Consider the following 55,295-nt stretch of genomic DNA (forward strand, 5'->3'; position numbering starts at 1 on the left):
GCAGCGCCGACCATTCGGTGATCGCGTTCATCTTGATCGTCTTCGCCTGCTCGTCGGTGAGCAGCGAAGCGTCGAACCTGTCCCACGGAATGTCCTTCTCCATGTCCCAGCGGACAGCTTCGAGCGACCTGAAAAGTTCCGGATAGAGCATCGTCGTCATCGTCGTCGCAACGCGTTCGGCGCCGGCAATCACGCCGATTGCGTGGACGCGGGCGCGACCGCTTCGGCATCGGGCTCGCGGTCGTCCCGGTCGTCGTCCACCGAGCGCGGCGACAGCCGGCCGCGCAGCAATGCGTAGTAGAACTGTCGATAGGTGCGGTGGTAATAGCGGATGCGCGGCGCGATCGCGCCATGCAGGTCGTGCAGCCGCTCGATCGGCAGGCTCGGCATCATGTGATGCTCGACGTGATAGTTGTTGCCGTTCGTGAACCACGTCATGAACGCGTTGCTCTCGATCGTCCGCGTGTTGCGAAACGGGTCGGTGCTCGTCAGGTCGCAGCGGTAGTGCTCGGGCATCTCGACCAGTGCATGCACGGGCGCCGCGACGCATACGAGCGGCACGACCCACACCCAGACGGCGAACCACGTGTGCAGCGCGAACGACAGCGCGGCGAGCAGCGCGATCGCCGCGGCCATCAGCAGGTAGTCGCGGCGGATCGCACGCGACACGAGCGCGTTGTCGCCGAAGCGCGCGCCCGGCACGACGAGCTTCGCGACGTTCTTCGCGAACTGGATATAGTGCGCGGCCATCGACAGCCGCCACGCCCACAGCCCGACATTGACGACGGGGCTCGCGCCGTACTGGTCGCCGTAGTCGAAGAACTCCTTGTTCTCCGGCGTGCCGAGCAGCCGGTGATGGCGCAGGTGGCTGTCCTGGTACGCGTGGAACGACACGAGCATCGGCATGCCGAGCAGCACGCCGAACACCATGTTCAGGCGCTTGCTGCGGAACCCCTGGTAATGCAGCGCCTGGTGCTGCAGCTCGACGCCGTGCGCATACATCGCGCCGATCAGCAGGATGCCGACGATCTTCACGATCACGAGCGCCGACAGCGCGAACATCATCCCGTGCGCGACGAGCGCGACGTACACCGCCAGTTTCAGCGAGAAGACCACGCCGCTCGGGCGGCTCTTCATGTCGGCAACCGGTTTCGAGCGGGCAACAGGCGATGAGGTGACGGACAAGACGCTCTCCTTGAGCCGGACCCTGCCCGGCACGATGACGCGGCGACGCTGGCGCGCTGCCGGGATGCAATTCTTCTGTGAGTCGATGCTTCGGACAAACGAATTTTCCGAACGCATTGCATGACGCCTGCGCATGAGCGAACCACATCGTGAACTAGACGACCGGTCGAATGAGACCGACCAGTCACCTCGCGTCCGGGCACGCTGACAAGGAACCTGCGCCGGCCTTCGTGGATGCGCTGCGCTCATGCATAGCCTGCATAGATTCCGTTTGTCGCAGCGGATCGATCCGGCAAGAATCCTCCTCACTCGACGAACGGCGCCGCCGGCACCGTGGCGCGAGCGGCCGTGTTCCTCAAGGGGAGAACCCTCGTGACGAAGTACGCATCCACCATTCATCGCCTGATCGAATCGCTCGAGGACGTCGCGGGCGCCATGCATCGCATGACGTTCGTCGACGACGCAGGCCGCGAAGCGAACATCACGTACCGGCGCTTCGCGGAAGAGGTGTTTCGCCAGGCCGGTGCGCTGCGCGAGCTCGGCGTGCGCGAGAACGATCTGGTGATGCTCGCGCTACCCGCATCGGTCGAGCATGCGGTCGCGATGATGGCGTGCGTGATGACGGGTGCGCTGCCCTGCACCGTGCCCGTTCCAGCGCGGCGTGCAACGGCCGGACGGCAGGTGGCGGACGTCGCGTGCGAGTTGTACCGGCCGCGCATCGTCGTTGCCGCGGATGCGCAGGCCGCGGCCTGGCACGATGCGGCGTTTCCCGCGGCGTCCACGCGCGTCGTCGATCTCGCGATGCTGTCGAGCGCCGCGGAGGCCGGCACGCGAGCGCTGATCAGCGCGAAGAGCGGCCGCGATCCGCATCATGTCCAGCTCACGTCGGGTTCGACGTCGCATCCGAAGGCCGCGGTGCTCAGCCACGAGAACGTGATCGCGAACGTGCTCGGCATCGGCGGGTCGGTGCGCTTCGACGTCGCGGCCGGCGACGGCACCGCGTCGTGGCTGCCGCTCTATCACGACATGGGGCTGCTCACGCTGCTGTCGAACCTCCACTACCGCGCCCCGCTGCTGATGATGCAGCCGAACAGCTTCATCCGGAATCCGCTCGGCTGGCTCAAGCGCATCGCATCGGCGCGCGCGACGACGACGTCGGTGCCGACCTTCGCGCTGCGCTACTGCGTGCGCCGCTTCAACGCCGCCGCGATGGACGGCGTCGATCTGTCCGCGTGCCGCAACATCTTCATCGGCGGCGAACGCGTCGACGATGCGACGCTGCGCGATTTCGCCGCGACGTTCGCGCCGTACGGCCTGGCGGCGTCGGCGCTGCAACCGTGCTACGGGATGGCCGAATCGACGCTCGCGGTATCGATGCACCGTGCATGGCACGAAGGCGCGGTCGACGGCGCACCGTACGTGATCGCCGATACGCTCGACCGGCGCGCGCTGATCGAGCGCCGCGACGCGCAGCCGGCCGCCGCGAACGACGGCCACGAGACGGACACCGAAGCGGAGACCGAAACGGTGCTCGCGATGGGCACGCCGATCGAAGGGATGGCGTTCCGCATCCTCGACGACGGCGACCACGCGCTGCCGAACCGCGCGGTCGGCGAAGTCGCGATCCGCGGCACGTCGGTGATGCTCGGCTACCTGAACCCCGACGACGGCACGATCGCCGCGCCGCTGACGGCCGACGGCTGGTTCCGCACCGGCGACATCGGCTACGTCGCGGACGGCCAGTTGCATATCCTCGGCCGCAAGAAGGAAGTGATCATCATTCGCGGCAGCAACTATTTCCCGCACGAGATCGAGGAGGCGCTGGCGTCTCACGGCGCGCTGCGCAAGAGCACGTGCATCGCGTTCGGTCTGCCCGATCCGGAAACCGGCACCGAGCGGCTGGTCGTCGCGATCGAGGCGCGGCCCGTCGACGCCACGCCGCAAACACGGTCCGAATGCCAGCAATTGCTCGCGTCGCGCATCGGGTTCGCCGCGCAGGATCTGTGTTTCGTCGAGCCCGGCTCGCTGCCGCGCACGACGAGCGGCAAGCTGCAGCGCCTGAAGTGTCGCGATCTCTATGCGAACGGCGCGCTGCCCGTGATCCCCGCGTCGGCCGCCGTCGAAGCAGGCCAGGGAGCGTTCGCATGACGGCCGCGTCGCTGGGCCCCGTGCTCGAACTGCGCGACGTCACCCGCGTGTACGAGGGCGCGGGACGTGTCGTCGCGGTGCGCGACGCGACGATCTCGATCGGCCGGCGCGACGTCGTCGCGCTCGTCGGCCCGTCGGGTAGCGGCAAAAGCACGCTGCTCAATCTCGCCGGCTTTCTCGACGTGCCGAGCAGCGGCGAACGCTGGCTCGAAGGCCGCCGGATCGACGACGCGCCGGACACGCTCGAACGGATTCGCCGCGAGCGCATCGGCTTCGTGTTCCAGCAATTCAACCTGATTCCGGTGATGTCGGCGCTCGAGAACGTCGAACTCGGCTGCTTCGCGTGGGGCACGCCGCGCACGCGGCGCGAGCGCGCTCGCGCGATGCTCGACGCGGTGGGGCTTGCCGCGCGCGAACGACACCGCCCCGGCGAACTGTCGGGCGGCGAGCAGCAGCGTGTCGCGCTGGCCCGCGCGCTCGCCAAGGAGCCGGCGATCGTGATCGCGGACGAGCCGACCGCGAGCCTCGACAGCGCCAACGCGCGGGCGGTCGCCGAGCTGATCCTCGACACCAACCGCACGCTGGGCACCGCCTTTCTGATTGCGTCGCACGACGATCGTCTGTGCGCGCACCTGCCGCGCCGCATCGAGATGCGCGACGGCGTACCGGGAGTGAATCGTGAACTGGTCGACGTTTGCGTGGCGTAACCTCTGGCGCAACCGGCGCCGCACCGTGCTGACGATGGCGATGATCGGCGTCGCCGCGTTCGCGTCGAGCCTCGCGCTCGGCTACGTGATCGCGACGTTCGACGCGGTGCGCGAAGGGTCGATCGACAGCGGCGTCGGCCATGTGCAGGTGTTGCATCGCGGCTATCTCGACCTGATCGGCGAACGGCCGCTGCAATACGGGCTGACCGCCGACGAGCAGGCTGCCGCGACGCGCGCGATCGCCGCGCTGCCCGGCGTCGCGACGACCGCGCGCGGCATCGACTTCGACGGGCTCGTGTCGAACGGCGATCTGAGCTACGGCTTCGTCGGCGAAGGGATCGAGCCGAACCGCGAGCCGCCCGGCTTCTTCGACTATCACACGGTGCTGTCGGGCCGCTATCTGTCGCCGACCCATGCGGGCACCGAAGTCGTCGTCGGCGCCGAACTCGCGCGCAAGCTCGGCGTGCACGTCGGCTCGGTCGTGCAACTGATGGCGTCGACCGCGCACGGCGGCATCAACGCGACCGACGCGCAGATCGTCGGCGTGATGAGCACCGGCAACAAGGACGTCGACGAACGGATCGTCGACGTGACGTTCACGGCCGCGCAGGCGCTGCTGCGCACCGACCGTGCGTCGCGCATCGCGGTGTTCCTGTCGAATACCGCGCGCACGCCGGCCGCCGCCGCGACGCTGCGCGCCGCGCTGCCGACGCTCGACGTGCGGACCTGGGACCAGCTCGTGTCGCTCTATCATCAGGTCGTCGCGCTGTACAAGAACCAGTTCTCGGTATTCGGCGCGATCCTCTGCGTGACGATCCTGCTGTCGATGAGCAACTGGATCCTGATGAGCATCGTCGAGCGGCGCCGCGAGATCTCGACGCTGCGCGCGCTCGGCGTACCGGCCGCCACGGTGCGCGGCGTGCTGATCCAGGAAACCGCGCTGCTCGGCCTGCTCGGCGCGGCCGCCGGCATCGCGCTCGCGCTGCTGACGATGGTCGCGCTCAATCATGCGCAGATCCACCTGCCCGCGCCGCCCGGCCGCGTGAAACCGATCCTGCTCGAATTCACCGTGTCGCCCGCGGCCGTGGCCGCCGTCGAAGCCGCGTTCGTCGTGCTCGGCGTGGCCGCGGCGCTGCTCGCGACGCTCGGGCTCGCGAAACGCAACATCCTCGAAGGACTCGCCCCATGAATCGCATTCGCGTTACGTTCGCCGCGCTCGTCGCGTGCGCGCCGCTCGCCGCCCGCGCAGCCGACGTGCCGACGGCCCAGACCATGCTCGCCCGTGCCGACGCCTACCGCAGCACGGCCGCCGATACGCAGACGAACATCCGGATCACCAACGAAGTCGGCGGACAATCCGGCGACGCGACCCGCTATCTCGTCTACACGCGCGGCAACGGCGACACGCTCGCGCTCACGCGCAGCGGCGAGAACGACGGCCAGAAATACCTCGCGACCACGCGCGGGCACTGGTTCTACGTGCCGAACACGCGCAGCGCGGTGCGCATCAACGGGATGCAGCGACTGCAAGGCGAAGTCGTGATCAGCGACATCACGCGCACGCACTGGGCGGACAGCTATCGCGCGACGGCGGCCCCGGGCACGACGCCGATCGACGGCAAGCCGGCCACCGAGCTCGACCTGACCGCGACCGACCCCGACAACGTCTACCCGACGATCAAGCTGTGGGTCACGCCCGATACCGACGTGCCGGTGCGCGCGCAGTTCTTCCTCGCGAGCGGCCTGCTGTTTCGCAGTGCGGATTTTTCCGCGCCGGTCGACGCGAACGGCCGCAAGGTGATCCGCAAGATCACGTATCGCAACGAGGTCGAGAAGCAGCGCGCGAGCGTCGTCGACATCCTCGACGGCCAGCCGCGCAAGATTCCGTCGGGCTGGTTCAACCCCGACACGCTCGCCGATGGCCAGTGAGTACGACGCCGATGCCGACGCTCGTCGTGACCGCCTCCGCTCATCGTCCGGCCGGGCCAACCGCTGCTGGCCGGGGATCGCGCTCGCCGTCCCGCTCGCGCTCGGCTGCACGCTCGCGCATGGAGAATCGCTGATGGACCAGCTCGGCACGCTCAACGGTATCGGCTACGCGCGCTCCGTCGACAGCATGGACGGCCGCGCGCTGCTCGGCCGCCTGATCGGCGACTCGCCGCGCAATCTGCAGGAAGCCGGCCTGCTCGCACGCATCGACGGCGAGAACCTGTTCGCGAACGCGCGCGTCGTCGCCGGCAATCATTCGCTCGGCGCGCAAGCGAGCCGCTTCAACGAAGCCGGCGTGCGCTACGCGTTCGACAACGGCATCACGCTCACGGCCGGCAAGCGGATCGACGCGCTCGACACGTCGCAGGCGTTCTTCCCGCTCGGCTTCTTTCAGAAGCGGGCCGCGACGGCCGACATCTACGACCGCTACGGCGACGTCGAAGGCACGCCGCTCGTCGAAGCGAAATGGGCCGGCGAGCAGATCACGCTGCAGTTCATCGCCGGCGAGAACCGCACGCTGCGCGACGACGTCGACAACCGCGACGTCCAAGGCGCGACGCAGCTCGTGCGCGGCGCATACAACTGGTCGGGCGGCTCGGCCGCCCTGCTCGCCGGCCGTCACGCGGGCCGCGGCGGCGCCGGCGCGACGCTGTCGTTCGACGTCGCGCGCTCGAACACCGTCTATGCGGGCGCCTGGCTCGAGCGCGGCACGACGCGGCCGCTGCCGGCGTTCATCGCGAACGGCACGCCGCTCGATTCGGCGGCCGCGTACGACGCCGTCGATCGCCGCAACGATCGTCAATACATGTGGCGCAGCGCGGTCGGCATGCAGAGCGCGCTGCCCGGCAACCTGTCGCTGATCGTCGAGTGGTCGCACGACGAAGCGCGTTACGACGCGAGCCAGTGGCGCCGGATGGTCGGCGCGGCGCAGGCGAACAACGCGCTGCTGCCCGTCGCGTCCGGCGCCGCGCTGGCCGGCCTCGGCGGCACGGCCAACTTCGTGAGCGTCGACGGCAGCCTGCGCGACTACCTGTTCGCGCGGCTCGGCAAGAAAATCGGCCGCGTCGAGTATTCGCTGCGCGGCGTCTATTCGCCGCAGGACAAGGGCCTCCTCGCGATCGCGCAGGTCGTCGCCGACGTGAACAAGCGCGTGAGCGTCGACGTCGCCGTCACGCGCGCATTCTCCGACAGCCAGTCCGAGTACCGGATGGTCGGTCTCGGCACCCGTATCGACGCCGCCGTGCGCGTGCGTTTCTGACAGGAACCCTGCCATGTCCACGCTTTCCGTTCCCGCTTCGACCGCCACGCCGCCCTCGCCGCCGCTGCTGCGCGTGGCCGACCAGGCCGCGTATCCGGTGCTGCGCCACCTCGACAACCTCGACACGCTCGGCACCCCGCCGCGTGCCGCGGCCCGGCTGGTCGAAGCCGCCGCCGTGCGGCTGCTCGACAGCGAGATGGTGATCGCGCTGCGCGCGTCCACGCCGGACGTGCTGCCCGATGCGTCCGCGTCGACGCCGCTTCGGCACGACGAGGCGCCGCTTACCGAAGCGCTGCTCGAACAGATCGACCGCGAAGGGTTTCATCACCTGTTCAAGCCGTTCATGCGCGCGTTCATCCGCATCATGTTCGGGCTGTTCTTCTCGGACGACCAGAACCGCCGCGCATGCGAGTGCATCGACGCCGGCCACAACTTCGCGTTCCTGATGAGCGACGGCGGCGGCCCGACGCTCGCCGCCTGGCGCACCGTCGTGCGCAGCGACGACAACGGGCTCGCGCTCACGGTCGACAAGGTATGGGGCATCGAGGCGCACCGCGATTGCATGGCCGTCGTCGCGGCGCGCTTGCCGGGCGTGATGTTCCCGGCCGCGTACCTCGTGTGGCCCGACGAGTACCGCAAGCTGACGCGCGCGACCTGCGGCGCGCCGTTCCTCGCGGGCAACCTGCAGCTCGCGAACGTCGCCGGCCAGGTGCGCGTCGCCGCCGAGGACCGCCTGCGGATCGGCGGCCCGACCGTGTTCAACAAATACCTGACCGTCGTGCGGCCGTACTTCGTCCGCGCGCTGATGGCGCACGTCGGCTGGCTCGAACGGACCGGCCGCGTCGAGCTCGACGCCGACGCACGCGCGGTGCACCGCTTCATCGCGGACGCCGCGCGCAACCAGACCGACGACGCGCACTACAGCTTCGGCAAGGTGCAGCGCGTGCTCGCGATCAAGCTGCTGTCGAACGAGTTCCTGAGCGCGCTCGTCCGCGACGGCAAGGTGCCGCTGTTCGACGACCAGCGCGACCTGCTGGCGTTTTCGAAGATGGAAGGCAGTTCGTACCGTTGTTATCACGAGCTTCGCAAGAGCCTGCGCTGCGAAGCCGGCAGTTGACCCACGCGACAGGCCGATCGATCCCGATCAATCCCACTCAACTCCAGGAGCTCCCCTCATGACGACCCAGAACGTTCCGGCCGACGCGCTCGACATCCTGTCCCGCGAAGTCGCGAAGATCCTCAACGTCGAAACCGTCGATACGGACGCCGGCATCGGCGAACTCGGCATCGATTCGCTGAACATCGTCGAGCTGATCGTGTTCTGCGAACAGCTTTACGGTTCGATCGATCCGGAAGCGCTGAACATCACGCAATACACGACGCTGCAGCAGCTCGACGCGCAGTTGCGCCGCCAGCAGCACGCGGCCTGATACGACGATGCTCGCGCCCCTTGCCCCCGTGGCGGCCGCCGTCGTCCAGCCGGCCCCGGCGACCGCGCTGACCGTGCAGGCGCTCGCGTACCGGCGCGTCGCGCCGTCGCGCGACGGCGCGGCCGTGCCGCTCGACGACGCGGCCCGCGCGATCGGCGCACTGGCGTGTGCCGAACGCGAGCGGCTGTGCGGCGCGATCGGCGCGGACGACTACGTGGTCAGCTCGACGATCCTGTCGATGCTGCTGATGAACGATTCGCCGCAGCATCGCGTGTTCGCGCAGGCACTCGCCGGTACGAACGACTACACGCCCGACTGGATGACGTGCTCGTACGAGTGCGCGGGCTGGGGCTACGTGCTGCGCCGCACGCTCGCGACCGCCGCCGAGACCGGGCCGCGCACGCTGCTGCTGCAGATCGTCGACATCGACGTGCACGGCTATACGTACTGGCACGGCAATCCCGCTTGGGGCCGCTCGGGCTTCGGCGTCTGCACGCTGCTCGTCGACGTCGGCCGCGAACCGGCGCAGTCGGTCGTCGCGGACGCCGCGCCGCCGGCCAGCGCGGTCGTGCGGCTCGGTCGCGACATCCGCACGTTCTGCGCGGCGCGCCCCGGGCTGCACGCGGCGCTGCCGTTCTTTCCGGCCACGTCGCGCCGCGCGCTGCTCGCGTCGGTCGGCAAGACGCCGCTGCTGCCGGACGGCCACGGCCTGTTCGGTCATGCGTTCGGCAGCGACCCGTGGCTGTCGGTGCTGCTCGCGCACCGCGACGGCGACACGCCGCGCCGCGCGGCCGTCTGCTCGCTCGCGCTGAACGGCTATTACGCGATCGCCGACGTCGCGTTCGCGCCGGACGCGACGTTCTCTCTCGACGGCGAGGCGTGACATGGTGCGACCCGTTCACTTCACGTACCGGATCGCGCGCGATGTGCGCCAGCCGGTTGCGGTCGCGGCCAGCGCATACCGGATGCCGCTCGACACGCCGGCCGACTATGCGCGCGCCGCGCTCGCGGAAGCGGCCGGCGACGCGTATGACGCCGGCAATACGTACGACGTGGCCGGCGGCGAACGCCGCGTGCTGCTCGACCACGTGCAGTATTTCGCATTCCTCGCTGAAATCGCGGCGCGGATTCGCGGCGCCGTGCATCCGGACGCGCGCCTGTTCATCGAAGTCTGTGCGCCGTATTTCGGCGCGCTGCCGGCCGAACTGCTGGCGCCGCACGTGCTGCTCGGCGTGCACCTGTACGACGAAGCGTTGCGCGACGCCGCGCGCGGCGCGCCGGTCGTCTGGATCGGCGACCGCATCCTGCGCGATGCGGAATTCGCCGGCGACAACCGCGTGTGCTGCGCGATCTGGCCCGCGCGGCTCGCCGACGCGTTCGACGCGCAACTGCGCGGCGCGTGGCCGGCCTATGCGATCCGGCTCGACCCGCACCCGGGCGCGTCGCGCGCCGCCGCTCCGTTCATCGATTCCGCCCATCATTCCGGCGCCGCCGCGCGGCCGGGGAGACCCTGACATGAATGACACGCTTACCGTGATGCAGGACACGGCCGATATCCGCTGGTCGATGCCCGTCGACGCGCTGATGTCGAACGACTACGCGCTGCGCGAAGAGGCGCTGAACCGGCTGTACGAGAAGGCGAAGGCCGCGCAGTGGGATGTCGCGACCGACGTCGACTGGCGCCACGACCTCGACCCGGCGAATCCGCTCGGCATGCCCGACCCGACGCTGCTGATCTACGGCACCGAGCTGTGGGGCAAGCTCGCCGACGCCGACAAGCGCGAGGTGCGCCATCACGCGCAGGGCTGGCTGCTGTCGCAGATCCTGCACGGCGAGCAGGCCGCGCTGATCTGCGCGTCGAAGCTCGCGTCGGCCGAGAGCGGCCTGAGCGCGCGGCTGTGCGCGGCCGCGCAGATGATGGACGAAGCGCGCCACGTCGAGGCGTACGCGAAGCTCGTCAACGAGAAGCTCGACGTCAGCTACCCGATGAGCCGCTCGCTGAAGGGGCTGCTGCACGACACGATCACGAGCAGCGCGCTCGACATGACGAACCTCGGGATGCAGGTGCTGGTCGAGGGCATCGCGCTGTCGATCTTCCAGAGCGTCGTCGCGTACAGCACCGATCCGTTCGTCAAGGACCTGTTCTTGCGGATCCAGCGCGACGAGGCGCGTCACTTCGCGGTCGGCAGGATCACGCTGTGCCGCGTGTACGCGGAAATGAGCGCGCACGAGCTGCGCGAGCGCGAGGAATTCGTCTGCGAAGGCGCGGCCGTGCTGTACGAGCACCTGTGCGCGGACGACATCTGGGAGCCGATGGGGCTGTCGAAGCGCGAATGCAGCGCGATGGTGCGCGAATCGCCGGTGTCGAGCTCGATCCGCCGCTCGATCTTCCGGCGCCTCGTGCCGACGATCCGCGAGATGGGCCTGCTCACGCCGACCGTGCAGGCGACCTTCGAAAAGCTCGACGTCCTCGACTACGCGGCGATGCCGCTCAACTGACATGACGATGCCCTCCTCCCACGCATCCCGCGACGCCGGCTTCTGGATCGGCATCGACGCGGTGGCCTACGAGCTGCCGGGCCCGCCCGTCGATATCGAGGCCTGGGCCGCCGAACGCGACTATCCCGCGCAGCGGGCGGCCGCGATCGCGCAGTCGGGCAGCCGCTATTTCCATATGGCGCTCGACACGAGCGAGACCGATCTCGCGATCGCGGCCGTCGGCCGGCTGCTCGACACCGCGCGCGTGCATCCGTCCGACGTCGGCGCGATCGTGCACGTGCACACGCAGCAGTTCAGCGTGCCGCCGGCGCCGCGCAGCCTGCCGCATGAAGTGGCCGCGCAGTTCGGCATCGAGCCGCTGTGGCTGGGCTCCGTCGCGCAACTGAACTGCGTGTCGGTCGCGGCCGGCATCGAGACCGTGCGCGCGCTGATGCGCCGCCATCCGCAGCTCGATGCGGCGCTCGTCGTGTCGTCCGATCGCGTGTACGGCGAGGATTACCGGATGCGGCAGATGACGGGCGTGCAGTGCGACGGCGCGGCCGCGATGCTGATCGCGCGCAACAGCACGAAGAACCGGCTCGGCGGGATCGCGATCGAGACGCACGCGAAATGGCATCGCGGTTCGGACACCGTCGCCGCGAACGAGGCCGACCTGATCATGATGGAGTGGCCGTACACGCGCCGCGCGATCGACGCGGCCGTCGCGCTCGAGCCGCATGCGCTCGACGCATACGATCTCGTGCTGCCGCACAACGCCGACCTGCCCGGCTGGAATGCGCTGTGCCGCGCGATGCGCGTGCCGGCCGAGCGGCTGTATGCGGACAACATCCATGCGCGCGGCCACGCGTGCTGTTCGGATTTTCCGATCAACCTGGCCGACGTGGGGCTCGATGCACTCGCGCGCGGCCGGCGCGTGCTCGGCGTGATGCAGTCGAACTGCGGCGCGTATGCGGCCGCCACGCTTCATCCGGTGGGTCGCCATGACGCCTGAGCGCCCGCTTCCGCCCGCCGGCGATCACGCGTGGATCGCCGACCTGCGCACGCCGTGCTACGTGTACGAGCCGGACGTCGCGATCGCCCGCTACCGGTCGCTGAAGGCGCGGCTCGGCACGCGGCTGATCGTGTCGCTGAAGGCGAACCCGAACCAGGACATGCTCGCGCGCTGCGCGCATGCGTACGAGGACGGCGTCGAACTCGCGAGCCGCGGCGAGCTCGACGCGGTGATCGGCCGGATCAAGACGCCGCGTTACCTGAACAATCCGTCGATGGACGAAATGTTCATGCGCGCGGGGCTCGCGTCGCGCTGCCATTTCGTGCTCGACAACCCGGACGCGGTCGCGCGTTTCGTGCCGCTCGCGCGCGAAGCGGCGGCGGGCGGCAGCACGCCCGGCGCGGTGCTGCTGCGCGTGAATGCCGGCGCGCTGGCGGGCGTCCACGCGCGCGCGCTGTGGCACGACCACTTCGGGATGACGCCGAACGAGGCGCACGACGCGGTGCGCACGCTCGCGGCCGCCGGCCTGCCCGTGGCCGGGCTGCACGTGTTCTCCGGCCCGCATTCGTTCATCCGCCAGGACGCGACGCAGCCCGACACGCTCGTGCTGCCCGAACTGCTCGCGGCGCTGGCCCGCGATCTCGCGCCGGCCAACGGTGCGCCGCTCGGCGCGCTGAGCCTCGGCGGCGGCTTTGCCGACGATCACCCGGGCGACGCCGCGTTCGAACGCTATGCCGCCGCGCTCGCGCCGCTGGCCGGCCGGTATTCGCTCGCCCACGAATCCGGCCGCGCGATCTTCGCCGATGCGGGCGTGTTCGCGACGCGCGTCGTCGCGGTGAAGGCGTGGCAGGACCGCACGATCGCCGTCTGCGACGGCGGCCTGTCGCATGCGTTCCTGCTCGCGCAGACCGAATCGGTGATGCGCCGCCTGGCCACGCCGTCGCTCGTGCGCCGCGCACCCGCGCCGGCCCCTCGCGGCGTGCCGACGCTCTACGTCGGCAGCACCTGCAGCCGCGCGGACGTGATCGGCCGCGACGACACGGGCGCGCCGCCCCAGGTCGGCGACATCGCCGTGTTCGCACGCTGCGGCGCGTATCACCGCACGTACTCGATGGCGCATTTCCTGTCCCACGAAGCCGCGCACGTGTACGTGCGGCCGGCCTAGACCTTCCAGAGGAAGCCGATCATGAACGCATTGATCAGCGTCGCCGACCTGCTCGAACACGGCGCGCAGCGCTGGCCGCAGCGTCCGGCTTATGCCGACGGCGGCGGCACACTGACTTACGACCAGTTCGCCCGCGCGGTCCGGCGCGCCGCCGCCGCGCTGGCGGCGCGCGGCGTGCAGCCCGGCGAACGCATCGCGATCTACGCGCCGAAGCGCATCGAAACCGTGGTCGCGATGCTCGCGGCCAACGCACTCGGCGCGATCTTCGTGCCGGTCAATCCGCAATTGAAGGAAGCGCAGATCGAACACATCGTCGCCGACAGCGGCGCCGCGCTGTTCGTGACCGGCGCGCAGCGGCTCAAGCGCCTGCCGGCGCTCGCCGCGCTCGTCGGCGAACGCGTGATGCTGATGGAGGCACTGGCCGATGCGATCGACTCGCCCGGCACCGACACGCCGGCGGCGGCAGCGGCAACGCCCCCCGCCGGCCGCCCGGTCGACGACGATCCGGCCGCGCTGCTCTACACGTCCGGCTCGACCGGCAAGCCGAAAGGCGTCGTCGTGTCGCACCGCAACCTGGTGTCGGGCGCGTTCAGCGTCGCCGCGTACCAGGGGCTCGCCGAAGACGACGTCGTGCTCGGCGTGCTGCCGCTCAGCTTCGATGCGGGCCTGAGCCAGCTCACGACCGCGCTGGCGTCCGGCGCATGCTATACGCCGCTCGACTTCCTGCAGCCGGCCGAAGTGCCGCGCCATTGCGACGCGTTCGGCGTCACGTCGATCACCGGCGTGCCGCCGCTGTGGATGCAGCTCGCGTCCGCCGGCTGGAGCGACGCCGCGCGCACGCGGATCCGCCGCTTCGCGAATACCGGCGGCCATCTCGCGACGCCGCTGCTGCACCGCCTGCAGGCGCTGTTCACGCACGCGTCGCCCTACCTGATGTACGGGCTCACCGAGGCATTCCGCTCGACGTACCTCGCACCGGCCGACGCGGCGCTGCGCCCGACCTCGATCGGCAAGGCCGTGCCGAACGCGGAAATCCTCGTGCTGCGCGCGGACGGCAGCGAATGCGCGGCCGACGAACCCGGCGAACTCGTGCATCGCGGCGCGTTCGTCACGCTCGGCTACTGGAACCGGCCCGAGCTGACCGCGCAGCGCTTTCGCCCGCTGCCGCGCCGGCACGGCGAGATCCCGCGCCCGGACGTCGCCGTGTGGTCGGGCGACATCGTACGGCGCGACGCGGACGGCTACCTGTATTTCGTCGCGCGCGGCGACGACATGATCAAGACGTCCGGCTATCGCGTGAGCCCGACCGAGGTCGAGGACGTGCTGTTCGCGTTGCCGCACATCCGCGAGGCCGCCGTGTTCGGCGTGCCGCACCCGGCGCTCGGCGAGGCGATCGCCGCGTGCGTCGTGTCGACGCTCGACGCCGCCGCCTGCCGCGCCGACATCGCGCGGGCGTGCCGCGACGCGTTGCCCACCTACATGAACCCGCTCGTCGTCGAGCCGCTGCCGGCGTTGCCGCGCAACCCGAACGGCAAGATCGACCGACCGGCGCTGAAAGCGCAGTATCGCGACGCATTCGCGCGCCCGAACCTCGAGGAGACCGCCGCATGACCCTGTCGACGCTCGATGAAACCTGTATCGGCGAGCCGCGCGTCGCCGCGCCCGGCACGCTCGCGTTGTCCGGCGGCGTCGTGGTGCTGCCGCCCGCCGTCGTGTTCAGCGCGATCCAGGCGCAGGAGCGCCATCCCGGCTACCGGCACCTGCTGCTGCCGCAGGCGCGCTTTGCGCGGCCGCGCGGCACGGGCGCGCTGACGCCCGACGAAGGCACGCGCCTCGCGCCGGGCGGCCGGCCCGCGCTGCGCGTCGCGCCGCCCGGGCGCAGCCTCGCCGACCTGGCCGCCGACGCGGCGCTCGACCTGCGCGATCAGCTCGGCTCCGGCGCGCTTGCGCGCACGACGCACGTGATCGTCGCGAGCTGCGCACTCAACGAAGGCATCGGCGACTCGGTCGTCGGCCGCATGCAGTACGAACTCGGGCTGCAGCGCGTGACGCCGTTCGCGCTCGGCCAGAACGGCACGCTCGGCTGGTATTCGGCGCTGATGCTGCTCGACGGGCTGCTCGACGAAGGCGACCAGGCACTCGTGATCCTCAGCGACAAGTGGCTCTACCCGTTCTTCCGCCAGTTCGGCGACCTGGTCGGCTACGGCGACGCGGCCGCCGCACTGCTCGTGTCGCGCGCGGGCCCGGCGCCGGAGCCCGCCGCGTGGGGCGGCGTGCGGGCGGTCGCGCTCGAATTCGGGCCGTCGATCGCCGATCCGTGGGCCGATGCGCCGGTCGCGCTGCGCGACACGCTCGCGCCGGTCGCCGCCCGCGCGATCCGCCGCGCGCTCGAGCAGGCCAACCTGCGCGCGAGCCAGATCGACTGGTGCGTGCCGCCCGGCTTCGATCCCGGCTTCGCGGCGCGCGTGGCCGACGCCGCGTCGATTCCGGTCGCCGCGCGCATCCAGCACGACGGATCGGGCCATCTGTCGTCCGCCGAATCGGCCGCCGCGCTGATCCGGCTCGCGGGCGCGCTGGACGAAGGCGAGCGCCGCACGGTGCTCGTGTGGGATGCGGCGCTGCACGGCGCGGCGGCCGCGGCCGTCGTCGATCTGGCCGGCGGTCTCGACGCCGCGCTCGATATCGAAGGAGACGCATGATGAGCGCATACAAGGTCAGCCTGCGCGAACTGCGCTTCTTTCTGTGGGAACTGTTCGAGGCCGACCGGCACTTTCTCGAACATGGGCCGTACAGCGCGCACGATCGCGCGTCGGTCGATGCGCTGCTCGAACGCGCACGCGATTTCGCGCTCGATCTCGGCCGCAGCTACCAGCAGGCCGACGTCGAGGGCTGCACGCTGCTCGACGACGGCCAGGTACGGATTCCTTCGCATTTCCACGCGCTGTGGGCGCGCTTTCGCGACGAGTGGTCGAACACGCTGTTCGGCACCGCGCACGGGCTGCCGCCGATCGTCACGCAGATGATCTACGAGATGTTCATGGGCGCGAATCCGTCGTTCATGACCTACGGCGGCTTCACGCGCCCCGCGATCAAGCTGCTGCAGATGCACGGCACGCCGCACCAGAAAGCGCTCGTCGCGCCGCTCGAAGCGTACCGCTGGGATGCGTGCTTCTGCGCGACCGAGCCGCAGGCCGGCACCGACCTCACCGCGGTCGCGCTGCGCGCGACGCCGCTCGAACGCGACGTCTACGCGATCGACGGCGAGAAGGTCTATATCTCGGCCGGCATGCACGAACTGACGGAAAACACGCTGTACTTCGTGCTCGGCCGCATCGATACGGCGTCGCCGGATTCGTTCTCGCTGTCGTGCCTCGTCGTGCCGCGCTTCTGGCCCGACGAGGCAACCGGCGAGCTGCAACCGAACCACGTCGACTGCATCGGCCTGCCGCGCAAGATGGGGCTGAAGGGTTGCGCGAACACGCACCTCGTGTTCGGCGCGAACGGCACGACCAAGGGCTGGCTGCTCGGCGGCCGGCGCAACGTCGGGTTGCTGCAACTGATGCCGCTGATGAACCAGGCGCGGATGAGCACCGGGATGTTCGGCGTCGGCGTCGCGTCGAGCGCGTACCTGCACGCGGTCGAGTATGCGGGCCGCCGGTTGCAGGGCCGGCCGATCGAGCGCGCATCGAACACGAACGCCGCGCGCGTCGCGATCGTCGAGCACGCGGACGTGCAGCGCATGCTGGTCGACATGAAAAGCCGCGTGGACGGCTGCCGCGGGCTGCTCGGCAAGCTCGCGGCGACCGCGACGCGCGCGGCGATGCTCGAAGCGACGCCCGACGCCGACCCGGCCGAGATCGAACGCCATCGCAAGCTGCAACTGCTGCTGACGCCGATCTGCAAGGCGTTCATCTCCGACCAGGCGTGGCGCATCTGCGAGACGGCGATCCAGGTGCACGGCGGGCTCGGCTACACCGACGCGAGCCCCGTCGAGCAGAACGCGCGCGACGTGAAGATCCTGTCGATCTGGGAAGGCACGAACTACATCCAGGCGCAGGACCTCGTGCGCGACAAGCTCGGCTTCGGCCGTCACTCGCGGCTGATCCAGTACTACCGCGACGAACTCGACGCATTCCTCGCCCATCAGCATCAGCCCGGCACGCATGCGGAGCTGCGGCCGCTGTTCGATGCGCTGCGCGCGGGCGCCGACCGGATCGCCGCCGCGCTCGACGACATCGCCCGCGACGTGCAGGACGGTCACACGCATCGCAGCAGCCAGTTCTACACGCGCTTCCTCGAGATGTTCGGCGTGGTCACGTCGGCGTGGGTGCTGCTCGAATCGGCGACGATCGCCGCGCGCCGGCTCGACGCGCCCGAAACGGCCGACGCGCCGGCCGAGCTCGCGTTCTATCGCGGCAAGCTGAAAAGCGCGCGCTACTACTTCGCGAACGTGCTGCCCGTCGTCGACCAGCACGCGGCCGTGATCGCCGCGATGGCGCACGCGGCGATCAGCGTCAGCAGCGACGAACTCGCCGCGGCGGAATGACATGGACACGACACTCGATTCCCGCACCTCCATCCCCGCGGCCGGCGAAGCGCCGCGCAACCTGCTGGGCCGCCCGGCGACGCGCCATCGCGGCACCGACATCGACGGCGCGACGCTCGACCCCGAAGCGCTGCGCGTGCGCGACCTCGACCTGAACGCGCTGATCGGCACGACGACGTTCGAAGGCGCGCTCGCGCATCTGTGGTTCGACGTGGCGCCCGGCAGCGCCGCGCATCGCGCGCACGAGGCGACGCTCGGTGCGCGGCTCGCGGCGTTCGCCGACGCGCTGGCGCCGGGCTCGGTCGCCCAGTCGGTCGCCGCCGACCTCGGCTCGGCAGGCGTCGCGCCGGTGTTCGCGGCCGCGTCCGGCCTGCTGCGCGGCCTCGACGACGTGACCGCGCGCGTGCGCGGCCCGGCGCCCGACGATGCCGATCTCGACACGATGCTGCTGTGCGCGGCCGCCGCGCCGTTCCTGCTGCACGCGGCGATCGAGGGCCGGCCGTTCGCCGCCGGCACGGCCGGCCGCGCGTCGCTCGACGCGGCCGCGACGCACGCGCAACGCATGCTCGTGTTGACCGGCGCGACGCGCGGCGATGCGCCGGCGCAAGCGGCCATGGACATGCTGCTCGTCGCCTGGCACGCCGGCTTCGGCTACATCACGCCGACCGTGCTCGCGCCGCGCGTCGCGATCGGCACCGGCGTCACGCTCGCGCAGGCGATCGCGTCCGGCTTCCTCGCCAGCGGGCCGTCGCACGTCGGCGCGGCGCTCGAAGCGATGCAGTGGCTCGCGGCGCTCGCACGCTCGGTGCCGGGCGGCGCCGGCGCGCCGCCGGCCGCGCTCGACGCGGCCGGGCGCGCGGCGATCGATGCGGCGCTCGACGCGAAACGCACGCTGTACGGTTTCGGCCATCCGCTGTTCGTCGCCGATCCGCGTCCGCCGCACCTGCGCGGCCGGTTCGCCGCATGCGGCTTCGACGGCGGCTACGTGACGCTGTTCGACGCGTGCTGCGCGCAGGCCGACGCGCGCCGCGCGCTGCGGCCGAACATCGATTTCCTGACCGCCGCGACGCTGCTCGAACTTGGCGTCGCCGCGTCGTCGTGGGGCGTCGGCGTCGGGCTCGGCGCGCGCATCGCGGCGATGGCCGCGCATGCGGTCGAACGGCGCCGCCGCCCCGCGTTCGGCGTCAACAGCGCGACCGCGCGACGGCTCTTGGCCGCCGTGCCGGTCGGCTGGCTGTGAACCCTCACCCTTTCGCACAAGGAACGTCATGCTGCTCAAGAACCTGCGCCCGGCGAACGACTACGATCGCTTCGCCACCGAAACGCTCGAACCCTGGGACCTGCTGTTCATCAGTCGCATCCGCCAGCTGGCGCGCGGGATGACGCCCGGCACGATCGCCGACATCGGCACGGCCACCGGCGTCGTGCCGGTGCGCCTGGCGACCGATCCGGCGATGCGCGGCTGGCGTTACGTCGGCATCGACCTCGATCCGGCGATGCTCGACGAAGGCCGCCCGCGCATCCGCGAACTCGGGCTCGACGACACGATCGAGATGCGCGTCGGCGACGCGCTCGCGCTGCCGTTCGACGACGGCACGCTGACGATGGCGGTCGGCCGCGCGACGCTGCATCACCTGCCCGACAAGGCGCTCAGCCTGACCGAGATGTATCGCGTGCTGGAGCCGGGCGGCATCGCGCTCGTGCACGACATGCGCCGCGACGCGCCGCAGCACCTGCTCGACCGCTTCACCGAGATGCGCGCGGCCGCCGACTATCCGCCGACCCACGTCGAGGAAAAAATCACGCTCGACGAAGCGCATGCGCTCGTCGCCGCGGCCGGCCTCGCGGCGGTCGCGTCGATCTACAGCCCGAGCGCGGGGCTCGGCGCGCTCGGCTTCGAAATCCTGCTGAAGAAACCGGCGCTGGCCTGAGCGATGACCGATCTCGCCTTCCTCGCCGCCCATGCCGCCGCGCGGCTCGGCGCCGACGACGTGCACTGCGCGGCGGTCGCGTCCGGCGCGACGCTGCCGCTGTGCGTGACGCCGCGCAGCGCCGAACTCGCGACGTCGCCGGAGATGTTCGTCGCGTGGTACCGCTCGCGGCTCGACACGATCGACACGCTGCTCGACGCGTGCGGCGCGCTGCTGTGGCGCGGCTTCGCGGTGCCCGACACCGCCGCGTTCGGCCGCCTCGGCGCGCTCTATCCGGCGCACGCGAACGGCTATACGGCCGGCGCCGCCCCGCGCCGGCAGATCGACGGCCAGGTCTACGAGTCGACCCGCATGCCGCCGCCGTTCAGGATCGGGCTGCATCAGGAGATGGCCTACATGCCCGCATTCCCGCGCCTCGTCGCGTTCTACTGCCGGCAACCGGCCGACGCGGGCGGCGAGACGCCGATCTGCGACATGCGCCGCGTGACCGCGCGCGTGCCGCCCGCGCTGCGCGCGCGGTTCGCCGAACGCGGCGTGATGTACCTGCGCAATTTCGCGGCGCCGGGCGACCGCGCCGACGGCCTCGCCGCGAACCCGAACCTGCCGTTCGCCGCCTACCACCGGCCGTGGGACGACGCATTCGGCACGACGGATCGCGCCGAGGTCGAGCGGCTGTGTGCGGAGCGCGGCGTCGGCTGCCGCTGGCTCGACGACGGCAGCGTGACCGTGTCGCACGTCGGCAGCGCGCTGCGCATGCATCCGCGCACCGGCGAGACGGTGTGGTTCAACCAGGCGAGCGCGCAGCACCCGAATCCGCGTTCGATGGGCGAGCTCAGCTATCGCTACCTGCAGCGCATGTACGGCGCGCGCGCCGCGTTCCCGTACGAGATCCGCTACGGCGACGGCACGCCGATGCCGTTCGACGATCTGGTGGCGATCTACGACGCGCTCGACGACGAGGAGCGGGCGTTCCCGTGGCAGGCCGGCGACGTGCTCGTCGTCGACAACATGCTGGTCGCGCACGGCCGCAACCCGTACCGCGGTGCGCGCGACACGCAGGTCATGCTGTTCGACTGAGGATGCCCACGATGAGCGTTTCGTTTCTTGCGTCCGTGCGCGCGATGTTCGGCGCGCCCGCCGCGTTCGACCGGCCGCAGCGCGCGGGCCTGCCGCCGCTGCCCGATGCGCATGCGCCGGGCGCGGCGCTCGGCGCGCGCGCGATCGACGTCGCGGCCGGCGATTTCCGCTTCTGTGCGCGCCACGTGCGGTTCCGGCTCGGCGCGATCACCGCGATCGTCGGGCCGAACGGCTCGGGCAAGACCACGCTGCTCGAAACGCTGCTCGGCTTCCGGCGCGGCGGCCGCGACGTGCGCGTGCTCGACGTGCCGGCCGAGCGCTTCATGCGCGATTCGCGGTCGCTGCAGCGGATCGGCGCGCAATTGCAGAAGGTCGAGTATCCGGATCATCTGCGCGTCTCGGAGATCGTCGCGCTGCACCGCGCGATGTACGCGCACACCGATGCGGCGATCGCCGACGCGCTCGGCATCGCCGAACTGCTCGACAAGCCGTGCCGCGCGCTGTCGAAGGGGCAGCGCCAGCGCGTGGACCTGTACGTCGCGCTCGCGCACCGGCCCGAGCTGGCCGTGCTCGACGAGCCGTTCACGGGCCTCGACCGCCGCTATGCGGGCGTCGTGATCGACCTGCTGCGCGATCGCGCGCGGGGCGCGAGCGTCGCGATGATCTGCCATTCCGAGGAAGAGCTGAGCGTGGTCGACGATCTCGTCTGGGTGCGCGACGGCGGCGTGCGCTACCAGGGCGACCGGGACACGCTGCGCGCCGAGCTCGTCGGCGACGCGCGCGCGGTCCTGCATTGCCGCGACGAAGCCGACGCGCGCGCGCTGCACGAGCGGCTCGCGGCGCTGCCCGGCGTGACCGGCGTGCGCGTGTCGGCCGCGCACGTGGTCGAGGCGTTCGGCGATGCAACGCTGCATCCGAACGTGCACCGGATCGTCGGCGAACGCGGCATCCAGCATCTCGCGCTCGCACCGAGTACGCCGGGCGACCTGCTGCGCCTGTGCACCGAGGGCCCGACCCATGACTAAGGTGTTCCTGATCCTCGTGCGCAACGAGCTGCTCGGCTATCTGCGCAGCCGCTCGTCGCTGTTCTGGACGCTCGTGTTCCCGGTGTTCCTGCTGAGCGTGATGCTGTTCGCGTTCGGCGGCTCGGGCTCGCTCGGCACGGCCGACATCGCGTTCGACGTGCCCGGCGGCGCGACGCCGTACAGCCGCGCATGCGAAGCGCAGATCGTCGACAGCCTGTCGCACAGCGACACGGTGAAGGCGACCTTCGGCGGCCGCGGCGCGCCGGCCGATCGCGTGACCGTCGTGCTCGGCGCCGACGAACGCACGCCGGCGACGATCCGCTACGACTTCAACGGCCCGCTCGCGGTCAAGGCCGCGTCGCGCGTCGTCGAGATCGCGCTCGCGCGCTGCGCCGCGCAGCGGCTCGGGCTGCCGGCCGCGCAAGCGCGCTTCGAGAACGCCGCGCCGACGCGCCGGCCGTTCGACTACGGCGCGTTCTTCGCGACCGGCATCCTGGTGATGGCGTTCATGGCGATCGGCCTGAACTCGACGACCACCGCGATCGCCGCGCTGCGCGAGCGCAATACGTTCAAGCTGTACGTGTGCTTCCCGGTCTCCCGCGGCGTGTTCCTCGCCGCGCTGATCGTCGCGCGCATGGCGATGATGGCGCTGTCGGCGCTCGTGCTGCTGACGGTCGCACGCGTCGCGTTCGGGATCGCGCTGCCGATCGCGACGCCGGACGGGCTGCGCGCGTTGCCGATCGTGCTGCTCGGCGCGGCGATGGTGCTGAGCATCGGCGTGCTGCTGGCCAGCCGCACCCGGTCGCTCGCGGCGGCCGAACTCGCGTGCAACGTCACCTATTACCCGCTGCTGTTCTTCAGCGACCTGACGATCCCGATGCACGACGCGCCCGCGTGGCTGAAGGCCGGGCTCGCGTTCCTGCCGACCAACCAGTTCGCCGTCGCGCTGCGCGGCGCGCTGGTCGACGGCGCGCCGTACGCGCAGCTCGCGCCGCAACTGCTCGGCATGACCGCGTGCACCGCGCTGTTCCTGTTCGCCGCCGCGCGACTGTTCCGCTGGCACGACGCCTGACGCGTCGCCACGCCGTTTCGAAAGGAGAGACACCGATGAAATCGAACCATCCCATAACCGACTACCTGCTGCATGCGAGCAACTTCCTGCCGGCGATCGTGTTCCTGTTCTACGGCCGGCTCGGCCCGGAACAGCCGGGCCTGCGCTGGACCCACGCGTTCCTGATCGGCGGCGTGCTCGCGCTCGTGCACGGCGCGTGGCTGATCCGCCGCGCGGAGCGCAACAGCATCGCGATCGGCGTCGACCTGTTCCTCGTGATCGGCGCGGTGCTCGCGCTCGTCTCGCCGACAGGTAGTCGTCTGTGGGGCGAGGAACTCGGGCCGGCCGCGATGCTCGTCTGCGTGCTGGTGGTCGGCATCGTGCATACCGCCTGGTCGGACGGCGGCTTCGTCGACGGCGCGTTCGTCGACCACGCGCGTGCGCGTTCGCTGTCGCTCGTGCTGCTCGCCGTCACCGTCGTCGCGCTCGCGGTGTCGATCGCGATGCGCCACAGCCCGCTGTGGGGCGGCGTCGTGCCGCTGATCGCGCTGGTCGTCGTGCGCGGCCGGCTGCGCAAGCAGCTCGCGCGGGCAGGCTGACGATGAACGCGCTGCCCGCCCATGCGGCACACGCCGCGCAGCGGCACGCGCTCGCCGCGGCGCTCGGCGACGGCTGGCTCGACGGCGCGGCGTGCGAGCCGTACGCGACGGACGTCGCGCGCTACGGCGGCGTGCCGCTCGGCGTCGCGCGGCCGGCCTCGACCGCCGACGTGCGCGCGCTCGTGCGCGTCGCCGTCGCGCACCGGATCGCGCTCGTCGCCCAGGGCGCGCGCACCGGGCTCGTCGGCGCCGCCGTGCCCGATCGCAGCGGCACGCAATGCGTGGTGTCGTTCGAGCGGATGCGCGCCGTTCGCGCGTTCGATCCGGCCAATCGCAGCATCACGGTCGAGGCCGGCGTGCGGCTGTCCGATCTCAATCGGGTGGCGGGCGAAGCCGGGCTCTGCGTGCCGATCGATCTCGGCAGCGATCCGGCGGCCGGCGGCCTCGTCGGCGCGAACGCGGGCGGCAGCCGCCTGATCAAGTACGGCGACGTGCGCCGTCACGTGCTCGGCGTCGAAGTCGTGCTCCCGGACGAAGCCGGCACCGTGATCGACGCGCTCGCGCCGCTGCGCAAGCGCAACGCCGGCTTCGACGTCGCGCAGTGCTTCATCGGCGCGAATGGCGCGAACGGGCTCGTGACGGCCGTGTCGTTCGCGCTCGCGCCGCTCGAGCGGTCGTCGTGCGCGGCGTTCGTCGCGTTCGCGTCGTACGACGCGGCGCTCGCCGGCCTGCTCGCGTTCGAGCGCGCATTCGGCGAGATGCTGTCGGCGTTCGAATTCATGTCGGCGGCGGCGATCGGTCGCGTCGCCGCCGTGTTTCCGGCGTTGCGGGTGCCGTTCGAGGCCGACGCCGCCGCATGCTACGCACTCGTCGAGATCGCGACCGGCATGCCCGGGCTCGATGCGTTGCTCGAGGAGCGCGCGATCGCGACGCTCGACGCGCTCGCGCAAGAACGCGAGGTGCTCGACGCGGCGTGCGCGCCGGCCGAACGGTTCTGGCGGATTCGCGATGCGCTGCCGGCCGCGGTCGCGCAGGACGGCATGCCGCTGTCGTTCGACGTGTCGTTCCCGCGCGGCGCGCTGGCCGGATTCGTCGCCGATGCCGAGCAATGGCTCGCGGCCGCGCATCCGTCGCTGCGCTGCCATGCGTTCGGCCATTTCGGCGACGGCGGCTGCCATCTCGTCGTGTCGATTCCGCATGCCGACGCGCAACGCTACGGGCCGCTGCAGCAGATGGCGCTGCGCGGCGCGCTGTACGACCGCGTCGCGCGCGCGGGCGGCTGCTTCAGCGCCGAGCACGGCGTCGGGCCCGTCAATATCGCGTACTACCGCAAGCACGTGCCGGCCGCGCAACGGCAGGTCGCCGCCGCGGTCCAGCACGCCGTCGACCCGCTGGGCCTGATCGGGCGGGTTCGCTACTGACGCGTCGCTGCGCGGCGCCACGGAGATTTCGCATGATGTTTCGACACTCGCCCGGCCCGCACACCATGGCCGAACCGGACACCGACGAGCGTCCGTCCTCCGGCATCCCGGGAACGTTGCCCGACTCGGGCGTCGTGGTGAACGTGCGCGGCGTCGCTTACGTGATCCGGTTGCCGCCGCGCGACCATGCGCGCCCGGCGCTGTGGCGCGCGCTGGCCGACTGGCGCGACGAGCGGTCGGCCAACGGCGACGTCGAGCCGGCGCCGCGCCGGGACTGATCGTCTGCGGGGCGGCCGGCCGTCAGTTCGTCCCGTCGTACGTGACGATCTCGACCCAGTTCGCACCCTTGCCGACCGGATACTTGCCGATCGCGTCCAGGCGCCCGGTGCGGCCGTCGATCCGGTACACGGCCAGCGTCGGCGACAATTGCCCGGCCGCGAGCAGATACCGGCCCGACGGATCGATCGCGAAGCCGCGCGGCTGCTGCTCGGTCGCGAACGTGCCGATTCGCGCGAGCGTGCCCGACTGCGCGTCGACGCGATACGCGGCGAGCGTGCTCGACGTGCGCTCCGATGCATACAGGAAGCGACCGTCGGGCGTCAGATGCAGGTCGGCGCCCCACGGCTTGTCGCCGTGAAAATCGGGCGGCAGGATCGATACGGCCTGGATCGGCCGCGCATCGGCACCGCCGTGCGACAGCGCGATCGCGTGCAGCTTGCCGTCGAGCTCATCGATCAGGTACGCGAACCGCCCGTTCGGCGAAAACACGAAATGGCGCGGGCCCGACTTCTCCGGCAGCCGATACGCGGGCTCGCCCGTGTCGGTCAGCCTGCCGGTCGACGCATCGAACGGCAGGCGCAGCCACGCATCGGCGCCGAGCACCGACGCGAACGCATGGCGGCCGTCCGGCGACTGGCGGATCGCATGCGCCATCGGGCCGGTCTTCACCGTCTGCAACACGTCGCCCGCGACGCCGTCCGCGCCGATCCGGTTCACCGCGAGCAGATTGCCGCCGTACGACGCCGAGAACAGGTAGCGGCCCGACGCATCGGTCGACACGTACGCCATGCTGTCCGCGAGCGGTGCACGGCCCAGCTCGAACAGCCGCCCGTCGAGCGGATTGATCGCGAAGCTGACGACGCGATACGGCGTCGAGCGCAACGCCGCGTAGAGGCGACGATGATCGGGCGACAGCGCCATCGGCATCACCGCGCCGCCGACCGGCACGGTTTCGATCGCGGTCAGCGCACCGTTCGACGTGTCGACGCCGAACACCGAGATGTCGCGGCTGTCGCTGTTCGACACGTACGCATACGTCGCCGCGTGCGCGAGCGAGGCCGCCATCGTCAACGCGGCCGCCGCGACGGCGCGCCGCACGAGAGTCGTTTGCATGGAAGTGACGGGAAGTGAAGAAAGGGAGCCGCGCATGCGAGCGCGGCGCCGGACCACCTCGGTCGTCCGGCGCCGCGACGGGCGAAGCACGCCGTCAGAACACCGCGTGCCCACTGATCAGGCTCGGCAGCCACGTCGAGAAGAACGGCAGGTACGTGACGATGTTGATCGCGCTGAAGATCGCCAGATAGTACGGCCACGCCATCTTCGTGGTCTCGCCGATCGACACGTTGCCTATCGCGCAGCCGACGAACTGCACCGACCCGATCGGCGGGTGCACGAGACCGAGCGAGCAGTTCAGCAGCAGCATGATCCCGAACTGCACCGGCCCGACGCCGCACGCCATCGCGATCGGCAGGAACAGCGGCGTCGTGATCAGGATGTGCGCGGCCATGTCGACGAACGTGCCGAGAAACACCTGGATGATGTTGATGTACAGCAGCATCAGCCACGGCGCCGCGGTCGACTGCTTCAGCAACCCTTCGATCGCATCCGGAATCTCCAGGTACGACATCTGGAAGCGCAGCATGTTGGACACCGCGATCAGCAGCAGCACGACGCCCGTCGTGCGCGCCGCATGCGACAGCGCGCGGCGCAGCTTCTCGGCGGTGAGCGTCCGGTAGACCACCGCGGTCAGCACGAGCGAGTAGACCACGGCGATCGCGGCCGCTTCGGTCGCGGTGGCGATGCCCTTCGCGACGCACACGAGGATGATCGCGATCACCATCAGCCCGGGCACCGCGCCGACGAAGCTGCGCAGCACCGCATACCAGCCGGGAAACCGCGGCAGCGCGGACGAGCCGTCATCGCGGCGCGGATAACCGTGACGCACGGCCTGCCAGTACGCGGCGGCGAGCACGAAGCCCATCACCCACAACACCGGCAGGAGTCCCGAGAACAGCAGGTCGCCGATCGACACGCCGCTCACCGGCTGGCCGTGCAGCATCCCGGTGATGCCCTGCGCGGCGAACGCGTAGATGATCATGTTGGTCGACGTCGGCATCAGCGCGCCGGCGAGCGACGCATGCGTGGTCACGTTGACCGCGTACGCGGCGCTGTAGCCTTCGCGCTTCATCAGCGGAATCACCACGCCGCCCATCGCCGACGTATCGGCGGTCGGCGAACCCGACACGCCGCCGAACAGCGTGCACGCGACGACGTTCGCCATCCCGAGGCCGCCGCGGAAGTGGCCGACGCTCGCCTGCGCGAAGCGCAGGATCCGGTCCGCGATGCCGCCATGCAGCATCAGTTCGCCGGAGAAGATGAAGAACGGCACCGCGAGAAACGAGAACGCGTTCATCCCCGAGATCATCGCCTGCATCGCGGTCGCGATCGGCAGGCCTTCGACCATGTAGGTCAGCACGCACGCAATGCCGAGCGCGAACGACACGGGCACGCCGAGGACGAGAAATATCAGAAAACTGACGGACAGGATCGCGAGTTCCATGGCGTTATTGTCCCGACGAAGAACGACGAAGCGCGAGCAGGTGCTCGAGCGAGAAGAGGACGATCGCAACCGCCGCGGGCATCGAGATCAGGTAGCGCACGCCTTCGGGCAGCCCGATGATCGGAATGCGGTCGCCCATCGTCTCGGCGGCCATGCTGCCGCAGCCGATCATGATCATGATCGCGAACGCGATCAGGCTCAGGTGCTGGATCGCGACGACGACCGTGCGCGCCTTCGGCGACAGCCGGCGCACCAGCGAATCGAGGCCGATATGGCCGCCGTCGCGCACCTTCATCGCCGCGCCGAACATCGCGATCACGATCACGAGCAACAACGCGATCGGCTCGACGAAATCCGGCGCGTTGTCGAACGCGTAGCGCATCACGACCGCATAGAACACCAGCACCGTGAGCACCGCGAGGCACGCCGACGCGATCACGGCCAGCACGCGAAACAGCACGTCGTTCACGCAGCGCAACAGCGGCGCGGCGTGCGGCCGCGCCGCCGTTGCGTCGTCCGGGGCGGCGCCCGGCGCGGCCGCGGCCGCCGCGCCGTTCAGGGAAGTGCGACGCGTCACTTGGTGGCCTCGATCTCGTCGACGATCTGCTTCATCTGCGGGGTCTTTTCATACTTGGTCCACAGCGGCTGCATCGCCTTCACGAACGCCGCGCGGTCGATCTGCGCGGCCGGCAGGATCTTCGCGCCGCCCTTCGTCACCATCTGCTGCGCGGAGGCTTCGCGTGCGGTCCACAGCTTCTGGTAGTACGGCACCGAATCGGCCGCCGCCTTCCTGATCGCCGCCTGCTCCTGCGGCGACAGCGTGTCCCAGATCTTCTTCGAGAACACCAGCACTTCCGGCGTCATCGCGTGCTGCGTCTCCGAGTAATCGGGCGCGACTTCGTAATGCTTGGTTTCCTCGTACGACGGCAGGTTGTTTTCCGCCGCGTCGACGAGGCCCGTCTTCAAGCCCGTGTACACCTCGGCGAACGGCATCGGCGTCGGCGTGCCGCCCATCGCCTTGATCTCGTCGACCATCAGGTCGGACGGTTGCACGCGCACCTTCAGCCCCTTCATGTCCGCCGGCGAGCGCACCGGGCGCTTCGCGTAGATCGAGCGCGCGCCGCTCTCGTAGAACGTCAGCGCGATCATCCCCTTCGCGGTGAACGCATCGAGGATCTTCTGGCCGGCCGGGCCGTACATCGCCTTGCGGAAATGGTCGACGTCGCGGAACAGGAACGGGAACGACGGGATCAGCGATTCCGGCACGATCTCGTTGAACGATGCGCCGTTCACGCGCGCCATGTCGATCGCGCCGATCCGCACCTGGTCGACCGTGTCCTTTTCCGAGCCGAGCGCGCTGTTGCCGAACACCTTGATCGAATCCTTGCCGCCCGTCTGCTTCGACAGCTCGTCGCCCATGAACTTCACGGCCATGTTGGTCGGGAAGTTGTCGCCGTGCACGTCCGCCGAGCGGAACACGCGCGCCTGCGCGGACATCGCGAAGCCGGCCAGCAGTGCGACGGCCAGCGCGGTACGGGAGCCGGTGAATCGGTGCTTCATGGTGAGTCTCCTTGATGGTCGATCGTTGTTGTGCGGCGATCCGTCGGCCCGCGCGTGCGTCGCCGATGCGCTTCCTCGAACCGCAGAGTCATACGTCGTATGACGTGTTGAGCGAATGTACGTCGGTTAACCGTTTAACTCACTTGGTGCATACCCCTATAACCGCTGCCGTCAAAGGCTTTTGGCAGGAAACGGGGAATCGCATTCTCTGATTTCGCGCTTTTCCGCGAAACGTTTTCCGGAAACGGGCCGACAGGCGAATCGGACGCCGACGACGTGCTTTCCCGACATCCGACGGTCTTCTTTCGCTTCGCTTGCCATCGTTATAGGATGACTGATCACAACACAGTCACGCCGTCGCGATGCCACGAGCATGCGCCGGCCGCATTGCACGCGACACATTCCGCACGACGCGATTCGCGCCCGTGGCACCCGACCGACGACCCGCGCCGGCGGCCGCGGCCGCCCGTTTCGATCTTGCCGGCAACGCGTCTATCGCCCGCCCGCTTGCGCCGCGGGACACGCGCCGCCGAACGCCCCGATACCAACCCGACATCGCGCAGCCGATGCCTCTTCAGGAGATCTCCGTCATGACCTTTCCCGTTTCTCGGCCGCATGCCCGGCCGAACCGCCGCCCGCGCGCGCTCGGCCTGCTCGCCGCGCTGCTCGCCACCGCCGCGGCACTCACTGCCTGCGGCGGCGACGACACGCGTCCCGGCGGCGGCGCCGCGCCCACCGCGCCGCCCGCGACCAGCGTGTTCCAGGTCGGCACGACGACCGTCGACCCGAACCTGCCGCCCGAGCCGGCGCTGCCCGCCGATACGCAGGTATGCAGCACGCTCGAAGCCGCCAATACGCTCGTGAGCCGCCCCGACGGCTCGCTGCCGCCGGAGGCCGACCCGTCGACGGCCGGCGTCGGCAAGGCCGTGTCGACCGCGACGGCCAACCCCGACCAGGCGCGCATCCAGGCCGCGCTCGACGCCTGCGGCGCGGCCGTCGACGCCGAAGTCGGCGCGACGATCGCGGCGGCGGACGCCGCGGCCACCGCCGCGCAGAAGACGGCTGCCGCGCCGAACGTGAACATCGCCGGCGCGGCCGGCGAGGAACTCGCGAAGCCGAAGTACCGCGCGAGCAAGTTCGCGGTGCGGCTCGTCGTCAATCGCACGGGGCCCGGCAACGGCTTCATCAGCGGGCCGCTGACGCTGCCGTCCGGCGTCACCCTGTGGATCGACAAGGGCGTCACGCTGTATGCGTCGCGCGACGTGAAGGCGTATTCGCCGAACGCCGCCGGCCCGTACTGCGGCAACACGGCCGTCAGCGCGACGAAAGCCGGCAGCTCGTCGAACTGCGCCGCGCTGATCACGGGCACCAACCTCGTCAACGCGGCGGTGGTCGGCGACGGCCGGATCGACGGCCGCGGCTACGCGGAGCTCGTGACGTCCGACGCGAAATACCCGCTGATGAAGGTCGACCTGACCTGCTCGAACACTTACGCGGCCTACAAGAGCGGCACCGTGGCGCCCGACGGCACCGCGTGCGACGACGGCGGCACCGTCGTCGATTCGAAATCGACGGTGCGCAACATGACGTGGTGGGATCTCGCGTATCTCGGCAACATGGTGCAGAACGGCACGACCGGCTTCGGCTCGCAGTCGAATTTCCGGCTGATGGTGTTCAACTACGCGAAGAACCTCACGCTGTACCGCATCACGCTGAACAACAGCCCGAATTTCCACGTGGTGCCGAGCGGCGTCGACGGGCTGACGATCTGGAACGTGAAGGTGCAGACGCCCACGCTCGCCGCGTTCGCGAACCCGGCCGGCAACGGCAACCCGCTGTACAACGGGCAGACGTTCAATGCGGACAACGTGAAGAACACCGACGCGTTCGACCCGGGCTCCGCGGCGAAGCCGACGTCGGTGGCGCTGTCGACCGGCAGCACGACGACGTCCGCCGCCACGATCGCGTTCGACGGCTACCTGAAGAACTTCGTGTTCGCATACAACTACGTGAGCACCGGCGACGACGACATCGCGCTCAAGGGCAGCAACAACCCGGCGCCGGCCGGCTCGGGGCTGTTCGGCATCGACGGCAATCGCGACGTGCGCGCCGACCGCAAATGGGGCGTCGCGATCGCGCACAACCACATCTACTGGGGGCACGGCATCTCGATCGGCAGCGAAACCAACGGCGGCGTGGCCAACGTTCAGGTGTACGACAATTCGTTTCGCGATTCGGAGGAAGGGCTGCGCATCAAGTCCGACTATGCGCGCGGCGGCGAAGTGAGCAACATCCACTACGCGAACATCTGCATCCGCGACGCGAAGAATGCGCTGCTGTTCACGCCGTACTACAGCACGAAGGCCGTGCCCGCGAGCGGCCCGCTGTATCCGAACTTCCACGACATCTCGCTTGCGAACGTCGTGATCGAGGGCGCGGCCGGCGTGAAGCTGCAGGGGTTCGAGGCGAACACCGGGGGCTATGGCGAACCGGCGTTTCCGCTCGCGATGTCGCTGACCGACGTGGTGGCCGATACGCCCGACGGCATCGCGACGATCGCGTCCGACGCGAACCTCACGCTGCGCAACGTGAACCTGCCGGTGTTCCCGTCGGCTGCGAACCGGGTGGTCGTCGACGGCGCCGCGGTCCATGCGATCGATCCGGCCAGCGTGCTCGACTGCAGCAAGGCGTTCGTCGACTTCCCGGGCATCGACCAGTCGAACCCGTTCGGGTCGACGTGGGCGCCGGCGCTGTAACCCGCGGTCGTTCCGTCGCCGTCGCGCGTGCCGCCCGGCGGGCACGCGCGATGCTCGCCGCGACATCGTGCAACGAAAAAGGAGCCTGCGATGTCGACCACGAAGCCATCGGCGCCCCACGATCCGCCTGCCTCGCCGAATGCCGGCGACGAAGGCCCGGCCGACGCGCCGGGCATCGGCGAGGACACCTGCCGCGTCTGCCGCGGCACCGGCCGCGTGGAGGGCCAGCCATGCACCGTCTGCGGCGGGACCGGCAAGATACTGCAGGGAATCGGCGGCGGCTAGGTAAAAACGCAGTCCCGGCGGCGCGCGTTGGCCGCTCAGGTCTGCATGACCAGCGACGTGAGTTGGGCCGCGCGCGCCACGTCCGTTTTCGTGTAGATCGACTTGATCTGCGCGCGCACCGTGCCGATCGACACGCCGCGCAGCGCCGCGCATTCTTGCGGCGAGCGCCCGTCGCAGCACAGCAGCACCGCGAGTTCGGCTTCCGCCGACGACAGCCCGTAGAACACGCGCAGGCGCTGCGCGCGCGCCGACGGCGAACGCAGGTCGGCGGCCGTCATCAGCACCGCGACGCCGGGCCGTTCGCGCGCGAGGCGCGACTGTTCGGGAACGGGAATCAGCGCAAGCGGCAGCGGCTCGCCCGTCGCACGACGCAGCAACAGCCCGCCGCGGGCGAATGCATGCCGCCATTGCGCGTCGTCGACGCAGCCTTCCGGCACGAAACGGCCGCTCACGATCCGCAGCGCCGGTTCGGCGGCGATCAGTCGATCGGCCGCGCGGTTCGTATAGCGCAGTTCGCGCTGCGCGCCGAGCAGGAACACCGGCACCGGCACCACGTCGAGCGCCGATTCCGCGGCGGCCACGCGCGCTTCGAGCTCGCCGATGCGCGCGTGGATGCGCAGCGCGCGGCTGATGTGCGCGCCCATGATTTCGATGGCGCGACGCTGCTCATCGGCCAGCCCTTGCGATTCGGGGCCGCTCTGCACGCTGAGGAAAGCGCCCGCACCGTCGCCGCGATGGATGTACAGGCCCGAGATGCCGCCGAGCCCGAACGGCTGCATGAATTCCCGATAGAACACGCCATGTGTGCGCTGCCGCACCGACAGATGCTTGACGTCCTCGAACCAGCGCCCTGCCGGCCAGTCGGCAGCCACCGGCACGACCGGGTCGTACAGGTAGAACTCGGTGTTGTAGCGGTGGTGGCACGCGGCGACCCATGACGGATCGTCGCCGGCCGCCTGCTCGATCGCCGGCAGCCTTGCCGCGTCGTCGAACGACAGCAGTGTGGCCATGCGTACGCCGACCGACCGACGCAGCCCGTCCAGCACCGTTTCCCATCGTTGGTCGCCCAGTGCCGCAGCGTAGACGTCATCGATCCATGCCGACGAAACCAACCCGTTCATCTGCATCTGGCCACCCCGCGCCGTGCGTTTTTGTCGAACGCCGTTTGGGCATCTTAGTCAATCGGCCTCATTGTTCAAATCGCCGATGCGGGTTTGGTCGAAATACCACATTCGTTACCGTTTCTGGTCAGACGTAATGGCCGTTTCCGATAGCGCAACGCAACCCGCGTCGACGCACACGGCGGCCTGCGCGGCGTCGATCGACGCGAGCATCCGGCTCGAAGGACGCAGCGGGCGGCGCGACGAAACGCGTGGCGCGGCCCGACTCGACGATGCACTTACTTCATCGTCGCGAACCGCACTTCCATCTCGTCGATCTTCGCGAGCACCGCTTCGCTCAGCTTTCTGACGTGACGCGGCACGTCGGGCGTCGACATCAGTTCCTCGATACGCCCGCGCCAGTATCGCGGATGCCTGACGCGCCCCGCCCCCGACATCGACACGTCGTCGATGTCCGTCTCGCTGTCCAGCAGCGCCACCATGCGCTGGATGTGCGAGAGCTCTCGTTCCACATAGTCTCGTGCGAGCATAGTGATTGAGATTCCCCGAAATACGACATCAGGCCTTCCGTCATCGACGCGCCGTCGTTCGCGGTGCCAACGACGCACCGCATACGTTGCGCATCAGCGTATGCGACGACTGTGTCAATCGACTGTGCGGACGTTCACGGCGACCGACACGGAACGACAGGCCTGCTCGATTGTTCTGGTGATATCCGGTCCCCGGTGCCTCGTTGCTCATCGTAGGCGTACCGCCCGGCGCCGGCATCCCCAAAAATGGGGATGCCGGCCGATATGGGTCGGGTGATGACTTCCGGAAACGCCGGGGAGCCGTAACGGCCGGCGGGGGCGGCCGGCCGGCTCCGCAAGGCGACGGCGCCGCGCGCTACCGACGATACGACGGCGGCGCGAGTTCGAGCGGATCGGGGTTCAGGCGCACCCACGCCACCGCGAGCCGGCACAGTTGCGCCGGGTCGCCGGATTGACGCTTGACGTCCTGCACGACGGCCTCCATGTCCGCCAGATCGGCCGCCGGCAGCGACGTGCCGGTGCGCACGATCGCCGCGAACGCATCGGCCATCTTCCTGAAATCGGCGTCCCAGTTGCAGCCGCCGTTGTGTTCGAGTTCATGCGCGATGCGGCCCGAGATCCGGATGAGTTCGCCCTGCACCGTCGCCGCGTGCCCCGTTCCCGGCACCAGTTGCGTCCACAATGCCTGATGCTGTTGCTGCCAGGTTCCGGCCGCGACGACGATCGGCGAGCGGCCGTCGTGCAGCCGGCGACGCGGCGCCGGGGGCACGTCGAACAGCGTGTAGAGGCGGTCCAGCGCAGCGCTCGCCGCGTCGACCTCCTGCGGGTTGTAGCGCTCGCGCATGAACTCGAAACGCTCGCCGATTTCGGCGACGCTGGCCTGCATCTGCGGCGTCTTTGCCGCACCGGCGCCGAGCAGCACGTCGGCGAGCGCCGCCATGTGCTCGAGATCCGCGTTGCCGCAGGTGCGCAAGGCGCGCTCGAGCGGCGTCTGGCCGTCCCGGTTCAATGCATCGACGCGCGCGCCGTGCTCGAGCAGCAGGCGCGCGGACAACGCATGACGCGAGTCGGCCGCCGCATGCAGCGGCGTGCCGATCGACGCGCCGTCGTCGTGAACGTCCGCGCCGAGTTCGAGCAGCACGTCGAAGCGGCTGCGCCGGCTGCGCACACGCACGTGCAATGCCGTGTTGCCGTACGCATCGGCTGCGCCGATATCCGCGCCGTGCGCGACGAGCCAGCGCGCGAGATCGTCGGGACACCGGTCGAACGACAGCGCGGTCCGCTTGCTCGGGCCGCCGCGCGCATTCACGTCGCAGGTGTCGAACACCGCCTGAAGCTTCGCCATGTCGCCTTCGTCCAGCAGCGCGTCGAAGTCCTTCGGCAGCAGCTTCTTTTTTGCTTTCGGCATGGCGGCTCTCCTGCCTTCGATCGAGTCCGTATCGTCGGCCGTTCGTCAAAGTGTTAATGCGGTGTTGCATCCGTCGCCGGTGCGCGCGCAACCGGCCGCATCCGTCAGTCCAGCGGCTCCAGCGCCTCCAGCCCGTCCGGGAGCCCGGATGCGCCGCCGAGCTTCGTGATGTTCCAGCGTGCGGCGTCGTTCCAGTCGTAATCCATTCGATAGGAAAACCGGGCATTGGCGCGAAACAGCGCGGCGCGGAACGTCCTGCCGTCGTTCGCGAGCGCGTCGCGCAGTTGCGGCCCGATGCGCATGATCCCGCCGACGAAATCGCGGTGCTCCATGGTCGACACCAGCTCGACGCCGGCCGCCGTCGCATATGACGCACGCACGCCGTACTGCCCGTCGCCCGGCGCGCTGAAGCAAACGTAAACTTCGCGCCAGCCGGGAAAAGCGGATTGCATGTAGCCGATTACGTGCCTGGCGAATTCGATCACCTTTTCTGTCGCGTCGTCGCTCATCGAGCGTCCCCGAAATGAGATCGGAGACGAGCGTAATCGGACCCGACGCGGCGCGTCAATGGCCGCCGGCAAACCGGCGCGCGGCCCGTTCGTCGGCCCCGGAACCGTCAGCGGTCCCGAGCATCGCCGCGGGCCACCGGTATCGTGCCGCCCGTCGCGCCTTGCATGTCGATCGACGCGCCTGGCGCGTGAAGCGACGCGCAAAAGGCGGCATCATGGCGCATCTCCCCTGCAACGGAATCCCGCCCATGGACATCGATACCGACCACCCCGTCATGGTGACGGGCGCAACCGGATACGTCGCCGGCTGGCTCGTGCAGCGTCTGCTCGAGGCCGGCCTGACGGTCCATGCGGCCGTCCGCGACCCCGACAGCCCGGACAAGCTGAAGCATCTCCAGCGCATCGCGGCCGGCAGGCCCGGCACGATCCGCTATTTCCGCGCCGACCTGCTCGAACCCGGGTCGTACGAGGACGCGATGGCGGGTTGCGCGATCGTGTTCCATACCGCGTCGCCATTCACGGTCACCGTTCGCGATCCGCAAAAGGAACTGGTCGATCCGGCGTTGCTCGGCACGCGCAACGTACTCGAGACGGCCAACCGCACGCCATCGGTGCGGCGCGTCGTGCTGACCAGCAGTTGCGCGGCGATCTACGGCGACAACGCCGATCTCGCAGCGACGCCCGACGGTATGTTCACCGAAGCAGTCTGGAACACCAGTTCGTCGCTCACCCATCAACCCTATTCGTATTCGAAGACGGTCGCCGAGCGCGAAGCGTGGCAGATCGCCCGCCGGCAGCAACGCTGGGATCTCGTCACCATCAATCCGTCGCTCGTGATCGGGCCCGGCATCAACCCGTACGCGACGTCGGAGAGCTTCGAGATCGTGCGGCAGATGGGCGACGGCACGATGAAGGCCGGCGTGCCCGATCTCGGCATGGGCGCGGTGGATGTCCGCGACGTGGCCGACGCGCATCTGCGTGCGGCGTTTTTGCCGAGCGCCAATGGGCGCTACATCGTCTCGGCGCACGACACGAACCTGCCGGCGATGGCCGCCACGCTGCTGGAACGGTATGGCGCCGACTATCCGATTCCGCGACGCATCCTGCCGAAGTGGCTGGTGTGGCTGGTCGGCCCGCTCGTGAACAAGAGCGTGACGCGCCGCGTGATCGCGCGCAACGTCGGGCTGCCCTGGCGCGCGGACAACAGCCGCAGCCGCAACGAACTGGGCGTCCGCTATCGCCCGCTCGCCGAGTCGATGAACGACTTCTTTCAGCAGCTCGTCGAAACCGGGCAATTGCGGCGATGAACCGCTTCGCGCAGCGTCCGCTCGGCGACGATGGCGCGAACTTCAAAACCCTGCCGGCGGTAGTTCGCGCGAAGCTCGCGCGGCATGGCCTCGATCGCTCGAACCTGCTCTCCGGTCAGATCGCCTTCCTGCCCGGCTAGCGGGATCCGGATTCGTTCTTCCGCGCATTCGATGAATGGACCGGGACGACGCCCGAAGCCGCCCGCTCGCACACGGCGCGCCGATCGACGCAAGGCGGCGGCCCGTCCGGTCGGCGCGGCCATTCCCGGTCAACCGGCGGCGCCGCTGCGATTCAGTCCGAAAATGAAATCGGCTTCGACCGACGCGCCCTTCGGCAATTGCAGCACGCCGACAGACGAGCGCGTATGGACGCCGGCGTCGCCGAGCACGGCATACAACACGTCCGACGCGCCGTCGGCCACCTCGCTTTGCATCGCGAAGCCGGGCGCGCTGCGCACGTACACGGTCATGCGCGGCACCGTCGCGATCGCATCGAGCGTGCCGCACTGCTTGCGGATCAGCGCCAGCGCGCGCAGTGCGGAAATGCCGGCCGCGCGGCGGCCGTCGTCCAGCGAAACGGATTCGCCCACGATGCCGACGAAATGCACGACTTCCCCGATTCGCGGAATCTGGCCGGCGACGTAAGCCGTCGTTCCGTCGACCAGGACGGGCGTGTACTTTCCGCCGATCCTGATCGTTTCGTCCGGATCGAATCCGAATTCGGCTGCGACATGTTTCAGTTTGTCATCCCTGTTCATCAGTGAATTCCCCAATCCTTCTGAAAAAAGATAAAGAATAATTGAGTCTCCGAAGCTTGTCCCGCATGAGAAGATCGGACGCAAACGATCCAATCAAACGACTTCTCAGGTGTTCGAAGCAGTCGTGCATTGCCATATCCGCAATGCAATTCGTAGTCGACGCAATTTTCTTCGTCATTTCCGGTTGAAACCGCTATCATGTATGGACACAACCTGAAGAGTGATATATGGCAACTTACAAGGAACTGAAAGCTCAAATGGACGCTTTGGCCGAGAAAGCCGAAGCAGCGCGCGCCGCTGAATTCCAGGCGGTCGTCGACGACATCCGCACCAAAGTCGCGGAATACGGCATCACCGAAAAAGACATTTTCGGTACGCGTCGCGGTCGGCCGGCCAGACAGGCGGGCGCTCCCGTGCAGGCCAAGTATCGCGATCCGAAGACCGGGGCGACTTGGTCGGGCCGCGGTCGCGCGCCCGCATGGATCAAGGATGCGAAGAATCGCAATCGATTCCTGATCCAGGAATAAGATTGCCCGCCTGGGCCGGCGCGTGATTCAACACGCTGTCCGGCAATTTGGGCATGGATTGGCGCATCGATACCGGCGGTATTCCAAAGCCGCTCCGGTAGACGAGGTTTTGCCCGCTCGGCGTGTCGCGCACAGGTCCATTCATCGATCGTGCCGCACGCCCATCCTTTCTTCAGCGTTCGTAATAGATCGCAAGCCAGACGGTTTGCACTTCGTCATGCGTCCATGCGACACGATGACGGCAATGCGGCTCGATCAGCACGTAATCTCCCGCGCGCATATCGAGCCGCGTCGCATCCGCTTCGAATTCGAGCACGGCCGCGCCGGACAGCAGCACGACCCATTCGGCCCGCGGGTCGTCATACCAGAACCCGTCCGGGCTCGCATGCCCCATCGATACGATCCGCTCGACGTTCACGCGCGAGCCCGTGGCGAGCCTGTCGATTCGCTCGTCGCCGCCGCGCCGCCCGTCGACGGCGAATAAATTACCGGTTTGAAGTTGCATGGCTTCGCCTCGTCGTCGATCTTCGGGTAAAGGATGCGGATTTAAAGGCAACGGGAAATATGCGCTGCAGCCTGACGCGCCCTGGCTTGCCCCGCGTCGTTAAAAGCCATGTCAAAAAGATGAAGAATGACGACGATTTCATCGGCGCTCATTCGTTGCAACGATAAAGCGCGCATCGGCTTTCTTTTAGCGACGCGCGCACCATCACGCGTCATTTCCGGTAAAAGCCGGCCGACATCCTGCCGGCCCCGGCAGCATCGGGCCAGGGCAATCAGGCGCAAACGTTCGCCCGGCAATTCGACAATCCCGCTTGCAGTGCGCTGTCCCGATCGATGCATTTTCCGTTCGCTGGCCGGCATGAGCAAGCATCGGGAAGTCCATTCACGCTTTATTTCGATTCGAGGCGGCGTTTGCCCGACGAGCGGCGATATTGCCCGGGGCACCGATATCGATGCGAGCGCCGACGAAGTACCGGCCTTCGCGGCGCGCGGGTTCGCATGGTGCGTCGCGCATCCGCGCACACGCTTCGCCGGTCATTCGAAAGCGCGCCCAACAGCCGTCGTCAGACCATCGCCCTCAACCATCCCAGCAACGCCGCGTGCGCGCTCCCGTCCATCGCCGGCGTCGGCGTCAACAGGTAGTAATCCGATCCATCCTCGACGAACCCCATCGGCGCAACCAGCACACCGCTTTCGATGTCGTCGCGCACCAGGTGCCACGGTCCGATCGCGACTCCCAGCCCCGCGACGGCCGCCTGCAGACTGAAGTAGAAATGATCGAACCGCTGCCCGCGCCCGTTCGCGGCCGGTTGATTCGCCGCCGCCGCCCAGGCATGCCATGCGTCCGGCCGGGTGCGCGTATGCAGTCGCACAGCGTCGGGCTTCAACGCGCGGGCGCCGCGACGCGACGCAAACCACGCACCGACCTTGTCCGGCCGGCAAACCGGCCCCACGCGTTCGGCGAACAGATGCTCGGCGTGATACGCCGCCGGCCACGCGAAATCGTTGCGACGAATCGCCATGTCGATGCCGCCGTCGAACGAGAACGGCCCGCCGGCCGCGGCCAGATGGATATCGACGCCCGCATGCCGCGCCTGGAAATCCGGCCAGCGCGGCATCAGCCAGCGCATCAGGAGTGTCGGCTCGCACGACAGCACCGAACGCCGCGCACGGGCGGCTTCGGTACGCAAGGCGTGAGCGGCGTGACGCATCAGGCCCAGGCCGTCATGAACGGCCTGCGCGAGGGTGCGGCCCGCCTCGGTCAGGAACACGCGACGGCTGCGCCGCTCGAACAGCGCCACGCCCAGATCGTCCTCGAGCAGACGCACCGCGCGACTGACCGCGCCATGGGTCAGGCACAGCTCGTCTGCCGCGCGGCTGAAATGCTCGTGACGCGCCGCCGCCTCGAAACAACGCAGCGCCATCAGCGACGGCAGGCCGGCACGGACCGATTGTGATTCAAACTCACCATTCTGGTCAGAAATCATCGTTTTTCCTGATGAAGCACGATCGATAGGATTGTGCCATCAAGATACCCACCGCAGGAGCGACACGATGACCGAATTGATAGTCGTAGTCACCATCACGCTGCTGGCCGTCATCAGCCCGGGGCCGGACTTCGCGATGGTCACGCGCAACAGCCTGATGCTGTCGCGTCGTTCCGGCGTACTCACCGCATGCGGGATCGGGCTCGGCGTCATCGTCCACGTGAGCTACACGCTGCTGGGCGTCGGGCTCCTGATTCGTCAGTCGGCGTGGCTCTTCGATACCGTCAAGCTGATCGGCGCGATCTACCTGGTCTACCTCGGCGCAAGGATGCTCATGACGAAAGCCGGCGGCGTGCAAGCCGACACCACCGTGGCGCCGCTGTCCGATCTCGCCGCGCTGCGCACGGGCTTTCTGACCAATGCGCTGAATCCCAAAACCACGGTGTTCATCGTCAGCCTGTTCATGCAGGCAGTCCGGCCCGACACGTCGTTGATCGTGCAGATCGGCTACGGCGCGTTCATCGCGGCCGCCCATGCCGGCTGGTTCAGCCTCGTGGCCTGCTGTTTCTCGGCCACGGCTGTCCGCGATCGCCTGCTGTCGCTGCGGCACTGGATCGATCGTACGTTCGGATGCCTGCTGGTGGGCTTCGGCGTCGCACTCGCCATCGCCCGGGGCGGGCGCTGACGCCACCCGCGCGGATGCGCGGCGCCGACACGTCAGAACGTCCGCGCGATCGCCCGTGCGTCGTCGATCGCCCGGCGCGGATCGACCTTTCCGTCCGCACCGAACAACGTGCGCTCGACGACGATTCCGGTAACGTCCGTCACGCCCACGAACTTGAGCCACGTTTCCATGTAAGGGCGCTGCAGATCGAACTCGGCGGCCGGCGTAAACGACCCCGGCGACTGGTAGGCGAGCCCGCGTGCATAGACCACCGCCGCCTTTTTGCCGGCCAGCTTGCCGGCAAACCCCGCTGCGTCGAACGTGAACAACACGTCCTTCTGCGAGATCACGTCGATCAGGTGCTTGAGCTTGTACGGAATACTGAAATTCCACAGCGGCACGCCGAACAGGAATTTGTCCGCTTCGTGAAACGGCGCCGCGAGCCGTTCGATCTGCTGCCACGCCGCCGCCTGCTCCGGCGTCAACGCGGTGCCGCTCAGCCCCGCATATTTCGCGGCCAGCGCGGCGCCGTCGAATTCGGGCATCGGCAGATCCCAGATATCGAGCTTCCGAATCTCGTGCGTGGGATGGGCATGCCGGTACGCGTCGAGAAACGCGTCGCACACCTCGATGGACGCCGAATGAGCCTTGTTGGGTGAGCCTTCGATATAGAGCACGCGTGTCATGGCGCCGGTCCTTGCCAAGGGTGACGACGGCGCGCCCGATGCTCGCTCGCCCACCGCGCTTCACAGCCTATCCGGCCGGCCTATAATCCGGAAACGATATTAATTGATCGATTTAACCCAGATTGGTGATGAATGAACCCTCCTCTCGATACGGCGCTGCTTCATACCTTCGTTGCGGTTGCCGACGTGCGCAGCTTCACTCGCGCCGGGCGGCGGCTGAACCTCAGCCAGTCCGCGGTCAGCGCGCAGATCGTTCGCCTCGAGGACCAGGTCGGGCAGGCGCTGCTCGTGCGCAATACGCGCAGCGTGACGCTGACCGCGCACGGCGAGACGCTGCTCGGCTACGCGCGGGCGATGCTCAATCTGAGCGAGGAAGCACGGGCCAGGCTGGGAACGGGTGACGCCGTCGACGTCAAGCTGCGGATCGGCGTGTCGGAGGACTTCGCAGGCGGCTGGCTTGCGGATTTGATGCGCCGCCACGGCGCCGCGCGGCGCGGCCTGCGGCTGGATCTGGTCGTCGACATCGGCGACAGCCTGTTTCGACGGCACGCCAACGGCGAATTCGATCTCGTGATCGGCAGCCGGTGTTCGCACTCGGGCCACGGCGCGACGTTGTGGCGAGAGCCGCTCGCCTGGGCGTTCGCGCGCCACGAGCCGCTTCCGGAAGGCGACGTGCCGCTCGCGTGCTTCCCCGATCCGTGCCCGTACCGCGGCGCCGCCATCAAGGCGCTCGCGCTGGCCGGCATGCACTACCGGATCGCGTGCGAAAGTCCGAGCGTGACCGGCATCCGGAGCTTCGCACGGGCCGGCATCGCGATTGCGCCCGTGCCGCGCAGTGCGATCGACGACACGCTCCGCGAATTGGGCGTGCCCGAAGGTTTGCCGGCGCTGCCGGAGATGGAATTCGTGATGATGCACGACGCGCGGATGCCGGCAGCGGCCGAATTCGCCGCGACGATTCTGGACGAGACGGCTGCCCGCACGGGCGCGGGCAAGGATAGCCGCGCGCGTCGCCGCCGGGCGTCCACGACGACGAAGCCCGGCTCGAATCGCTAACGCGAACTACGGTCGAATCACCTCGAAACGCAACCCGGCATGGCGAACCAGACGCTCGATATAGCGCTCGTCGAACATCGTCGCCGGCGTCCAGAAACCGCCGCCGCGTCCGGTCTTCACGCCGTCGCGGCTGCAATCGAGCGCGAGACCGATCGCGGCCTGACCGAGCATCTTGCCGGTGGAGCCGTAGCCGGGATCGCGATCGCCGGTGACTTTCACGCGCAAGGTACGCCCGTCGTCGGCGCGGCCGAAGAAGCGCAAATCGTAGCGGCCGGCCTGTTGAGCGTCGATGCTCGGCCCCTCGCCCGGCTTCGGCAGCAGGAAGCGCGCCATCAGGCCGCGCACCGGCCCGACGAGGACGCCGACCATGAATGCGCCGAGGGCCGCCACCATCGTCAGCGCGATCATGCGCCCCTTCAGTCCCGTGCCCGTCATCACGGCTTCGTCATAGGTGAAGCGGCTGCCGTACGCATCGTCCGCCAGCGCATTGGAGCGGTGAACGACGCGCTCGTTGATCGCCGCCATCACGAACGGCGCGATCCACGCATCGCAGTCGCGATCGAATTCGGCGGACCGGACCGCGTGCTGCCGCACCGTGAAACCATGCCGTTGCGGACACAACGAATAAGGATCGAGCAGCTCCCGACGCAATGCCGGATCGGCCGCCGCTTCGCGCACGACGTTGATCACGCTGGCCACGGTGCCGCCCGACGCACCGCCCTTCAACGTCTTGACGCGCATCTTCACGTGAGTGGCCGGCGCGCCCCACTGTCGCCGCGCCTGTTGCTGCAGGAAGAAGACGCCCATGTCCGACGGCACCGAATCGAAGCCGCAGCAATGCACGATCCGCGCGCCCGATTGCCGGGCCGCGGGCTCGTACCTGTCGATCATCCGCCGGATCCACTGCGTCTCGCCGGTGAGGTCGCAGTAGTCGGTGCCGGTTTGCGCGCAGACCCGGACCAGCGGCTCTCCGTACAGCGCGTAAGGGCCGACGGTGGACACGACCACCCGCGTTTGCGCGCACAGCGCCCGCAGCTGCGTTTCGTCGGCCGCGTCGGCGACGATGATCGGCACGGATTGCCCGGCCGCGCCGAGCGTATCCCGGACCTGCCTGAGCTTCGCGTCGGACCGGCCCGCGATCGCCCAGCGCAGCGTGTCGCCGGCACCGGCGGCCGCGCCGGACAGATAATCGGACAGGTAACGGGTCAGGATCTGCCCGACGAAACTGGTGGCGCCGAATACGACGAGATCGTAGGTCGGTTGGGGCATGGACGACTCCTTCCGTGCGCGCACGTCGCACGTATCCGTATCGTTAGCGTGGCTTGCCGGGCTCATCGAAGGCCGTCAAGGGTGTCGGCAGGTTCAGGACCAATTGTGCATCCTCGACCACGTCGAGACGCATGATCGTGGATGCGCCGAGCCCGTCGAGCAACTGGCTGAGCGGCCCACCGTGCCGCGCCAGCTCGACGTTGCGCGGCAACAGGCGCTGCGCGAACGACAGCAGGTTGGTCTGGACCGACGACTCGTGCCATTCGCCGTCGATGCGATTGACCATCGTCGTCGTCGCCATGTGCGATTGCGACGGGACACGGGTCAGCGCCGGCAGCGGCACGCTGAGGCTCAGATCGGGCCGGCCGTCCGGTCCGGCGATACGCGCGCGGGCCGTCGCATCGACGTTCACGTCGATCTCGGCGAGCCACTTGGGCAACTGATAGCCGTGCACGCCGCGCACCCGCGCAATTTCCGTCGTGACCGGCAGCGCCAGCACGTGCGCGAAGAAACTCCGGCGCCGCATCGAATCGATCAGCTCGAGCGCGTGCGAGCCCTTCGCGCCGGGCCGGCGGATCACCGCCGCGACGGATACTTCGTCATACGGATCGTTGTCGCACACCGCGTACGAAAAGAACGTCAGCGCGACGATCCCGTATCCGGGGAACGCCCGCAGCGGTTCGAGCGGGATCGGCAGCGTCGTCCGCAGGCGTTCGAGCGGCGCGAGGAACAGCAGTTGAATGCTGCTGGAACGGTAGTAGAAGTTCGGCGCCCAGGTCGGGCCAACCCGCGAAGCGACTCGACGCTTCGGAATCCGTCGGAAAAAATCGATGTTCCCCGCTGCGGGGTCGCGCGCCACCGCATCCAGGTCCGGATTCATCCGGAACCGGTCGTAGTACCCGCCCTCGGGCACGTCGACCGTGTGCGGCCCGAATTCGACCTGTGTAAAACGCCTGTCCATGTCCATTGCCTCTCGTCGATGATCGACCGTGGCACGCGAGATCCGAAGCCTGCCGCTGCCGCCAGCAAGCACTCTAAGCTTCAAGTCGGCTTCAAGGTCAAGGTGACGAGTAGAGGAATATGTCGGACGGCGATGGCGCGCCCCGATGGCCGCCGCGGTTTCATCGCTGGATCATGCGGCCGGCGGGCGCGGTCAATCGGGCTCGCGAAGGACGGCGACTGACGCACCGCGATCGGCCCACCGTCGACGGCGTTCGCTTATAGTGTCGACTGCCCATTCGACGAGGAAAACAGTCATGAAACTGCAGGCCAGCGGTCCGTTCGAAGTGAAGCTGAATCCGGAACCCTTGAGTCACGTCGCGCAGAACAGCGGACTCGGCCGCATGTCGCTGGACAAGCATTTTCACGGCGATCTGGAAGCCGTCAGCCACGGAGAAATGCTCGCGTTTCGCAGCGGCGTTCAGGGCTCGGCCGGCTACGTGGCGATGGAAACCGTCGAAGGCGTGCTCGGCGGACGCAAGGGCAGCTTCGTCCTGCAGCACAGCTCCACCATGACGCGCGGGCAGCCGACGCAGTCGATCACCGTCGTGCCCGATTCCGGAACGGACGAACTGCTCGGCCTGTCCGGCGCGATGCGCATCGACATCGACGACGGCCGGCATGCGTACCGCTTCGACTACGCGTTGCCGGACACGCCGCAATAAGCGCGCGTCACGCGAGCGTCGCGTCGCGCAGACGGAACTGCGCAACCGCCGCGCTCAACCGCGCGCCCTGTTCGTCGAGCGACAGCGCCGCGGCCGCCGCTTCCTCGACCAGCGCGGCATTGCGCTGCATCGTCTGCTCCATCTGGATCACCGCGGCGTTCACCTGCTCGATGCCCGACGACTGCTCGTCGAATGCCTGGCTGGTTTCGCCCATGATCGCGTTCACCCGCTCGACCGCCGCGACGAGCTCGGCCATCGCCGAGCCGGCCCGCGCGACGAGGCCGCTGCCGTCTTCGACGCGTCGCGCGGATTGGCCGATCAGGTCGCGAATTTCCTTCGCCGCCGCGGCACAGCGCTGTGCGAGCCCGCGCACCTCGGTGGCGACGACCGCGAACCCGCGCCCCTGCTCGCCCGCACGCGCAGCTTCGACGGCGGCGTTCAACGCGAGGATGTTCGTTTGAAACGCGATGCTCTCGATCACGCCGACGATGCCGGAGATGCGCGTGGAGCTGTGCGAAATCTCCGACATCGTCTCGACGACGCGCTGCATCGCTTCGCCGCCGCGCGACGCGATGCCGGCCGCGCCCTCGACGTACGTGCGCGCGTCGCGCGCGTTGTCCGCGTTCTGGCGCACGGCCGCCGTCAGTTGCTCGACGCTCGCGGCCGCCTGCTGCAGCGACACGGCCTGCTGCTCGGTACGCGTGGACAGGTCGACGTTGCCGCTCGCGATCGTGCGCACGTCGCCGACGATCGTCTCGGTGCTCGCGCGCACCTGGCTCACCGTATCGACGAGGCCGTCCTGCATCCGCTTCAGCGCATTCAGCAGATACGCCATTTCATTCTCGCCCGGGACGACGACCGCGCCGGTCAGGTCGCCTTTCGAGATTTTTTCGAACTGCTCGACCGCGACGTTGATCGGCTCGATGATCGCCTTCGCGAGCACGCGCTGCGCCACGAACCCGACGACGAGCGCCAGCACCGCGACCGCCCCCATCCCCCACACGATCCGGTGGAAATGCAGGCCGGCCGCATCGTAGCGGGCCTTCTGACGCGTGACCTGGAACGACTCGAGCGCGTCGATCGCCGTCTGGTAGGCCGCGAACAACGCCGGCGGCGCGGTGCGCTGCGTGTCGAGGAAGTTGAATGCGTCGTCGCCGTCGAGCTGCGACAGCGCCTTCAGGAACACCCGGTCGAGCAGCGTGCGCCGGCGATCCTGCAGCGTGTCGAACAGCGCCTGCTCGCCGGCGTCGCGCGCATGCAGACGTGTGTACGCATCCAGTTCGTCGTTGCTCTGCTTGAGCAACGTATGAAGTTGCGCGACTTCCTCCTTCGCGGGCTGGCCGGCGCTGATGATCTGCGCGACGTCGCTCATGCGTTCGCGCAGCACCAGCATCCGCTCGGAGCTGGTCTTCAGGTGCAGCAGCGACGCGGTGTCGTCGCGGTACATCGCCTCGAGCGAGCCGTTGCCGATGTAAAGGGCCGCGATGCAGGCGCCGATCACCAGCACGAGCAGCACGGTATAACCGGCGATGGTCGCGACGAGTCCACCACGGATAGTGAGTTGTTTTCGCATGACGTTCCCTTGAGCCGGCCGGGCACGGCCAGCGGCGGAGGTGAATTCCGGAACACGAACAACGCGCGCCGCGGCGCAATACCGGGCGCGGGGCTGCGAACGGGTTAACGACGCGGGGAACGGGCGGCTTTTATCCGCATGCGACGCGAATCTTGACGATTACGACAGAGGAGGAACCGAGGCAGCGCGACTAGCCGCCGTCGCCGAGCCTCGCGCGAATCGCGTCGGCCGACAGGTCGCGCTGGTGCGTCGCGATCTGCCAAACGTTTCCCCACGCGTCCTTCACCATCGCCCGCCGGTCGCCGTACGGCATGTCGGCGGGCGCTTCGAGCGGGATCGCTTGCGCCGCGAGCGCCCGTCGATAGGTGGAGTCCGTGTTCGGAACATACACGTACAGAAACGCCGGCATCGGATCGCGCAGGCCGCCTCCGTCGCTGACCATCACGACGGAGTCGCCGATCCGGATCTCGGCAGGCAAGCCGGCACGGCATTCGCCTTCTGCGTCGAACACCGTGCGGATGAAGGCGATCAGGTTGCGCGGATCCGGCACGACGATCCGCGGCGTGACGGTATGCCATCCATCGGGTTGGAACGGAGCCATGATGTGCGACCTCCGACGAGATTTCAGGCTGGATTGTCCTCCTCGAACGGCAGCCTGCAAAGCGGGCGCGCGGTATCGATCGCGAACGTTTCCGTGCATCGCTTCACGCGTCGGTCTCGTAAATGAGGCGGTATTCGTCGTTGGTTCGCCCGATTCGCGCGAACCCGGGTTCCCCCAGATGCATGCCGGCGATCAGCAGCCCTTCCGAGCTGGCCCGGTCGAGCAGCCGTGCACGCGTCGTCGCCGCCTGCGACGCATCCTGGTCGAACGCAATCGAGACGTCCGGCCGCTTGATCTGGATGTGCGGGAAATGCACGATGTCGCCCCACACGAGCACGCCCCGATCGCCGGATTCGAGCACATAGCCGGTATGTCCGTCGGTATGCCCCGGGAGCGGGATGGCAGCGATTCCGGGCAGCACCTCGCCTGCGTCGAAGGTCCGAAGCGCATCGCCGTAAGCGTCGAATGCCTGACGCGCGATCCGGAAATTGCCGCGGGCGCGCTCGCTGGCGCGGCTCAGATTGCCGTCGTCGCGCCAGAACGCGACCTCGCGTCGATGCGCGAGCAGCTCCGCATTCGGAAACGCAACGTGTCCGGCGGCATTCGTCAGCCCGCCTACATGATCGGGATGGGCGTGCGTGAGCAGGACGGTGTCGATCGCGCCGGGATCGATTCCGGCCAACCGTAAGTTGTCCTGCAGACGGCCGCCCCATTGCCTGATGCCGCCGGCCCCTGCATCGACGAGAATCGTGCGGCCCGCGCCGCGCACGACGTAGCAGTTGATATGCACGGCGGACGGCGCCTGCTGCCCGGCCGCGTGCTGCATGCCGGCAGCGTCGGCCACGTCGATATTCGACAGGAAATCGAGGCTGGCCGTGAGGTAGCCGTCGCTGATCGCGGTAATCGTGAAATCCCCGACACGCTGACAGGGAAACGTAACGTTGGACATCATGCTGCTCCGGAGCGGCTAGTTTCGCGCGTGAAGGTTCGGCACGGCATGACCGAAACAGCGGATGCGCGCCGTCAACCCCGTGCGGCGAACGACGGCGCGATCCAGTGCTTCCATGAACGTGTCCATGACCGCGGGCGGACGGAACGATTCCACGCGATACCGGATTTCCGCGAAAACGGGATGCCCGCATCCGTGCCGAACCGCCACGTAAATGACGTGGACGTTCCTGACTTCTGCCTGAAGGACACGCGTACAGAGTTCGATGCAGTCGCCGGAAAGTTCGGCGAGGCGCGCGTCGGGCGGCATGCGTTCCGCATCGATATGGAAAGTCACGTTAGGCATCGGTGCTCTTCTTCGTCAGTTGCGCCGTCATCGGTGCGTACAGGTCGAGGCCGGCCGGTACGTCGTCGACGAGCGGGGCGGCGCTCCGGGGGAGGACCGCAAGCCAGCGGTGCGCCGGAAACCGCTCCAGCGCAACGGCCGCCATGGTCAGCGGCTTCAGGCCCAGTTCGATCAGCGGGCCGGGGCCGCTGGCGCTCAGCGCGAGCAGCTCGTCGGCTTCGACCGACGGCGCGCGACCGATATCGCCGTAGAGATTGCGGTGCCAGTCGGTGATGTGCTGCTGCCACCGCGCGAAATTGCCGCCGCCTTTGCGTCGATATTCATCGCCGGTCAGCACGTCGAGACCGTCGATCGTGTGAACGGCCAGATAAACGGGGCAGCCGCCGCTGATCGCCCTGAAGCGCTGCGACGTGTGAAAGCCGGCGACCGAGATGAGGGCCGGCAGCTTGTCGTCGCTGTAGAAATCGTTCCATTCGGCTTCGCTGGCAGCGTCGGCGAAGCTGCATTCGACGGTATAGATCATCGGTTCGTCCTTCGTGACGAGTGAGCATCCTGCATCTCGAATACCGGATATTCAGTGCAGTGACGTAATGCTAATCTGCTGTTTTCCCCACAGATATCGACTTAAAGTCAGCCTTCAGTGACATTTGATCAAGCTGACCGTCGAACACACTCCGACCGACGAGCCCACGATGCGACGCAAGATCCCCAGCAATTCCGCGCTCCTGGCCTTCGACGCGGCGGCCCGACACGGCAGCTTCGCCCGCGCCGCCGACGAGCTGGCGCGCACCGAAGGCGCCGTCAGCCGTCAGATCGGCCGGCTGGAGGCGTTCCTCGGCGTGACGCTGTTCGAGCGCATCGGCAACCGCGTGCGGCTGGCGCCCAACGGCGCGCGATACGCGGTGCAGGTGCGCGAGATTCTGGACCGGCTGGAACGGGACAGCCTGTATCTGATGGGGCAGCCCGTCGAAGGCGCGAGCATCGACATCGCCGCGATCCCGACCTTCGCGACCCGCTGGCTGATCCCGCGGTTGAAGCGCTTTCAGGCGCGCCATCCGAACGTCACCGTGCACATCGCCGAACGGATGGAACCGTTCCTGCTGGCCGGCAGCGGATTCGACGCCGCCATTCATTTCGAACATCCCGCGTGGGCCGGCATGCATCTGCATCCGCTGCTGGAAGAGGTGCTGGTGCCCGTGTGCAGTCCGGCGCTCATCGAAGGTGTTGGCGCGAGGCCGTCGCTGGATGCGCTGCCTCGCCTGCACCGGCGGCAGAATCCGGACGCGTGGCAGCGCTATGCGCAGGAAACCGGCATCGAGCTGACCAATCCGGCGGTCGGCCCGCGATACGATCTTCATTCGATGCTGATCGAGGCCGCGCTGGCCGGTCTCGGCGTCGCACTGGTGCCGCGCCTTTACATCGGGACGGAGCTCGAACAAGGGCGGCTGGTCGCGCCCTGGCCGGACGGCAAGGCGATTACGAAAAACTTTTGCCTCGTGCTGCCCGAGCCGATCGAATTGAGCGCGGCGCCGGTGCGGGCGTTTGCGCAGTGGCTGCTGGACGACGCGCGGGACGCGGCGCGCTGATGCTGCGGTCGTGGATTCCGGCAAGTATGCGTCACGCAAAGGGACCGCAACGTAGGAACCGCATGCGCCGGCACGTCGAACCGTTCCACTAATCGAGGTACGGCTTCAATACGCCCCCGATCCAGTCCATGAAAGCCCGCACGCGCGGCGACAGATTGCGCCGATGCGCGACGACGAGCGACGCGGCAAGCGGCTCGGGACGCAGGTCCGGCAACACCTCCACGAGCGCGCCGCTTTCGAGGTGATGCGCGAGCGCCGAATAGCCGGCCTGGATCAGCCCGATGCCCGCCAGCCCCGCCGCATGATAGGTCTGCACGCTGTTCACCTGCATCGCGCTCGGCAACGGCAACCACGCATAGCCGTCGCCATCCGGGTATTCCCATCCGGGATGCCGCGCGCCGAGCGTCAGCGTGTAGTGGATCATCCTGTGCCCCTGGCTGTGCAGATCGGCGAGCGTATGCGGCACGCCATGCCGCGCGAGATAGGCGGGGCTCGCCGCATTCGTCATGCGCAGCCTGCCGAGCGGCCGCGCAATCAGCGTCTCGTCGGCGATCGGGCCCAGCCGGATCACGCAATCGAACCCTTCCCGAACGAGATCGACACGCCGGTCGGTGCTGGACAGCTCCAGCTCCAGATCCGGATGCGCGGCCATCAGTTGCGGCAGCGCCGGCACCACGACGCTGCGCGCGAGTTCCGTGGGCATGTCCACGCGCAACCTGCCGCGCAGCGACGCGCCGCGCCCCGAGAACATCGACTGCAATTCCTGCACTTCGGCGAGCAGGTCGGTCGCACGCGCATAGAACGCGCGGCCGTCCTCGGTGAGCTGCACGCGCCTCGTGGTCCGATGCAGGAGTGCGACACCCATGTCCCGTTCGAGCGCACGGATGACCGTGGATACCCGCCCTTTCTGAATGCCGAGGCTTTCGGCGGCACGCGTGAAGCTCGCCATTTCGGCGACACGGGCAAAAATCAAAAGCGCGTCAAGGTTCTGCATTGTTCATCCGGAAAGTAACGGAGCGTTCAATCTGTCGTCGTTTATAACCCGATTGCGGCTCGGTAGAGTGGCTTCCCACGTCGTCTGAACGACAACCCGAACGAAAGGAAACCATCATGGATCAACTCGCCCCGCCGACAAAAACGGTCGTCGTCTACCACTCCGGCTACGGCCATACGCAACGGATGGCCGCCGCCGTCGCGGACGGCGCCGGCGCCGCGCTCGTCGCGATCGACGCCGACGGCAACCTCGCCGACGACGCGTGGACCACACTGGCCGACGCCGACGCGATCCTGTTCGGCTCGCCGACCTACATGGGCGGCCCGAGCTGGCAGTTCAAGAAGTTCGCGGATGCGTCGTCGAAGGTCTGGTTCGAAAGCGGATGGCGGAACAAGATCTTCGGCGGCTTCACCAATAGCGCAAGCCTCAACGGCGACAAGCTCAATACGCTCGAATACTTCTTCCTGCTGGCCGGACAGCACGGCGGCATCTGGGTCAGCATGGACATCAAGCCGGCCAATCTCAAAGCGTCGACGCGCGACGACCTGAACCGCATGGGCGCCTACATCGCGCCGATGGCGCAGACACCGGCCGATGCGTCGCCGGAAGAGATGTCGCCGGGCGACCTCGAAACGGCGCGCCGCTATGGCGCACGCGTCGCGGCGATTGCCGGGCAGTTGCGGGCCGGCACATCACGCTCCAACTGACATTCCGACGTTCGTACGGGGCGCCACCGGCCGACGCCTCGTATTGTGTCCGGCCGATTCCGAAGGGCGCAACAATGAAATACAAGCAATTGGGCCGCACCGGCCTGTACGTCTCCGAGCTGTGCCTCGGCACGATGACGATGGGCGGCAACGCGGATGCCGGCATGTGGGCGGCGATCGGCGCGGTCGGCCAGGACGACGCGAACCGTCTGATCGCCCGTGCGCTCGACGCCGGCATCAACTTCATCGACACCGCCGATATTTACTCGTTCGGGCAGTCCGAACGCGTGGTCGGGCAAGCGCTGCGCGAGCTCGGCGTCCCGCGCCACGAGATCGTGCTGGCGACGAAGACGGCCGGCGTGATGGGCGCGGGCCCCAACGACCAGGGCGCGTCGCGCGGTCACATCATGGATTCGGTGCAAAGAAGCCTGGAACGGCTCCAGGTCGACCATATCGACCTGTACCAGATTCACGCGAGCGACCCCGTCACGCCGATCGAGGAGACGCTGCGCTCGCTCGACGATCTCACGCGGCAGGGGCTGATCCGTTACGTCGGCGTGTCGAACTGGCGCGCGGGCAAGATCGGCAAGGCGCTCGGCCTGAGTGCCGCGCTTCACGCCACGCGCTTCGAGACGCTCCAGGCCTACTACTCGATCGCCGGGCGCGACGTGGAGCGCGAACTGGTTCCGCTCGCCGTCGACGAGCGAATGGGGCTGCTCGTCTGGTCGCCGCTCGCCGGCGGATTGCTGTCGGGCAAGTTCGGTCCCGGCGCGTCGACCGAAGCCGGTTCACGGCGCGGTCATTTCGATTTTCCGCCGGTCGATCCGGAGCGGGCCTGGCCGTGCGTGGCGGAGATGCGCGCGATCGCCGGCGCACACGGCGTCTCGGTCGCGCGGATCGCGCTCGCGTGGTTGCTTGCCAGGCCGGCCGTCACCAGCGTCATCATCGGCGCCAAGCGGATCGACCAGCTCGACGACAATCTTGGCGCGGTCGACGTCGTCCTGACCGACGAGGAACTGGCGCGCCTCGATGCCGTGAGCGCGTTGCCGCCCTGCTATCCCGGCTGGATGATCGCGCGTCAGGAAGCGGGCAGGATTCCCGGGCCGTTCACGCGCACCACGGCGCAATAGGACCGGCGGCACTTCATCGGCGGTTCGGCACGGGCGGTGGCGAAACCGCCCGTGTCAAGCGCGCCGTGCCTGCGATGCACGCTCACATCCGGTAGCCCGGTTTCTTGTACAGCGTTGCGGAACGCGCCTCAACGTCCGGACGATAGACTGACATCGATGTTGTCGGTCATGATGTTCCTCTCTTCAGGTTGCGCGCGCGTCACGCCTCGCGCCGCGAAAATACGTCCTTGAACACGGGCATCGCCGAAAAGACGTTCGGCCATCCCGCGTAGAACGCCAGTTGAGTCAACGTCTCGGATGCTTCGGCCTGCGTGAGCCCGTTGTCCATCGCACGGTTCAGGTGATACGGGATCTGCGCCACCTGGCCGTTGGCGACGAGCGCACTCACCGTCACCAGGCTGCGGTCGCGCGGCGCGAGCCCCGGGCGAAGCCACAAGTCGCGAAACAGCGCGTCGGTCGTGTACTCGACCACGCCCGGCGCGACGGCGCCGAAGTTTTCCGCGACCGTCCGTGCGCGCTGCGCTTCGGCCGCCTCGTTCAGCGGCAGCGGCGTGACGTCCGCCGGTGCGAGCTGATCGGGGCCGATGCCGCGTTCGTCATAGACGTGCTTGACGACGATCGACGCGGCGCTCGCGTTGGCCCATCCCGCGTAAAAGGCCAGGTGCGCGATCGTTTCCGATATTTCCGCGGGCTTCACGCCGTGATCCAGCGCGAGGCGGACATGCAGCGGCATCTCGACGGTCTGGTCGCGGGCGATCAGCACCGACAGCGTCACGATGCTGCGATCGCGCGGCGACAGGTGCGGCCGCTTCCACAAGCCGTCGAACACGGTGTGCGTCGTGTATCGCTCGAAGGCCGGGGCGACCGCTTTCAAATCGGGGGAAGACAAGGGTTCCTGCATGGTGTCGGTCCTTTGCATGGGAGTGCACGCGGCGGCGAGCAGGGCCAGTCCAGTCGCGGCGACGAGCCGCAACGGGCGACGCGTGCGATCGTCACCGTGCGCCGTACCGCGCATCGGTGACGTGTTCGAGGATCGCGTGCCGCTGTGCGCAACCGCGATGCCCGCGCGGGCCGTGTCGTCGGCCGACGCGGCGAACGACACGCAGGTCGGCATCAAGGTCAACGCAGCGGCAGCGGGCGCGTTCATTGCGGTTCGCCGCTGCCGAGGTATTGCTCGTCCGTCACCTTGTCCAGCCAGTTGACGTTCTTGCCATCGAGCGCTTCCTGAATCGCGATATGCGTCATCGCGGTGGTCGACGTCGCGCCGTGCCAGTGCTTGTGGCCGGGCGGACACCAGATCACGTCGCCCGCCCGGATCTCGACGCGCGGCTCGCCGTCGCATTGCGTCCAGCCGCAGCCGGCGGTCACCAGCAGCGTCTGGCCGAGCGGATGGGTGTGCCACGCGGTGCGTGCGCCCGGCTCGAACGTCACGCTGGCGCACGATACGCGCGCCGGCGG

General features: G+C 68.7%; 58 protein-coding genes and 1 pseudogene (1 of these 59 running past the window's edge). 34 read left to right on the top strand and 25 right to left on the bottom strand.

Translation table 11 applies throughout. From position 1 onward, the window contains the following. Positions 1 to 160 (bottom strand): annotated as a pseudogene (locus tag WS96_RS21105) (ferritin-like domain-containing protein); the annotation flags it as partial. 29 nt (positions 161 to 189) lie between these two features. Beyond that, a complete protein-coding gene (locus WS96_RS21110; RefSeq protein ID WP_059835109.1) occupies positions 190 to 1,137 on the bottom strand; it encodes a fatty acid desaturase family protein in 948 nt (315 codons plus the stop codon). A 420-nt stretch (positions 1,138 to 1,557) separates the two neighbouring features. Between WS96_RS21110 and WS96_RS21115 the strand changes: the two genes are divergently transcribed. The 23 genes from WS96_RS21115 to WS96_RS21225 are packed head-to-tail and all read left to right on the top strand — an operon-like array spanning position 1,558 to position 25,300. Continuing rightward, positions 1,558 to 3,333: a fatty acyl-AMP ligase gene (locus tag WS96_RS21115; protein WP_257128028.1), complete on the top strand. Its 1,776-nt coding sequence runs from the start codon at positions 1,558 to 1,560 to the stop codon at positions 3,331 to 3,333. After that, a complete protein-coding gene (locus WS96_RS21120; RefSeq protein ID WP_059835113.1) occupies positions 3,330 to 4,040 on the top strand; it encodes an ABC transporter ATP-binding protein in 711 nt (236 codons plus the stop codon). Before WS96_RS21115 ends, WS96_RS21120 begins: the two co-directional genes overlap by 4 nt. Continuing rightward, positions 4,012 to 5,229, top strand: coding sequence for an ABC transporter permease (locus WS96_RS21125; RefSeq protein WP_059835115.1), 1,218 nt, complete (start codon positions 4,012 to 4,014; stop codon positions 5,227 to 5,229). The genes WS96_RS21120 and WS96_RS21125 overlap by 29 nt, the downstream gene beginning before the upstream one ends. Further along, positions 5,226 to 5,969, top strand: coding sequence for an outer membrane lipoprotein-sorting protein (locus WS96_RS21130; protein WP_059835117.1), 744 nt, complete (start codon positions 5,226 to 5,228; stop codon positions 5,967 to 5,969). Before WS96_RS21125 ends, WS96_RS21130 begins: the two co-directional genes overlap by 4 nt. Then, positions 5,959 to 7,287: a hypothetical protein gene (locus tag WS96_RS21135; protein ID WP_059835119.1), complete on the top strand. Its 1,329-nt coding sequence runs from the start codon at positions 5,959 to 5,961 to the stop codon at positions 7,285 to 7,287. The genes WS96_RS21130 and WS96_RS21135 overlap by 11 nt, the downstream gene beginning before the upstream one ends. Positions 7,288 to 7,300: 13 nt before the next feature. Then, complete coding sequence (locus WS96_RS21140; protein WP_059835121.1) at positions 7,301 to 8,404, top strand: hypothetical protein; 1,104 nt, start codon at positions 7,301 to 7,303, stop codon at positions 8,402 to 8,404. A gap of 58 nt (positions 8,405 to 8,462) precedes the next feature. After that, positions 8,463 to 8,717, top strand: coding sequence for an acyl carrier protein (locus WS96_RS21145; RefSeq protein WP_011350104.1), 255 nt, complete (start codon positions 8,463 to 8,465; stop codon positions 8,715 to 8,717). 7 nt (positions 8,718 to 8,724) lie between these two features. Next, positions 8,725 to 9,600 carry a hypothetical protein gene (locus WS96_RS21150; RefSeq protein ID WP_059835123.1) on the top strand — a complete coding sequence of 292 codons (876 nt, stop codon included), beginning with the start codon at positions 8,725 to 8,727 and terminating at the stop codon, positions 9,598 to 9,600. 1 nt (position 9,601) lies between these two features. Beyond that, positions 9,602 to 10,231, top strand: a complete 630-nt coding sequence (locus tag WS96_RS21155) for a hypothetical protein (protein ID WP_034208968.1) — start codon at positions 9,602 to 9,604, stop codon at positions 10,229 to 10,231. 1 nt (position 10,232) lies between these two features. Further along, a complete protein-coding gene (locus WS96_RS21160) occupies positions 10,233 to 11,216 on the top strand; it encodes a ferritin-like domain-containing protein (RefSeq protein WP_052100393.1) in 984 nt (327 codons plus the stop codon). A 1-nt stretch (position 11,217) separates the two neighbouring features. After that, a complete protein-coding gene (locus WS96_RS21165) occupies positions 11,218 to 12,207 on the top strand; it encodes a 3-oxoacyl-ACP synthase (protein WP_059835125.1) in 990 nt (329 codons plus the stop codon). After that, positions 12,197 to 13,372, top strand: coding sequence for a PLP-dependent decarboxylase (locus WS96_RS21170; RefSeq protein WP_059835127.1), 1,176 nt, complete (start codon positions 12,197 to 12,199; stop codon positions 13,370 to 13,372). The genes WS96_RS21165 and WS96_RS21170 overlap by 11 nt, the downstream gene beginning before the upstream one ends. A gap of 21 nt (positions 13,373 to 13,393) precedes the next feature. Beyond that, the gene (locus WS96_RS21175) at positions 13,394 to 14,983 is read left to right on the top strand and encodes an acyl-CoA ligase (AMP-forming), exosortase A system-associated (protein ID WP_059835129.1); all 1,590 of its coding nucleotides are present in this window, start codon (positions 13,394 to 13,396) and stop codon (positions 14,981 to 14,983) included. Beyond that, positions 14,980 to 16,071, top strand: coding sequence for a hypothetical protein (locus WS96_RS21180; RefSeq protein ID WP_059835131.1), 1,092 nt, complete (start codon positions 14,980 to 14,982; stop codon positions 16,069 to 16,071). Before WS96_RS21175 ends, WS96_RS21180 begins: the two co-directional genes overlap by 4 nt. Further along, entirely contained in the window at positions 16,071 to 17,918 is a 1,848-nt protein-coding gene (locus WS96_RS21185; RefSeq protein ID WP_034209461.1) for an acyl-CoA dehydrogenase, read from the top strand. The genes WS96_RS21180 and WS96_RS21185 overlap by 1 nt, the downstream gene beginning before the upstream one ends. A 1-nt stretch (position 17,919) precedes the next feature. Then, entirely contained in the window at positions 17,920 to 19,158 is a 1,239-nt protein-coding gene (locus tag WS96_RS21190; protein WP_059835133.1) for a citrate/2-methylcitrate synthase, read from the top strand. Positions 19,159 to 19,186: 28 nt separating this feature from the next. Continuing rightward, on the top strand, positions 19,187 to 19,849 hold the full coding sequence (locus tag WS96_RS21195) for a class I SAM-dependent methyltransferase (protein ID WP_027786439.1): 663 nt from the start codon (positions 19,187 to 19,189) through the stop codon (positions 19,847 to 19,849). 3 nt (positions 19,850 to 19,852) lie between these two features. After that, positions 19,853 to 20,926 carry a TauD/TfdA family dioxygenase gene (locus tag WS96_RS21200; protein ID WP_059835135.1) on the top strand — a complete coding sequence of 358 codons (1,074 nt, stop codon included), beginning with the start codon at positions 19,853 to 19,855 and terminating at the stop codon, positions 20,924 to 20,926. An 11-nt stretch (positions 20,927 to 20,937) separates the two neighbouring features. Beyond that, positions 20,938 to 21,951: an ATP-binding cassette domain-containing protein gene (locus WS96_RS21205; protein ID WP_059835320.1), complete on the top strand. Its 1,014-nt coding sequence runs from the start codon at positions 20,938 to 20,940 to the stop codon at positions 21,949 to 21,951. Then, a complete protein-coding gene (locus tag WS96_RS21210; protein WP_059835137.1) occupies positions 21,944 to 23,023 on the top strand; it encodes an ABC transporter permease in 1,080 nt (359 codons plus the stop codon). Before WS96_RS21205 ends, WS96_RS21210 begins: the two co-directional genes overlap by 8 nt. A 35-nt stretch (positions 23,024 to 23,058) precedes the next feature. Then, positions 23,059 to 23,601: a hypothetical protein gene (locus WS96_RS21215; protein ID WP_059498699.1), complete on the top strand. Its 543-nt coding sequence runs from the start codon at positions 23,059 to 23,061 to the stop codon at positions 23,599 to 23,601. A gap of 2 nt (positions 23,602 to 23,603) precedes the next feature. Next, positions 23,604 to 25,022 carry an FAD-binding oxidoreductase gene (locus WS96_RS21220; protein WP_059835139.1) on the top strand — a complete coding sequence of 473 codons (1,419 nt, stop codon included), beginning with the start codon at positions 23,604 to 23,606 and terminating at the stop codon, positions 25,020 to 25,022. A 32-nt stretch (positions 25,023 to 25,054) separates the two neighbouring features. Continuing rightward, positions 25,055 to 25,300, top strand: coding sequence for a hypothetical protein (locus WS96_RS21225; protein ID WP_059835141.1), 246 nt, complete (start codon positions 25,055 to 25,057; stop codon positions 25,298 to 25,300). A gap of 22 nt (positions 25,301 to 25,322) precedes the next feature. On the opposite strand, the gene WS96_RS21230 is transcribed toward WS96_RS21225, so the two are convergent. From WS96_RS21230 to WS96_RS21245, 4 genes are all read right to left on the bottom strand, one after another. After that, a complete protein-coding gene (locus WS96_RS21230; protein ID WP_059835143.1) occupies positions 25,323 to 26,414 on the bottom strand; it encodes a lactonase family protein in 1,092 nt (363 codons plus the stop codon). A 94-nt stretch (positions 26,415 to 26,508) separates the two neighbouring features. Beyond that, on the bottom strand, positions 26,509 to 27,861 hold the full coding sequence (locus WS96_RS21235; RefSeq protein WP_059781851.1) for a TRAP transporter large permease: 1,353 nt from the start codon (positions 27,859 to 27,861) through the stop codon (positions 26,509 to 26,511). Positions 27,862 to 27,865: 4 nt separating this feature from the next. Then, a complete protein-coding gene (locus WS96_RS21240; protein WP_059835145.1) occupies positions 27,866 to 28,438 on the bottom strand; it encodes a TRAP transporter small permease in 573 nt (190 codons plus the stop codon). Then, on the bottom strand, positions 28,435 to 29,421 hold the full coding sequence (locus WS96_RS21245; protein WP_034208954.1) for a TRAP transporter substrate-binding protein: 987 nt from the start codon (positions 29,419 to 29,421) through the stop codon (positions 28,435 to 28,437). Before WS96_RS21245 ends, WS96_RS21240 begins: the two co-directional genes overlap by 4 nt. Positions 29,422 to 30,011: 590 nt before the next feature. Between WS96_RS21245 and WS96_RS21250 the strand changes: the two genes are divergently transcribed. Next, positions 30,012 to 32,177, top strand: a complete 2,166-nt coding sequence (locus WS96_RS21250; RefSeq protein WP_059835148.1) for a glycoside hydrolase family 28 protein — start codon at positions 30,012 to 30,014, stop codon at positions 32,175 to 32,177. Between the two features lie 90 nt (positions 32,178 to 32,267). After that, positions 32,268 to 32,462, top strand: coding sequence for a hypothetical protein (locus tag WS96_RS21255; protein WP_059835149.1), 195 nt, complete (start codon positions 32,268 to 32,270; stop codon positions 32,460 to 32,462). 35 nt (positions 32,463 to 32,497) lie between these two features. Here WS96_RS21255 and WS96_RS21260 read toward each other — a convergent pair whose 3' ends face one another. The 4 genes from WS96_RS21260 to WS96_RS34110 all read right to left on the bottom strand — a co-directional run bounded on the left by WS96_RS21260 (position 32,498) and on the right by WS96_RS34110 (position 36,102). Further along, a complete protein-coding gene (locus tag WS96_RS21260) occupies positions 32,498 to 33,472 on the bottom strand; it encodes a helix-turn-helix transcriptional regulator (RefSeq protein WP_257128029.1) in 975 nt (324 codons plus the stop codon). Positions 33,473 to 33,861: 389 nt separating this feature from the next. Beyond that, positions 33,862 to 34,113, bottom strand: coding sequence for a hypothetical protein (locus tag WS96_RS21265; protein ID WP_034208950.1), 252 nt, complete (start codon positions 34,111 to 34,113; stop codon positions 33,862 to 33,864). Between the two features lie 355 nt (positions 34,114 to 34,468). Next, a complete protein-coding gene (locus WS96_RS21270; RefSeq protein WP_082720319.1) occupies positions 34,469 to 35,521 on the bottom strand; it encodes an ankyrin repeat domain-containing protein in 1,053 nt (350 codons plus the stop codon). Between the two features lie 104 nt (positions 35,522 to 35,625). After that, a complete protein-coding gene (locus WS96_RS34110; RefSeq protein ID WP_179949967.1) occupies positions 35,626 to 36,102 on the bottom strand; it encodes a hypothetical protein in 477 nt (158 codons plus the stop codon). 176 nt (positions 36,103 to 36,278) lie between these two features. On the opposite strand from WS96_RS34110, the gene WS96_RS21280 reads away from it, so the two are divergent. Together WS96_RS21280 and WS96_RS34550 are read left to right on the top strand one after the other, a co-directional pair. Then, positions 36,279 to 37,337, top strand: coding sequence for an NAD-dependent epimerase/dehydratase family protein (locus WS96_RS21280; RefSeq protein ID WP_179949968.1), 1,059 nt, complete (start codon positions 36,279 to 36,281; stop codon positions 37,335 to 37,337). Beyond that, positions 37,334 to 37,477 (top strand): hypothetical protein, encoded by a 144-nt coding sequence (locus WS96_RS34550; RefSeq protein WP_257128030.1) that lies wholly within the window; start codon positions 37,334 to 37,336, stop codon positions 37,475 to 37,477. Before WS96_RS21280 ends, WS96_RS34550 begins: the two co-directional genes overlap by 4 nt. 129 nt (positions 37,478 to 37,606) lie before the next feature. Here WS96_RS34550 and WS96_RS21285 read toward each other — a convergent pair whose 3' ends face one another. Then, complete coding sequence (locus tag WS96_RS21285; protein WP_059835153.1) at positions 37,607 to 38,095, bottom strand: RidA family protein; 489 nt, start codon at positions 38,093 to 38,095, stop codon at positions 37,607 to 37,609. Between the two features lie 227 nt (positions 38,096 to 38,322). Between WS96_RS21285 and WS96_RS21290 the strand changes: the two genes are divergently transcribed. Beyond that, positions 38,323 to 38,622, top strand: coding sequence for an H-NS histone family protein (locus WS96_RS21290; protein ID WP_059835155.1), 300 nt, complete (start codon positions 38,323 to 38,325; stop codon positions 38,620 to 38,622). A gap of 172 nt (positions 38,623 to 38,794) precedes the next feature. Here the strand turns inward: WS96_RS21290 and WS96_RS21295 are convergent, their stop codons facing one another. The 3 genes from WS96_RS21295 to WS96_RS21300 all read right to left on the bottom strand — a co-directional run bounded on the left by WS96_RS21295 (position 38,795) and on the right by WS96_RS21300 (position 40,613). Beyond that, positions 38,795 to 39,127 (bottom strand): cupin domain-containing protein, encoded by a 333-nt coding sequence (locus WS96_RS21295; RefSeq protein WP_059835157.1) that lies wholly within the window; start codon positions 39,125 to 39,127, stop codon positions 38,795 to 38,797. Positions 39,128 to 39,168: 41 nt separating this feature from the next. Beyond that, on the bottom strand, positions 39,169 to 39,486 hold the full coding sequence (locus WS96_RS33800) for a hypothetical protein (RefSeq protein ID WP_156443675.1): 318 nt from the start codon (positions 39,484 to 39,486) through the stop codon (positions 39,169 to 39,171). A 203-nt stretch (positions 39,487 to 39,689) separates the two neighbouring features. Next, positions 39,690 to 40,613, bottom strand: a complete 924-nt coding sequence (locus tag WS96_RS21300) for a LysR family transcriptional regulator (RefSeq protein WP_059835159.1) — start codon at positions 40,611 to 40,613, stop codon at positions 39,690 to 39,692. 67 nt (positions 40,614 to 40,680) lie between these two features. Between WS96_RS21300 and WS96_RS21305 the strand changes: the two genes are divergently transcribed. Then, positions 40,681 to 41,298: a LysE family translocator gene (locus WS96_RS21305; protein ID WP_059835161.1), complete on the top strand. Its 618-nt coding sequence runs from the start codon at positions 40,681 to 40,683 to the stop codon at positions 41,296 to 41,298. Between the two features lie 32 nt (positions 41,299 to 41,330). On the opposite strand, the gene WS96_RS21310 is transcribed toward WS96_RS21305, so the two are convergent. Further along, positions 41,331 to 41,963, bottom strand: a complete 633-nt coding sequence (locus WS96_RS21310; RefSeq protein WP_059835163.1) for an FMN-dependent NADH-azoreductase — start codon at positions 41,961 to 41,963, stop codon at positions 41,331 to 41,333. A gap of 132 nt (positions 41,964 to 42,095) precedes the next feature. Between WS96_RS21310 and WS96_RS21315 the strand changes: the two genes are divergently transcribed. After that, the gene (locus tag WS96_RS21315; RefSeq protein WP_059835165.1) at positions 42,096 to 43,019 is read left to right on the top strand and encodes a LysR substrate-binding domain-containing protein; all 924 of its coding nucleotides are present in this window, start codon (positions 42,096 to 42,098) and stop codon (positions 43,017 to 43,019) included. 6 nt (positions 43,020 to 43,025) lie between these two features. Here the strand turns inward: WS96_RS21315 and WS96_RS21320 are convergent, their stop codons facing one another. Together WS96_RS21320 and WS96_RS21325 are read right to left on the bottom strand one after the other, a co-directional pair. After that, complete coding sequence (locus WS96_RS21320) at positions 43,026 to 44,288, bottom strand: saccharopine dehydrogenase family protein (protein WP_059835167.1); 1,263 nt, start codon at positions 44,286 to 44,288, stop codon at positions 43,026 to 43,028. A 43-nt stretch (positions 44,289 to 44,331) separates the two neighbouring features. Then, positions 44,332 to 45,249 (bottom strand): acetoacetate decarboxylase, encoded by a 918-nt coding sequence (locus tag WS96_RS21325; RefSeq protein ID WP_179949969.1) that lies wholly within the window; start codon positions 45,247 to 45,249, stop codon positions 44,332 to 44,334. A 295-nt stretch (positions 45,250 to 45,544) separates the two neighbouring features. Here WS96_RS21325 and WS96_RS21330 point away from each other — a divergent pair, with 295 nt between their 5' ends. Then, positions 45,545 to 45,952, top strand: coding sequence for a DUF3224 domain-containing protein (locus tag WS96_RS21330; protein WP_059835171.1), 408 nt, complete (start codon positions 45,545 to 45,547; stop codon positions 45,950 to 45,952). Between the two features lie 7 nt (positions 45,953 to 45,959). Here WS96_RS21330 and WS96_RS21335 read toward each other — a convergent pair whose 3' ends face one another. The 5 genes from WS96_RS21335 to WS96_RS21355 all read right to left on the bottom strand — a co-directional run bounded on the left by WS96_RS21335 (position 45,960) and on the right by WS96_RS21355 (position 49,943). After that, a complete protein-coding gene (locus tag WS96_RS21335; protein WP_059835173.1) occupies positions 45,960 to 47,525 on the bottom strand; it encodes a methyl-accepting chemotaxis protein in 1,566 nt (521 codons plus the stop codon). A gap of 190 nt (positions 47,526 to 47,715) precedes the next feature. Next, positions 47,716 to 48,126 carry a VOC family protein gene (locus WS96_RS34555; protein ID WP_059835175.1) on the bottom strand — a complete coding sequence of 137 codons (411 nt, stop codon included), beginning with the start codon at positions 48,124 to 48,126 and terminating at the stop codon, positions 47,716 to 47,718. A gap of 103 nt (positions 48,127 to 48,229) precedes the next feature. Further along, positions 48,230 to 49,075: an MBL fold metallo-hydrolase gene (locus WS96_RS21345; RefSeq protein ID WP_059835325.1), complete on the bottom strand. Its 846-nt coding sequence runs from the start codon at positions 49,073 to 49,075 to the stop codon at positions 48,230 to 48,232. A gap of 18 nt (positions 49,076 to 49,093) precedes the next feature. Continuing rightward, entirely contained in the window at positions 49,094 to 49,420 is a 327-nt protein-coding gene (locus WS96_RS21350) for a hypothetical protein (RefSeq protein WP_059835176.1), read from the bottom strand. Beyond that, positions 49,413 to 49,943 carry a hypothetical protein gene (locus WS96_RS21355; protein WP_059835177.1) on the bottom strand — a complete coding sequence of 177 codons (531 nt, stop codon included), beginning with the start codon at positions 49,941 to 49,943 and terminating at the stop codon, positions 49,413 to 49,415. The genes WS96_RS21350 and WS96_RS21355 overlap by 8 nt, the downstream gene beginning before the upstream one ends. Before the next feature lie 169 nt (positions 49,944 to 50,112). Here WS96_RS21355 and WS96_RS21360 point away from each other — a divergent pair, with 169 nt between their 5' ends. Beyond that, entirely contained in the window at positions 50,113 to 51,006 is an 894-nt protein-coding gene (locus tag WS96_RS21360; protein WP_059835327.1) for a LysR substrate-binding domain-containing protein, read from the top strand. 88 nt (positions 51,007 to 51,094) lie between these two features. Here the strand turns inward: WS96_RS21360 and WS96_RS21365 are convergent, their stop codons facing one another. Next, positions 51,095 to 52,000, bottom strand: a complete 906-nt coding sequence (locus WS96_RS21365) for a LysR family transcriptional regulator (protein WP_059835178.1) — start codon at positions 51,998 to 52,000, stop codon at positions 51,095 to 51,097. 116 nt (positions 52,001 to 52,116) lie between these two features. Here WS96_RS21365 and WS96_RS21370 point away from each other — a divergent pair, with 116 nt between their 5' ends. Both WS96_RS21370 and WS96_RS21375 read left to right on the top strand, forming a co-directional pair. Further along, positions 52,117 to 52,707 carry a flavodoxin family protein gene (locus WS96_RS21370; RefSeq protein WP_059835180.1) on the top strand — a complete coding sequence of 197 codons (591 nt, stop codon included), beginning with the start codon at positions 52,117 to 52,119 and terminating at the stop codon, positions 52,705 to 52,707. Positions 52,708 to 52,781: 74 nt separating this feature from the next. Beyond that, on the top strand, positions 52,782 to 53,837 hold the full coding sequence (locus WS96_RS21375) for an aldo/keto reductase (protein WP_059835183.1): 1,056 nt from the start codon (positions 52,782 to 52,784) through the stop codon (positions 53,835 to 53,837). A gap of 199 nt (positions 53,838 to 54,036) precedes the next feature. Here WS96_RS21375 and WS96_RS21380 read toward each other — a convergent pair whose 3' ends face one another. Both WS96_RS21380 and WS96_RS21385 read right to left on the bottom strand, forming a co-directional pair. Further along, entirely contained in the window at positions 54,037 to 54,738 is a 702-nt protein-coding gene (locus WS96_RS21380) for a carboxymuconolactone decarboxylase family protein (RefSeq protein WP_373557909.1), read from the bottom strand. A 242-nt stretch (positions 54,739 to 54,980) separates the two neighbouring features. Then, on the bottom strand, positions 54,981 to 55,295 hold the 3' portion of the coding sequence (locus WS96_RS21385; RefSeq protein WP_059835185.1) for a (R)-mandelonitrile lyase. It continues 96 nt past the right edge of the window; the window shows 315 of its 411 coding nt (coding positions 97-411); its start codon lies off the right edge, out of view; it ends in the stop codon at positions 54,981 to 54,983.

Origin of the sequence: Burkholderia sp. MSMB1835 (assembly GCF_001526365.1) — a bacterium.
Classification (GTDB): domain Bacteria; phylum Pseudomonadota; class Gammaproteobacteria; order Burkholderiales; family Burkholderiaceae; genus Burkholderia.

Excerpts from the sequence above, each read along its gene's own strand:
- WS96_RS21110 (WP_059835109.1), bottom strand. The coding sequence starts at position 1,137 with ATGAAGAGCCGCCCGAGCGGCGTGGTCTTCTCGCTGAAACTGGCGGTG.
- WS96_RS21120 (WP_059835113.1), top strand. The coding sequence starts at position 3,330 with ATGACGGCCGCGTCGCTGGGCCCCGTGCTCGAACTGCGCGACGTCACC.
- WS96_RS21130 (WP_059835117.1), top strand. The coding sequence starts at position 5,226 with ATGAATCGCATTCGCGTTACGTTCGCCGCGCTCGTCGCGTGCGCGCCG.
- WS96_RS21135 (WP_059835119.1), top strand. The coding sequence starts at position 5,959 with ATGGCCAGTGAGTACGACGCCGATGCCGACGCTCGTCGTGACCGCCTC.
- WS96_RS21140 (WP_059835121.1), top strand. The coding sequence starts at position 7,301 with ATGTCCACGCTTTCCGTTCCCGCTTCGACCGCCACGCCGCCCTCGCCG.
- WS96_RS21145 (WP_011350104.1), top strand. The coding sequence starts at position 8,463 with ATGACGACCCAGAACGTTCCGGCCGACGCGCTCGACATCCTGTCCCGC.
- WS96_RS21150 (WP_059835123.1), top strand. The coding sequence starts at position 8,725 with ATGCTCGCGCCCCTTGCCCCCGTGGCGGCCGCCGTCGTCCAGCCGGCC.
- WS96_RS21155 (WP_034208968.1), top strand. The coding sequence starts at position 9,602 with ATGGTGCGACCCGTTCACTTCACGTACCGGATCGCGCGCGATGTGCGC.
- WS96_RS21160 (WP_052100393.1), top strand. The coding sequence starts at position 10,233 with ATGAATGACACGCTTACCGTGATGCAGGACACGGCCGATATCCGCTGG.
- WS96_RS21165 (WP_059835125.1), top strand. The coding sequence starts at position 11,218 with ATGACGATGCCCTCCTCCCACGCATCCCGCGACGCCGGCTTCTGGATC.
- WS96_RS21170 (WP_059835127.1), top strand. The coding sequence starts at position 12,197 with ATGACGCCTGAGCGCCCGCTTCCGCCCGCCGGCGATCACGCGTGGATC.
- WS96_RS21175 (WP_059835129.1), top strand. The coding sequence starts at position 13,394 with ATGAACGCATTGATCAGCGTCGCCGACCTGCTCGAACACGGCGCGCAG.
- WS96_RS21180 (WP_059835131.1), top strand. The coding sequence starts at position 14,980 with ATGACCCTGTCGACGCTCGATGAAACCTGTATCGGCGAGCCGCGCGTC.
- WS96_RS21185 (WP_034209461.1), top strand. The coding sequence starts at position 16,071 with ATGAGCGCATACAAGGTCAGCCTGCGCGAACTGCGCTTCTTTCTGTGG.
- WS96_RS21190 (WP_059835133.1), top strand. The coding sequence starts at position 17,920 with ATGGACACGACACTCGATTCCCGCACCTCCATCCCCGCGGCCGGCGAA.
- WS96_RS21195 (WP_027786439.1), top strand. The coding sequence starts at position 19,187 with ATGCTGCTCAAGAACCTGCGCCCGGCGAACGACTACGATCGCTTCGCC.
- WS96_RS21200 (WP_059835135.1), top strand. The coding sequence starts at position 19,853 with ATGACCGATCTCGCCTTCCTCGCCGCCCATGCCGCCGCGCGGCTCGGC.
- WS96_RS21205 (WP_059835320.1), top strand. The coding sequence starts at position 20,938 with ATGAGCGTTTCGTTTCTTGCGTCCGTGCGCGCGATGTTCGGCGCGCCC.
- WS96_RS21210 (WP_059835137.1), top strand. The coding sequence starts at position 21,944 with ATGACTAAGGTGTTCCTGATCCTCGTGCGCAACGAGCTGCTCGGCTAT.
- WS96_RS21215 (WP_059498699.1), top strand. The coding sequence starts at position 23,059 with ATGAAATCGAACCATCCCATAACCGACTACCTGCTGCATGCGAGCAAC.
- WS96_RS21220 (WP_059835139.1), top strand. The coding sequence starts at position 23,604 with ATGAACGCGCTGCCCGCCCATGCGGCACACGCCGCGCAGCGGCACGCG.
- WS96_RS21225 (WP_059835141.1), top strand. The coding sequence starts at position 25,055 with ATGATGTTTCGACACTCGCCCGGCCCGCACACCATGGCCGAACCGGAC.
- WS96_RS21230 (WP_059835143.1), bottom strand. The coding sequence starts at position 26,414 with ATGCAAACGACTCTCGTGCGGCGCGCCGTCGCGGCGGCCGCGTTGACG.
- WS96_RS21235 (WP_059781851.1), bottom strand. The coding sequence starts at position 27,861 with ATGGAACTCGCGATCCTGTCCGTCAGTTTTCTGATATTTCTCGTCCTC.
- WS96_RS21245 (WP_034208954.1), bottom strand. The coding sequence starts at position 29,421 with ATGAAGCACCGATTCACCGGCTCCCGTACCGCGCTGGCCGTCGCACTG.
- WS96_RS21250 (WP_059835148.1), top strand. The coding sequence starts at position 30,012 with ATGACCTTTCCCGTTTCTCGGCCGCATGCCCGGCCGAACCGCCGCCCG.
- WS96_RS21255 (WP_059835149.1), top strand. The coding sequence starts at position 32,268 with ATGTCGACCACGAAGCCATCGGCGCCCCACGATCCGCCTGCCTCGCCG.
- WS96_RS21260 (WP_257128029.1), bottom strand. The coding sequence starts at position 33,472 with ATGGCCACACTGCTGTCGTTCGACGACGCGGCAAGGCTGCCGGCGATC.
- WS96_RS21265 (WP_034208950.1), bottom strand. The coding sequence starts at position 34,113 with ATGCTCGCACGAGACTATGTGGAACGAGAGCTCTCGCACATCCAGCGC.
- WS96_RS21270 (WP_082720319.1), bottom strand. The coding sequence starts at position 35,521 with ATGCCGAAAGCAAAAAAGAAGCTGCTGCCGAAGGACTTCGACGCGCTG.
- WS96_RS21280 (WP_179949968.1), top strand. The coding sequence starts at position 36,279 with ATGGACATCGATACCGACCACCCCGTCATGGTGACGGGCGCAACCGGA.
- WS96_RS34550 (WP_257128030.1), top strand. The coding sequence starts at position 37,334 with ATGAACCGCTTCGCGCAGCGTCCGCTCGGCGACGATGGCGCGAACTTC.
- WS96_RS21285 (WP_059835153.1), bottom strand. The coding sequence starts at position 38,095 with ATGAACAGGGATGACAAACTGAAACATGTCGCAGCCGAATTCGGATTC.
- WS96_RS21290 (WP_059835155.1), top strand. The coding sequence starts at position 38,323 with ATGGCAACTTACAAGGAACTGAAAGCTCAAATGGACGCTTTGGCCGAG.
- WS96_RS21295 (WP_059835157.1), bottom strand. The coding sequence starts at position 39,127 with ATGCAACTTCAAACCGGTAATTTATTCGCCGTCGACGGGCGGCGCGGC.
- WS96_RS33800 (WP_156443675.1), bottom strand. The coding sequence starts at position 39,486 with ATGCCGGCCAGCGAACGGAAAATGCATCGATCGGGACAGCGCACTGCA.
- WS96_RS21300 (WP_059835159.1), bottom strand. The coding sequence starts at position 40,613 with ATGATTTCTGACCAGAATGGTGAGTTTGAATCACAATCGGTCCGTGCC.
- WS96_RS21305 (WP_059835161.1), top strand. The coding sequence starts at position 40,681 with ATGACCGAATTGATAGTCGTAGTCACCATCACGCTGCTGGCCGTCATC.
- WS96_RS21310 (WP_059835163.1), bottom strand. The coding sequence starts at position 41,963 with ATGACACGCGTGCTCTATATCGAAGGCTCACCCAACAAGGCTCATTCG.
- WS96_RS21315 (WP_059835165.1), top strand. The coding sequence starts at position 42,096 with ATGAACCCTCCTCTCGATACGGCGCTGCTTCATACCTTCGTTGCGGTT.
- WS96_RS21320 (WP_059835167.1), bottom strand. The coding sequence starts at position 44,288 with ATGCCCCAACCGACCTACGATCTCGTCGTATTCGGCGCCACCAGTTTC.
- WS96_RS21325 (WP_179949969.1), bottom strand. The coding sequence starts at position 45,249 with ATGGACAGGCGTTTTACACAGGTCGAATTCGGGCCGCACACGGTCGAC.
- WS96_RS21330 (WP_059835171.1), top strand. The coding sequence starts at position 45,545 with ATGAAACTGCAGGCCAGCGGTCCGTTCGAAGTGAAGCTGAATCCGGAA.
- WS96_RS21335 (WP_059835173.1), bottom strand. The coding sequence starts at position 47,525 with ATGCGAAAACAACTCACTATCCGTGGTGGACTCGTCGCGACCATCGCC.
- WS96_RS34555 (WP_059835175.1), bottom strand. The coding sequence starts at position 48,126 with ATGGCTCCGTTCCAACCCGATGGATGGCATACCGTCACGCCGCGGATC.
- WS96_RS21345 (WP_059835325.1), bottom strand. The coding sequence starts at position 49,075 with ATGTCCAACGTTACGTTTCCCTGTCAGCGTGTCGGGGATTTCACGATT.
- WS96_RS21350 (WP_059835176.1), bottom strand. The coding sequence starts at position 49,420 with ATGCCTAACGTGACTTTCCATATCGATGCGGAACGCATGCCGCCCGAC.
- WS96_RS21355 (WP_059835177.1), bottom strand. The coding sequence starts at position 49,943 with ATGATCTATACCGTCGAATGCAGCTTCGCCGACGCTGCCAGCGAAGCC.
- WS96_RS21360 (WP_059835327.1), top strand. The coding sequence starts at position 50,113 with ATGCGACGCAAGATCCCCAGCAATTCCGCGCTCCTGGCCTTCGACGCG.
- WS96_RS21365 (WP_059835178.1), bottom strand. The coding sequence starts at position 52,000 with ATGCAGAACCTTGACGCGCTTTTGATTTTTGCCCGTGTCGCCGAAATG.
- WS96_RS21370 (WP_059835180.1), top strand. The coding sequence starts at position 52,117 with ATGGATCAACTCGCCCCGCCGACAAAAACGGTCGTCGTCTACCACTCC.
- WS96_RS21375 (WP_059835183.1), top strand. The coding sequence starts at position 52,782 with ATGAAATACAAGCAATTGGGCCGCACCGGCCTGTACGTCTCCGAGCTG.
- WS96_RS21380 (WP_373557909.1), bottom strand. The coding sequence starts at position 54,738 with ATGCAGGAACCCTTGTCTTCCCCCGATTTGAAAGCGGTCGCCCCGGCC.